This window comes from Pseudomonas sp. EggHat1, from assembly GCF_014892995.1.
Classification (GTDB): Bacteria; Pseudomonadota; Gammaproteobacteria; order Pseudomonadales; family Pseudomonadaceae; genus Aquipseudomonas; species Aquipseudomonas chaetocerotis.
Genome location: NZ_JACKQK010000015.1, coordinates 57672 through 112780, shown reverse-complemented (window position 1 = coordinate 112780; position 55109 = coordinate 57672). Strand labels below are relative to the sequence as shown.

The window sequence follows — 55109 nt, the reverse complement described above, 5'->3', positions numbered from 1 at the left end:
CCGCAGGTGCCATTCGGGCGAGCCGTTGGCTGCCAGGAAGGACTCGCGGTCGTAGGTTTTGCTGCTGAACAGGCAGATACGCATGGCGGCTCCTCAGGCGCTTTGTGCCGCCGCTTCGGTCAAGCGCGCGATTGCTGCGTCCAGTTCGTCCAGAGCGCGCTGGGCCTCGGGATCATCCTGTTTGAGCAACGTCTCGCTGCGTTGGCAGGCCATGCGCAGTTGCGGCACGCCGCAGTAGCGCGTGGCACCATGCAGGCGATGCACCCGCTCGATCAGTGTGGTGCGTTCGCCGGCATCGCGTGCCTGGCGGATGGCCTGGCGGTCACCGGGTAGGCCGGCAAGCAGCATAGTCAGCATGTCCGCCGCCAGATCGGCTTTGCCTGCTGCCAGGCGCAGGCCTTCTTCCGCGTCGAGCACCTTGGGCTGCGGTTGCGGCGCAGCAACCGGTGCGACACTGAGATTGGGCTGGTTGCGCAGATTCAGCCCCGTCCACTTGAGCACCACCTGGGCCAGTTGGCGTTCGTTGATCGGCTTGGTCAGGTAGTCGTCCATGCCGCTCTGCAGCAGGGCGCGTTTCTCGTTGGCGAGGGCGTGAGCGGTGAGGGCGATGATCGGTGTGGCACTGCGGCCCTGTTCGCTTTCCCACTGACGAATCGCTTCGGTGGCTTCGCGGCCATCCATGCCGGGCATCTGCACGTCCATGAACACCAGGTCGAAGCTGTCGCGCTGTATCGCTTCTATCGCCGCGTAGCCGCTGTCCACGGCGGTAACCTGAGCACCGAGGTCATCGAGCAGGGTTTGTACCAGCAGCAGGTTGGCCGGGTTGTCGTCAGCGCAGAGGATTTGCGGGCGACGCGTGTTGCTGATAGTGACCGACTCGCTGGCCGGGCGTTGCGGGCTGACCAGCTCCACCAGCGCCTTGTACAGTTTGCGTGTGCAGGGTGGCTTGGCCTGCAGCTGGGCATAGGCATCGGGCAGCGAGTCGTGAAACAGCCCCAGTTCGGTGGTCGGGCACAGCACCAGGGCCTTGCAGCCGAGCCGCTCGAGCTCCTGGATGCGCTGGCCGAGGGTGTCGGGCGGTAGCTGGCTGGCGGTGATGCCAAGAACAGCCAGGCTCAGCGCTTGTTCGTGGTTCTGCCGCTGCTTCACTGCATCGAAGAGTTGGTCGGGGTCGGCGAAGCTTTCCACCTCCAGGCCGCAGTCTTCGAGTTGATGGGTCAGCGCCTGGCGCGCCAGCTCGTGGCTTTCCAGCACGGCCACGCGGCGGCCCTGGAAGACGGCACGTGGCAGGTCTTCGGCGTCGTCGCGGGCCTTGGGCAGGGTCAGGGTGACCCAGAATTCGGAGCCTTCGCCCGGCGTGCTGTCGACGCCGATCTCGCCGCCCATCTGCTCTATCAGGCGCTTGGAGATAACCAGGCCGAGGCCGGTGCCGCCGGCTTGGCGGCTGAGTGAGTTATCGGCCTGGCTGAAGGCCTGGAACAGCGCGCGCAGGTCCTCATCCGACAGGCCGATGCCGGTATCCATTACGCTGATGCGCAACTGCGCGCTATCGGGACTTTCGTCCTCGACCATGGCGCGCATGACGATGGTGCCTTCGCGGGTGAACTTGATCGCATTGCTGACCAGGTTGGTCAGGACCTGCTTCAGGCGCAACGGATCACCGCGCAGGGCCAGCGGGGTGTCGCGGTAGATCAGGCTGACCAGTTCCAGCTCTTTCTCGTGGGCAGCCGGTGCGAGGATGGTCAGGGTGTCCTGCAGCAGATCGCGCAGGTTGAAGGGAATGGATTCGAGCATCAGCTTGCCGGCTTCGATCTTGGAGAAGTCGAGCACCTCGTTGATGATGCCAAGCAGGCTGTCGGCGGACTTTTCGATGGTCGACAGGTAATCCTGCTGGCGCGGGCTCAGCTCGCTCTTCTGCAGCAGGTTGGTGAAGCCCAGGATGCCGTTGAGCGGCGTGCGGATCTCGTGGCTCATGTTGGCCAGGAACTCGGACTTGATGCGGCTGGCTTCCAGAGCCTCCTTGCGCGCGAAGTCCAGCTCGATGTTCTGGATCTCGATGGTCTCGAGGTTCTGCCGTACGTCCTCGGTGGCCTGCTCGATGCTGTGCTGGAGTTCTTCCTGTGCGTTCTGCAGGGCTTCGGCCATGCGGTTGATACCGGCGGCCAGCTCGTCCATCTCATGACTGCCCAGCGGTGGTAGACGGGTTTCCAGGTGGCCGTCCTTGAGCTGGGCGACACCGGCCTTGATCTGGCGCAGTGGCTCGTTGATGCTGCGGCCCATGCGCAGGGCGAGCAGGGCGGTGACGGCAAGGCCGCCGGCGATCAGCAGCAGGCTGGCGAACAGGCTGCGGTAGCCGCTGAGCAAGGTGCCCTGATGCGAAAGCTCCAGTTCGACCCAGCCGAGCAGTTCCAGCTGGCGGTCCTCGGCGAAGTCGTCGTTGAGCACCAGGTGCTGGTCGTAAACCGGTAGCAGAAAACGCGTGGCGTCTTGACCGCTGAGCAGGCTGACGCCCGCCTGGCCGCTGGGTGATGGGTTGAGCATGCTGGGCCCGGCGTGTGCCAATGACGTGCGCTCGGGGCTGAGAAAACCCACCGCGCGCACATCAGGGTGCTCCAGTGCCTGCTGAGCGATGCGCTCGAGTTTTTTCAGGGCGTTCTGTTCCAGCGCGGGGGCCGCCAGGGGCGCCAGGTGTTCGATCAGCATCTCACCGCGCTGCAGCAACTGCGTCTGCAAACCGGACAGCTGCACCCAGGTGAAATAGCCACCCAGCACCAGAGCCAGCAGGCTGGTGGGGAACAGGGTGAGCAGCAGCACACGGCCTTTGATGCCTAGATCCTTGAACACGACGTTCCTCCTGAGTGACGTTCCGGCAGTGTAGCGATTCAGCGCTCCGGAATCTGTAGGTGAGCGATTGTCGTTTAGTAGGTAGAATTGTTCTCATTCTGCCTCGTCGGTTCTCTCCATGAATGCCAGCTCCGCTTCTCCAACCCGAATTCTCGCTGTCGAGGACGACCCGCTGCTTGCCAGTCATCTGCAATCTCACCTGATGGCCCGTGGTTTCGACGTGACCCTCAGCCATGACGGCAGCGATGGGTTGCGCTTGGCTGAGAGCGAGGATTTCGATCTGATCCTGATGGATATCCTGCTGCCCGGCACCAATGGCCTGGTGGCGCTGCAGCAATTGCGTCAGCGCCGCAGTGTGCCGGTTCTGCTGATGTCTGCGTTGGGCGATGAACAGAACCGCATCGCCGGTTTCAGTCAGGGCGCCGACGACTATCTGCCCAAGCCCTTCAGCCTGGGCGAGCTGAGCGTTCGCGTGGATGCGATCCTGCGGCGTGTCGCCTATGAGCGCCGCGAGCCGCAGTCGAGTGCAGAAGGCAACGGTTTGCAGTTCGACGAGGGACGCAGCGATGTGGCGTTCCGTGGTGACTGGGTCGGCCTGACGCCCAGCGAATACCGGGTGCTGGAGCTGCTCTGGCGACACAAGGACGAGGCCTTGAGCAAGCCCTTCCTTTATCAGCAGGCGCTGCGCCGTGCCTACGCCCAGCACGACCGTAGCCTGGACATGCACGTCAGCCATATCCGTCGTAAATTGCAGGCCGTCGGCTACGAGGCGACGCGTGTCGATACCGTCTGGGGCAAGGGCTACATCCTGACGCAGGCCGGGGTATGAACCTGCCGGGGCGACATTCGCTGCTCTGGCGGCTGGCCGGAGCGCTTGCACTGTTYTGCCTGTTGCTGGTCAGTCTGCATGTGGATGTCGGCCGCGTGCTGATCGATGCCACGTCCTACTTGCCCGAGTCCACCCGGCAGACGCTCAAAGGCTATGCCCGGGAGGCGGAAACAGCGTGGCGCGAGGAGGGCGCAGCAGGCGTCGATGCCTTTGTGCAGCGGCTGCAGGAGCGTGAGCAGGTCTGGGCCGTGGTGGTCGACCAGCACAAGGACTCGCTGTCCTCGCAAGCCTTGACGGCCGAACAGGCGCAACGCCTCGATTTCGTGCGCAGGCTGGAGTTCCCGGTAGGGCGGCCAGGCGGCACACCGACTTTTTACATTCCTTTCAGCGACGGCAATGCCCGGCTGGTCATGGAGTTGCCGCAGCGGTTGAACCCGCGCAAGTACAACGAGCTATGGGAGTTGCTGCTGCAGCGCGTGCTGCCGGCCGTGCTGGCTGTGGTCGTGGCCGTTCTGCTGTATCGCCTGCTGATCGCTCCGCTGGCGATCCTCAGGCGTCAGGCCGCGGCACTCAGTGCAGGCGACCTGTCTGCTCGGCTCGGGCCGCAGGTGACGCAGCGCAAGGATGAGCTGGGAGAGCTGGCACGAACCTTCGACCATATGGCCGAGCGCCTGCAGGGCACCGTGGCGTTCCAGCGCCAGCTGCTGCGCGACCTGTCCCATGAACTGCGCACGCCGCTGGCCCGCTTGCGTGTGGCGGGGGAGAGCGAGCAGGACGTCGAGGCCCTGCGTCAACGCCTAGCGCGTGAAGTCGAGGAAATGGAAAAACTGGTCGGCGATGCCTTGGAGCTGGTCTGGCTGGACACCGAACGGCCCAGCTTGCCGCTGGAAGAGGTGGACATCGTCAGGCTCTGGGATGTGCTGCGCGAGAACGCCGGCTTCGAGACCGGCTGGCCCATCGAGCGCATGCCCTGCGAGCTGCCGGCCGATTGCCGGGTGCTGGGCAACCTCAACGGCCTGGCGCAGGCGCTGGAGAACATCCTGCGCAATGCCATTCGCCACTCGCCTGAGGGCGCAGTGGTGCGCCTGGCCGGACAGCGCGATGGTGGGCAATGGCTGTTGTGGATCGAGGATCAGGGGGCCGGTGTCGCCGAGAGCGAGCTTGAGACCATCTTCCGTCCTTTCACCCGCCTTAGCGCGGCCCGTCCGGGGGGGGACGGCTTCGGCCTGGGGCTGGCCATTGCGCGCAGCATGATCGCGACTCAGGGCGGGCATCTGTGGGCGGAGAATGCCAGGCCCGGTCTGAGGCTGAAGCTGCGGCTGCAAAGTGTATAGTTCGTAAATTAGATTTACTCTCAAATGTAAATTCTTACTATTTGCGTCTGATCCGACAGGGCCGGCAAGTAGTAGCGCTTCTTTTTCTTCCTAGTGCTCGCTCTCGATGGCGTGTTGTCCATCCGAGGCTTTGCCACGGCCCTTTCTAGTTGTCTCGGCCATCACATGCCGGCTGCTCGCGCTGATCACGGCGGAGCCTGCCGCCGATGTTCCGAGATGGGTCAGCCAGCGAAGCCTAAGTCCGGGGGAGTGCAGGGTTCGAGTGCCTGTGCAGGACGGCCGCTGGAAACAAGCCGACAACTCGATTTACCTTGATCACTGGGAGCAATCCACATGTCACTCAACCAGCGACGTCTCGCTGCATCGTCTCGGCCTCTATTCAACAAAACCCTGCTGGCTGTCACGCTGGCCTCGCTGGCCTGTTCGGCGGGTGCCGACGAGAAGGCCGAGCAACTGGAGCTTGGGGCGGTAGTGGTCACCGCCACAGGGTTCGAGCAAAGCGTCAAGGATGCTCCCGCCGCCATCACGGTCATCTCCGCAGAAGAACTGAAGAAACGCTCCTATACCGATATCACCGACGCGCTGAAGAACGTGGCCGGGGTGCAGATTGCCGGTGGCGGTGTGGAGCGCTCGATCCAGATCCGTGGCATGACCTCGGGCTATACGCTGTTTCTGATCGATGGGCGGCCGATGCAGGGCAACGATTCCTTCGGCCTCAACGGTACGCAGAACGGTACGCCGATCAATTTCCTGCCACCCATCGAGGCGATCGAGCGCATCGAAGTCATTCGTGGCCCAGCTTCGTCCTTGTATGGCTCCGATGCCATGGGCGGGGTGATCAACATCATCACCAAGAAAATCCGCAACGAGTTCGCCGGTAGCATCACCACCGAGTACAGCCTGGCCGATAGTGCCAACAAGGTGAACGAGGACGGTTATCAGACCAGTGCCTATCTGAATGCGCCGCTGATCGAGGATGTGCTGGCCCTGCAGGTCAATGGTTCATTCCTGCACCAGGACGAAAGCCATTTCCTCGGCAGTGACGACAGCGCTGCCTCCGATCCCAGGTATAGAAGAAGCAACCTGGGCGGCAAGCTGGGCTGGAACATCGACGAGCAGAACCTGGTCACCTTCAACTACAACGAGGCGCTGCAACGCCGTTGGGCCAATCCGGGCAAGAGCATCGACGTGGCCGACGAGCCGAGCTACAACGAGTCGATCCTCAAGACCTACGCCATTACCCATGAAGGGCGTTACGACAACCTGCTGCTGGACACCTACGTCAACTACGACACCTCGGAGAACCCGACCCGTGTCAACGCCAATACCGGCAATGGCATCGAGTACAACGTGCTGACGGCCAACACCCAGGCGACCTATTTCCTCGGCTCCCATGCACTGACAGGTGGCCTGACCCACAAGTACGAAGAGCTCAAGGACGGTGCCAGCAGCGGCCTGCGTCCGCCGGTCGTGCCGGTTGCCGATGCCGTAGTGGAGATGGAGCGCTACCAGAACTCGATCTTCCTGGAAGACAACTGGAGCCTGACCGACGACCTGTCGCTGACCTTGAGTGCCCGCTATGACGACAACGAGGCGTTCGGCAGCGAAGTCAGTCCCAAGGTCTATGCCGTCTATCACCTGACCGAGAACTTCACCCTCAAGGGCGGCGTGACCTCCGGTTACAAGGCGCCCAGCCTGCGCCAGGCCGCAACCGATTTTGGCTCCAGCTCAAGAGGCGGCGTAATCATCGGTAACCCCGAACTGACGCCGGAGACCAGCCTCAACCGCGAGATCGGCATCGGCTACGAAAACTTCGATCTGGGCCTCAACACGACCCTGACGGTCTATCAGACCGACTACAAGGACAAGATCAACCGCACTGGCCGCGTCTGCCAGCCGAACGCGCCCTGCGTATACAACGGCACCACCTATCCGGCGCACCAGTATGGCTACACCGCCTACGAGAACGTGGACGAGGCAGAGTTGAAGGGCGTGGAGTTCACCCTCGATTACCAGCTGCTCGATAACCTGATGTACCGCCACAGCTACACCTACACCAGCACGGAGCAGAAGACCGGCCAGTACAAGGGCGAGCCACTCAACGACATGGCCAAGCACATGCTCAACGTGTCATTGGACTGGCAGGCCACGGACAAATTGAACCTCTGGACCCAGCTCAACTACCGGGGCGAGACATCCGGTCGTTGGCAGACCGGTACCAGCGGCGCGTCCAGCAACGGCGTGACCTACCCGTCCTATACCTTCGCCGACGTCGGTCTGGTGTACAGGCCGACCAGGGATCTCAGTCTGAAGTTCGGCGTGTACAACGTCACCAACAAGGAAGTCACCACCGAAGATGACTATGCCTACAACCTCGATGGCAGGCGGTACGTGTTCGGCCTGACGCAGAACTTCTGATCCGCAGCGCCTTAACCAGGCCGCCCAGGAGCCTCTCCGGGTGGCCTTTGCCGCCAGCTCCTGGCGCGTTGCCACGGCATTGCACCGAACATGACGGACACTCAAAAAGCGAGGAAAGCGATATGACGCTGTTCAAGCGTACCCTGACGAACTTGCTGTACCTTGGCGCGCTGATGTGCGCCGTGTCGGCCGCCCAGGCCGCCTACCCGCTGGCCATCGAACATGGCCAGGGCAAGCTGACACTGAACGAGACGCCCAAGCGCGTCGCCGTTTTCGATCTGGGCGTGCTCGACACGCTCGACGCCCTTGGCATCGCCGCTGCTGGCGTGCCGCAGATGGCCGGGCCGGCTTACCTGAAAGCCCAATACGCAGGGCGCGAGAGCGTCAACATCGGTACCCTGTTCGAGCCGGATCAGGCGGCATTGGAACGCCTCAAGCCTGACCTGATCATCATTGGCGGTCGTTCCAGTAATCAGTTCGAGACGCTTTCGGCACTGGCGCCGACCATCGATCTGAGCATCGCTCCCGACCAGTTCCTGGCGGGCGTTCAGCGCAATCTGCGGGTGTTGGGCGAAATCTTCGACAAGCAGGAGCAGGCTGCGCAACTGCAAGCGCAACTGAACAAGGAGCTGGCTGCGGTTCATGCCAAGTCGGCCGGCCTGAGTTCGCTGACGCTGTTCACCGTCAACGATGCGCTGATGCTGCACGCGCCGGGCGAGCGTTTCGGCATGCTCAACGAGGTGCTGGGTACTCGCTCGGTGGTCGAATCGGTGGATCCGGCGAGCGTGGCGCAGGGGCGCCCAGCGCCGGATTCGCCCGAGGCCAGGCAACTGCGCGAGCGGCAGAAGGTGCGCCTGGAGGCAGCGTTGCAAGAACAGCCGCAGTGGCTGGTGGTCCTCGATCGTGGTGCGGCGACCGGTGGCGAGGGCAAGGCCGACGAAACCCTGGGCAAGCATGCCGGTATAGCAGCCAGCAAGGCCTGGATCGATGGCAAGGTGTTCTATCTCGAGCCGGCGACCTGGTACATCGCCACCGGTGGCTACCAGGGGCTGATGAGCACCCTGAAGGCTTTCGCTGCCGCGCAATAACAGAAGTGGCATAAGGCCCGGATGCAGTCCGGGTCACTGCCAGACAATCCCGGATTGCATCCGGGGCAAGGCTCGATCACGCCCTGCAACCGATCATGGCGTGATGAAGCGACGGGTTCGGCGTATCATGATGCCCCTTCGCGTCAGTCTGGATTCGAGCGACCCATGACCCTGCAATTCCCCACCATTGCCGACTGCATCGGCAATACCCCCCTGGTACGCCTGCAACGCCTGGGCGGTGAAACCAGCAACACTCTGCTGGTCAAGCTGGAAGGCAACAACCCGGCCGGTTCGGTCAAGGATCGTCCGGCACTGTCGATGATCAACCGCGCCGAGCTGCGTGGCGATATCCAGCCTGGCGATACCCTGATCGAAGCCACCAGCGGCAATACCGGCATTGCCCTGGCCATGGCGGCGGCGATCAAGGGCTACAAGATGATCCTGATCATGCCGGACAACTCCACAGCCGAGCGCAAGTGGGCGATGACCGCCTATGGTGCCGAGCTGATCCTGGTCAGCAAGGAGGAGGGCATGGAGGGCGCTCGTGATCTGGCCGAGCGCCTGCAGGCCGAAGGGCGTGGCAAGGTGCTCGACCAATTCGCCAATGGCGATAACCCCGAGGCGCACTACAGCGGTACCGGCCCGGAAATCTGGCGCCAGACCGGCGGCACCATCACCCACTTCATCAGCTCCATGGGTACCACCGGCACCATCATGGGCACCTCGCGCTACCTCAAGGAGCAGAACCCGGCGATCCAGATCGTTGGTCTGCAGCCGCAGGAAGGCTCGGCCATTCCCGGCATCCGTCGCTGGCCGCAGGAGTACCTGCCGAAGATCTATCAGGCCGAACGTGTCGATCAGGTGATGGACATGGGCCAGGCCGAGGCCGAGCACGTCATGCGGCGCCTGGCGCGGGAAGAGGGCATCTTCTGCGGCGTTTCGTCCGGCGGTTCGGTGGCCGGCATGCTGCGCCTGTCGCAGCAGGTGGAAAACGCGGTACTGGTGGCGATCATCTGCGACCGCGGCGACCGTTACCTGTCCACCGGCGTTTACGAAGAACCGGCGCACTGATGGCCAGACGCAGCTCCAACCTGCGCTTTCAGCCCAGCGGCGGCAGCCGTGCGGCGCAGGTCCCGGTCGGCAAGAAGCAGAAGCTCGCCATCGAGCGTCTGGCGGGTGACGGTCGCGGCATCGCCTTCGAAGGCGGGCGCACCTGGTTCGTCAGTGGCGCTCTGGCCGGCGAGCAGGTCGAGGCGCGAGTACTCAGTGCCCGCAGTCAGACCGTAGAGGCGCGAGCCGAACGCATCATCACCGCCAGCAGCGAGCGCCGTGCGGCGCCCTGCATTCACGCTGACCGCTGCGGCGGTTGCAACCTGCAGCACATGCCCCATGCCGATCAGTTGGCCCTGAAACAGCGCACGCTGGCCGAGCAGCTGTCACGCCTGGGCAGTGTGCAGCCGGATGAGTGGGCGGCGCCGCTGGCCGGTCCTGAATTCGGCTATCGCCGCCGCGCGCGTATCGCTGTGCGCTGGGACGCCAAGGCGCGTGAACTGCAGGTCGGCTTCCGCGCAGAGGCCAGCCAGGACATCGTCGCCATCGATGAGTGTGCGGTGCTGGTACAGCCTTTGCAGCCTGTTTTCCGCGCGTTACCTGCGTTGCTGCGCAGCCTGGAAAAACCGCAGGCAGTCGGGCACGTGGAACTGTTCAGTGGTACTGCCGAAGCGTTGCTGTTGCGTCACACGGCAGTGCTGGCGGCGGCTGATCTGAGTCGCCTGCGCGCATTCTGCAGCGAGCATCGTGCGCAGCTGTGGTTGCAGGGTGAAGGGCAGCCGCAGCCTGACGATCCGTCTGCCGAGCTGGGTTTTGAGTTGCAGCGCTGGCAACTGCAACTGGCCTATCGGCCGGGTGATTTCGTGCAGGTCAATGGTCTGGTCAACGAGGCGATGGTCGCCCAGGCGCTAGACTGGTTGGCAGTACAGCCTGGCGAGCGAGTGCTGGATCTGTTCTGCGGCCTGGGCAATTTCGCCCTGCCGCTGGCGCGTCAGGCCGCTGAAGTGGTGGCGGTGGAGGGCGTCGAGGCGATGGTGCAGCGGGCCGCTGGCAACGCGCACGACAATGGCTTGGACAATGCGCACTTTTTCCGTGCCGATCTGTCCAAGCCGCTGGCCTCAGAGGCCTGGGCGCGTGGCGGTTTTACCGCGGTGCTGCTCGACCCGCCACGCGATGGCGCGTTGCAGGCGGTGCGTGGGATGAGTGAGTTGGGCGCGCGGCGCCTGGTCTACGTCTCCTGCAACCCGACCACCCTGGCGCGCGATGCGGCCGAGCTGGTGCAGCAGGGCTATCGCCTGCGCCGTGCCGGGATTCTCGACATGTTTGCGCAGACGGCGCATGTCGAAGCCATGGCGTTGTTCGAAAAGATTTAGCGGTAAGTGGCACGTTCGGTGTCACAGGGACGTACAGGAGGTACGTTCTTTCAGTTAATCCGACCGGCTCATAGAAGGCCGGCGACTGCTCGGTGCGACTTATGCGCGCCGTAGGGAAGGTAAGACGATGGTTCAGGTGAGAGCGCATCAGCCAGTCAACGATGACGGCAGCATCAATCTCGAGGCCTGGTTGGAGCATGTCACGCGCGTCGATCCGGCGCTGGATCGTCAGGCGCTGCAAGAGGCCTGCGAGTTCGCCCGTGATCTGGAGCAGCAGGCCAACACCACACCGCATCACTGGAGTGAGGACGCATCGACATTCCGCGCCGGTCTCGACATCGCGGAAATCCTCGCCGATCTCAAGCTCGATCAGGATTCGCTGGTCGCGGCGATCATTTATCGCGGCGTGCGTGAAGGCAAGATCACCCTGGCTGCAGTGCACCAGCGCTTCGGTCCGGTGGTGGCCAAGCTGATCGAAGGCGTGCTGCGCATGGCGGCGATCAGCGCGAGTATCAATCCGCGTGAATCGGTGGTGGTCGGCTCGCAGACGCAGGTCGAGAACCTGCGCAAGATGCTGGTGGCCATGGTCGATGACGTGCGCGTGGCGCTGATCAAACTGGCCGAGCGCACCTGCGCCATTCGCGCGGTCAAGGAAGCCGACGAAGAGAAGCGTCAGCGCGTGGCGCGCGAGGTGTTCGACATCTACGCGCCGCTGGCCCATCGCCTCGGTATCGGCCACATCAAGTGGGAGCTGGAGGATCTGTCCTTCCGCTACCTGGAGCCGGAGCAGTACAAGCAGATCGCCAAGCTGCTGCACGAGCGGCGTCTGGACCGCGAGCAGTACATCAACGACGCCATGGCCCATCTGCGCCAGGAGCTGGAAGCCACCGGCATCAAGGCCGACATCAGCGGCCGGGCGAAACATATCTATTCGATCTGGCGCAAGATGCAGCGCAAGGGCCTGCAGTTCAGTCAGATTTACGACGTGCGCGCAGTGCGCGTGCTGGTGCCGGAGGTGCGCGACTGCTACACCACCCTGGGTATCGTGCACACCCTGTGGCGGCACATTCCCAAGGAATTCGACGACTACATCGCCAACCCCAAGGAAAACGGCTACCGCTCCCTGCACACCGCCGTACTCGGCCCGGAGGGCAAGGTGCTGGAGGTGCAGATTCGCACCCACGCCATGCACGAAGAGGCCGAGCTGGGCGTGTGCGCGCACTGGCGCTACAAGGGCACCGACGTCAAATCCGGCTCCAACCACTACGAAGAGAAGATCTCCTGGCTGCGTCAGGTCATCGAGTGGCACGAGGAACTGGGCGATATCGGCGGCCTGGCCGAACAGCTGCGCGTCGATATCGAGCCGGATCGGGTTTACGTGTTCACCCCCGACGGTCACGCCATCGACCTACCCAAGGGCGCCACGCCGCTGGACTTCGCCTACCGCGTGCACACCGAGATTGGCCACAACTGCCGGGGCGCCAAGATCAACGGCCGCATCGTGCCGCTGACCTACAGTCTGCAGACCGGTGAGCAGGTGGAAATCATCACCAGCAAGCAGGGCACGCCCAGTCGCGACTGGCTCAACTCCAACCTGGGTTATGTCACCACCAGCCGCGCACGGGCGAAGATCGTCCACTGGTTCAAGCTGCAGGATCGCGACCAGAACGTCGCCGCCGGCAAGCAGTTGCTCGAACGCGAGCTGGCGCGCCTGGCCCTGGTCGGTGCGGACTTCGACAAGCTGGCCGAGAAGGCCAACCTGAAAACCGCCGAGGATCTGTTCGCTGCCTTGGGCGCCGGCGACGTGCGCCTGGCCCATGCGGCCAACCTGGCTCAGCAACTACTCGAGCCGGAACGCAGCAACGAGCAACTGGAGCTGATCCCGCGCAAGGCGCAGGGCTTCAAACCGGGCAAGCGTGGCGATATCCAGATCCAGGGGGTCGGCAACCTGCTGACGCAGATGGCCGGCTGTTGCCAGCCGCTACCGGGCGACCCGATCGTCGGTTACATCACCCTCGGCCGTGGCGTCACCATTCACCGTCAGGATTGCCCGACGGCGTTGCAGCAGACTGCGCGCGAGCCGGAGCGGATGATCCAGGTGAGCTGGGGTCCGGTGCCGGTACAGACCTACCCGGTGGAAATCGTCATCAAGGCCTACGACCGTTCCGGTCTGCTGCGTGACGTGACCCAGGTGCTGCTCAACGAGAAGCTCAACGTGCTGGCGGTCAACACCCGTTCGAACAAGGAGGACAACACCGCCTCCATGTCGATCACCGTGGAGATTCCAGGGCTCGATGCCCTTGGCCGCCTGCTGGCGCGTATCGGTCAGTTACCCAATATCATCGAGGCGCGTCGCCACCGCGTATCCTAGGCTTCGTACGGAAAGTGCCTACGCTCGGTGATGCTGCGTTGAAATCGCTCTCAGAATGCTCATTTACAACACGTAAACTCGAATGCGAGCCCAGTCCGTTCTTCGAGCGATTTCGCGGGGCCGCCATCGGTATTGCCTGACCTTCGCTCGACGACTTTTCGTACAAACCCTAGCGAGAGCTTTCATGTATCGACTCGACGACCTGCTGCACCTGATGGCGCGTCTGCGCGATCCGCAACACGGCTGCCCGTGGGATCTCAAGCAAAGCTACGCGACCATCGTGCCCTACACCCTGGAGGAGGCCTACGAGGTCGCCGACGCCATCGAGCGTGGCGACTTCGAGCATCTGCCGGGTGAGCTCGGCGACCTGCTGTTCCAGGTGGTCTATTACAGCCAGCTGGCGCAGGAAGAGGGGCGCTTCGACTTCGCCCGGGTGGTCGATGGCATCACCCGCAAGCTGATTCGTCGCCATCCGCATGTGTTTCCCGATGGTGATCTGTATGGCGCGCCGGATGCGGCGAAGCTGGAGGAGGCGGCGGTCAAGCAACGCTGGGAAGAACTCAAGGCACAGGAGCGCGCCGAGAAGGCCGCTGCGCCCGAGCAGCTGTCCTTGCTCGATGACGTACCGAGCGCGCTGCCGGCGCTTTCGCGTGCGGCCAAGCTGCAGAAGCGTGCAGCCCAGGTCGGTTTCGACTGGCCCGAGGCACTGCCTGTGGTGGACAAGGTGCGCGAAGAACTGGACGAAGTGCTCGAAGCCATGAGCGAGAACGACGCCGATGCGGTGGCCGAGGAGATCGGTGACCTGCTGTTCGTCGTCACCAACCTGGCGCGCCACTTGAAGGTCGATCCGGAAGCGGCATTGCGCGCGGCCAACGGCAAGTTCGAGCAGCGCTTTCGCTTTATCGAACACAGTGTGCGTGAGGCCGGGCGCAGCATGGACGGTTGCTCGCTGGAGGAACTGGATGCGCTGTGGGGCGAGGCCAAGAAGCTGGAGAAGCAGGCGCCTGGCTGTTGATGGATGCCGCCCGGATTGTATTCGGGTTGCGGCTTGGCTTTCGGGCTGGAGCCGCCGCTGCTTAGCCCTTATGCTGGGCGCCTTGGATTGGCAGCGCGAATCTGCGTCGCTGCCGCAACTGAATCATGTTCGGGATCTTTAGTCATGGGTCTTTCCCTGCGCGACCAGCTGCTCAAAGCCGGCCTGGTCAATGAAAAACAGGCCAAGCAGGCTGGCAAGCAACAGCAAAAGCAGAAGCGTCTGGTGCAAAAAGGCCAGGCCGAACTGGATGACAGCACACGCCAGGCCGCACTGCAGGCGCAAGCCGAAAAGGCCGCACGTGATCAGGAGCTGAATCGTCAGCAGCAGGAAAAAGCCGAGCAGAAAGCCCGCGCGGCGCAGGTCAAGCAACTGATCGAGCGTTCACGCCTGCCCAAGCTCGCCGGCGAGGACTACTACAACTTCGTCGACGACAAGAAGGTCAAGCGCCTGCCGGTCAACACCATGGTGCGCAACAAGCTGTCCAACGGCTGGCTGGCCATTGTCCGTCATGGTGGTGGTTACGAAATCATCCCGCGCGAGGCGGCGTTGAAGATTCAGGAGCGCGATGCCTCGCGCATCGTCCTGCTCAACACCCATGTCGAAGAGCCGGATGCCGACGATCCTTACGCGGCCTATCAGATTCCCGATGATCTGATGTGGTAACGCAGCGGCGCTGCACGCTCGCGTAGGGTGCGCCGTGCGCACCGTGGCTTAGTGCGATTGCTGCTGGTGCGCATGGCGCGCACCCTACCTGTAGACGCGTTGCGTTCAGCAGCGATTGCCGCTCAATAGCACCCGACCAAAGCTGGCGCCTGCATTCTGTGGGGTGATCGCCAGCAGGCTATCCATGCGCAGGCGCTGTTCGCCGTCGGCGGTACGCACCAGCAGAAATTCTTCCTTGCTCGCTGTCGTCTCGGTGGTCAGCGCCTCGCCTTGCAGGTGGGTGCCATCGACCAGTTCGATGTCCAGCTGATAGTGATGCATGCAGGCGATCTCCAGGTAGTCGTAGAGATCGCAGGCCAGGGGTTGGTAGTCGTCCATCGAGTTTTCCTCCGCGCTCGCCAGAGCCTAGTCGAGAAATGACTCCGACTGTTTTTCAGGCAGACAAAAAACGCCGCAACCCGGTACAGGCGTTGCGGCGTTCTCGTGTTGGCGAAGTATTTACATCAGGGGGATGGTGTAGCTGACGATCAGGCGGTTTTCGTCCAGATCGCCGATGCTCGCATTGGAGCGCACCATCGCGTTACGCCAGCGCACGCCGAGGTTCTTCAACGGGCCTTCCTGAATGATGTAGCTGATATCCACGTCGCGTTCCCATTCCTTGCCGCTTGCGCCACCCACGCCGTCGAAGCCGTCGCCGGTCACGTAGCGGACGAACGCCGTCAGGCCTGGAATACCGTAGCTGGCGAAGTTGACGTCATAACGTGCCTGCCAGGATTTCTCATCCTTGCGGGTGAAGTCGAGAATCTGGATGTAGTTGACGATGTAGGGATCGGTCTCGGTCAGGAAGGGGAAGGCGTTGTCACCGCCGACCTTCTGGTAACCCACGCGGAAGGTGTGCGCCCCGATACCCGCCCAGAGGTTGACCGAGGTCAGGTCGTTATCCAGCTTGCCGCCGAGTTTGCGGCCGTTGTCCTGGGTGTCGAAGTAGGCCAGGTTGGCGCCCAGCTTCCAGTCGCCGATCGGCTGCACGTGGATCAGGTTGTACAGCTTCTGGTCGTAGATATCTTCCAGTTCGCCGTACCACGCGCCAACGGTGGTGTTGCCGCCATTGAACTTGTAGTCGCCACCGGCGAAGTTGTAGCGGTCGCTTTCGCCGCCGACGTTGGTGGCGGTGATATCGACCCTGTCGGTGGACGCGCGTTGGTTGACTTCACGCAGCTGACCGCCATTGAGGGTCAGGCCGTCGATTTCCTGCGAGGTGATCATGCCCCCGGTGAACACCTGAGGCAGCAGGCGCGAGTCGCCGGAAGAAACGATAGGCAGCTTGGGCATCAGTCCGCCGACCTTGCCGACGGTTTTGGAGAAGCGTGCCTTGACTGCACCGCTAAGTTCGGAATACTCGTCCGGCCCCTCGTTGCCGAAACCGTTGGGCAGCAAGCCGGTGCCGGCGCGTTCGTCAGACGAGTCGAGTTTCAGGCCCAGGCCCGCATAAGCGTCCAGGCCAAAACCAACGGTACCCTCGGTAAAGCCGGACTCGGCCTTGAGGATGAAGCCCTGCGCCCATTCTTCGCGTTTGGACTGGGCGACGCCGGGGTCGCGCAGGTCGCGATTCATATAGAAGTTACGGAGTTCCAGCGTCGCTTTGCTGTCGCCGATGAAGTCAGCCTGTGCCAGGCTCGGCAGGGTCAGGCTGGCGCCCAGCGTGGCGAGGGCCACGGCGCGGGCGAGGGGAGTCTTACTCATTATTGTTGTCTCCTCGTTGTTATAAGCAGGTCGGCCACGATGTGACCGGCCAGTTACGGCGCGATGAAATAAAGCATTTCACCTGCGAGTCGACTGTAAGACTTTAGTCTGGCGGGGCTTTGAGCGAAGCGGCGGCATCGCTGGGGCTTGGCTCTATCTCGGGGCTGACAGGTTTTTGCTCGGCTTTGCCAGCCATCGGATAAATCCCGATCGGGTGCACGGCAACTGAGAAAAGTTGGCAACCGTTGGTCGCCAAGGGTTAAAGCTTGGCTTCTGACGGCCGTTAAGTTCGGCAGATAACCTGTTCAGGTACCCGGTCATGAATCCTCTGAGCTCACTCAACTCCGCTGCGTCCCGTGCTGCGCAAGCCAGCCAGTCCATGGCCGCACGCAACAGTGCCGCCGATGCGCAGGCTACCCTGGCCAACCGCCTCGCCGAGAAACTCGGCGTGCCGCCGGGCTCGCTGTCAGGGGCGCGTGATGATTACACCCCGGAGAAAGTGGCGGGGCGGATTCTGGGGTTCATCGAGCAGCGCCTGCAGAGCGAGGCGGCGGCTGGCGCTGATCCGACCAAATTGGACAAGCTGCTGTCCCAGGCGCGTGATGGCGTGGAGAAAGGCTTCGCCGAGGCGCGCAAGATTCTCGATGGCATGGGTGTGCTCAAGGGCCAGGTGGCTGGCGATATCGATGACACCTACAAGCGCATTCAGGATGGTTTCACCGATCTCGACAAGCGCTTCGGCAGCGCTGTCCCGAGCGCGGGGGACACGGTTGCTGTGGCGGGCTACAGCGAGCGCTTCAGTGCGTTGGCGGAGACCTTCGACCTCTCCGTCACCACCCGCGATGGTGACCGCCTGCGCATTTCCGTGGCGCAGGCTTCAGCCAACTGGTCGCAGAGCAGTTTCGCCGCTTCCGGCGACGGTAAGTCCACCACTGTGGCAGGCAGTAGCCAGTCTGGCAGCCTGCGCATCGGTGGCTGGCAAGTGGACGTCGAAGGCGAGCTGGATGATGACGAGATCAAGGCGCTGGAGAAGCTTTTCGGTCAGGTTCAGGATCTTTCCGACACCTTCTACGCTGGTGATCTGGCAGGTGCCTTCGACCGTGCCATGGCGTTGGATATGGACGGCGAGCAACTGGCTTCGATGTCGCTGCGCCTGACGCAGACCACTGTACGTCAGGCTACCGATGCCTATGGCGCCGTGGCCGGGCAGGGCGCCAGTGCAGTCAATGCCGGGCTGCAGGACTATGCCCAGGGCCTGCTCGATGCGCTGCGCAGTGCCGAGGACCTGGCGCAGGATGCTGGTGGCATGCTCAAAGAGTTGCTCAAGGGCGGTTTCTCGCTCGACGAGCGCTTCGACCTGCCGCGTCTGGAAAAGGCCGAAAGCCTCAACCGCAGCCTGCTCGACGGCTTGCAGTCGCTGCTCGCCGGTCAGGTGGGCGACACGGGAGCTGACGCGGGCTGATCCCGGCCGGTGTTAAACTGCGCACCTTGCTGACAGAGAGGTGCGCTCATGACGCCTGAATGCCAACTTTTCGGAACCCTGGGTTGCCATCTTTGCGAGGTGGCCGAGGCGCTGCTCATGCCATTCGTGGAGAATGGTCTGCTGGTCGAATTGATCGACATTGCCGAGCATGAGGGGATGGTCGAGCAGTACGGCTTGCGCATTCCGGTGCTGCGCCGCTGCGACAGTGCAAGCGAACTGAACTGGCCATTCGATGCTGAGCAGGTGGTGGCTTTTCTGAGCTGAGAGGCGGTACCGACAAATCGAAGGCAATAAAAAACCCGCCTATCAAGGCGGGTTTTTTGATTGGTCGGAGAGACAGGATTCGAACCTGCGACCTTCTCGTCCCGAACGAGACGCGCTACCAAGCTGCGCTACACTCCGAATGAGCCGTATTCTACCGAAAAACTTTTACCGCACAAGGGGTTAGCCTGAAAAATATGCAGGCTGATCATCTCCCTCGGCGGCCGGTCCGGGCTCGGGTGTTCTTCAGCGGTGCCTCAGAGTTCCTTGACGGTCTGCACCTGGTCCTTGTTGATCGTGGCGCGCTTGCCGTCGAGTTGCTCGAATTCGTAGAAGCCAGAATCTTCATCGAACTGGGGTTTGTCCACCGTCTGTATTTCACGCCCATCGTTCAGGGTGATCACCGACGGCGTGGAGCAGCCGGCCAGTACAGTGAAGCCGATTGCCATCAGCAGGGCGGGGATGATCCGTTTGGTCATGGTCTGTCTCCTTGGGTGCTAAAGAGGTGCTATACCCTCGCTCAGACGTGAAACTGCCGTATGAGTTCCGCGCAGGGCTTCCCGTTTCAGCAAGGAGGGATGCTGTGCGCGAGCGTTTCCGGTGTGTTCAGGTTGGCCAGTCGGGCATCTTCCAGAGCGCAGTCGACGGCGATGGGGGCCAGTTCGCCGAACCAGCGTTGCGGGCTGCGTTCACCGGATTGCCAGGCGTGTTCCAGATCGTCCTTGAGCCCGGTGGGCAACAGGCAGAACAGTGGCTGCCAGTAGTTGCCCTGGCGGATCACCACCGGCCGGTTCCCCGCGTGGGCGAGCAGTGACTCGATCAGTGCACGGTCGACCAGTGGGGCATCGCAGGGCAGCACCAGCATCTGCTCGTGGCGTGCCGCGGCCATGCCGGCGCGGATACCCGCCAGCGGCCCCTGAAAGTCCTGATCCTGATCTGCGACCAGTTGGTCGGCATAGGGCGCATAGCGCTCAGTATTGCGGTTGCAGGAGATGATCAGGTCGTCGCTCAACGGCCGGGTCAGGTCATGCAGCCACGCGATCAGCGGCCGACCGCGCCACTCCAACAGGCCCTTGTCGCGGCCGCCCATGCGCAAACCTCTGCCACCGGAAAGCAGCAGCACGGAGCAGGTGGGGCGGGCGTTGGATGCGGGCATGTGTGCAGTCTCCGAAGGCAGGCTGTGTGATATAACAGCGCCCATTCTCTCCCAATTGGATGCCTGCCATGAACCACAAGGCCGACGCGGTTTTCGTGCCGCTGAACATTGCCGTGCTGACCGTCAGCGACACGCGCACGCTGGAGACCGACACTTCGGGTCAATTGCTGGTCGACCGTCTGACCGTCGCCGGGCACCAACTGGCCGCTCGCGTTCTGCTCAAGGATGACCTTTACAAGATCCGCGCCCAGGTGGCGACCTGGATTGCCGAGGATCAGGTGCAGGTAGTGGTAATCACTGGCGGTACCGGTTTCACTGGGCGTGATAGCACGCCGGAAGCGGTCACCTGCCTGCTGGACAAGCAGGTCGATGGGTTTGGCGAGCTGTTTCGCCAGATCTCCGTGGCCGACATCGGCACTTCCACCATTCAGTCGCGCGCGCTGGCCGGTCTGGCCAACGGCACCCTGGTGTGCTGCCTGCCGGGTTCGACCAACGCCTGCCGCACCGCCTGGGACGGCATCCTCGGCGAGCAACTGGATGCACGGCATCGTCCCTGCAACTTCGTGCCGCATCTGAAACAGGTGGGCGCCTGCGAGACGCGCGGATGAGTGGTTGCGATCATCCCGGTCTGCTGCCCATGGAGGCGGCGCTGGAGCGCTTGTTGGCTCTGGCGGAGGCGACACCAGTCGAGCAGGTCGAGCAGGTTGCGCTGGCCGAGGCGGATGGTCGAGTGCTGGCCGAGCCGCTGATCGCGGCGCTGGATCTGCCGCCCTGGGCCAACAGTGCCATGGACGGCTACGCCCTGCGCCTGGCCGATTGGAGTGGCCAGGCGTTGCCGGTCAGCCAGCGCATTCAGGCGGGCACCGCGCCCACATCGCTGGAGCCCGGAACCTGTGCGCGCATTTTCACTGGTGCGCCGCTACCGGAAGGTGCCGACACCGTCGAGATGCAGGAAAACGTTGAGCTGGATGAGGCAGGGCGCGTGCATTTTTGCGAGCCGCTGAAAGTCGGGCAGAACGTACGGGCTCAAGGTCAGGAAACCCGCATCGGCGAATGTGTGCTGCCGGCCGGTACCCGTCTGGGGCCGATCGAGCTGGGACTGGCAGCCTCGCTTGGTGCTGCACGGCTGGCGGTGCGGCGGCGCCTGTGCGTTGCCGTGCTATCCACCGGCGACGAGCTGGTAGAGCCGGGGCAGGCGCTTGGCCCGGGGCAGATATACAACAGCAATCGGCGTCTGCTGATTGCCTGGTTGCAGCGACTGGGCTGCAGCGTGGTCGATGCGGGCATATTGCCTGATGATCTGCAGCGTACCCGCGAAGCGCTGGGAGCGCTGGGCGAGGTCGATCTGATCCTCTCCACTGGGGGCGTTTCGGTTGGGGAGGCGGATTTTCTCGGCATGGCCCTGCGCGAGGCGGGCGAGCTGGCGCTGTGGAAATTGGCGATCAAGCCGGGTAAACCGCTGACCTTTGGTCACTACCAGGGTGTTCCGGTGATAGGTTTGCCGGGCAACCCGGCTTCGACACTGGTTACCTTCGGGCTGCTGGCGCGCCCGTACATGTTGCGTCGTCTGGGTGTGCAGCGGGTCGAGCCATTGGGCTTCGCGGTGCCGGCAGGTTTTGCCTGGGCTAAGCCAGGCATGCGCCGTGAGTACCTGCGCGCGCGCCTGGAGAATGGCCGTGCGGTGCCCTATGCCAACCAGAGTTCAGGTGTGCTGCGCAGCGCCGCCTGGGCCGAAGGGTTGGCTGAGGTGATGGAGGGCAGCACGCTGGCTGAAGGGGATATGCTGCGTTTCATTCCCTTGAGCGAGATTCTCGGCTAGCCCTGAATCGCCCGGCTGTGCGAACGGTCGGGCGCTTTAGATGGCGCGACGAAACTACTGGGTCACATTTCCAGCGATAGAATTTGCAAATGAGCGTTATAGAAGGCATAGTCGCGAGCTTGTAAATTCAACCGCCACGGTCGTGCCCATGCTAAAACGCTTCGCACCCCTCGTGCCTCTTGCACTCACAGTCTTGCTCGCTGCCTGCGCCGGCCACTCGCCGCAACCGCAGATAGACGACGCTGCGGCCCAGCCAGTTGCTCGTCCGCTCTCTCAGCAGGTTGAACCTGCCGACGATGAAATCACCGCGCTGATCGACGACAAACCCTATGAAATGCCGCAATTGGCAGACAGCCTGCTGGATCTTGGGCGTTCGCTGATCGGCACGCGCTATCGCTACGGCGGCACCTCGGTGCAGTCCGGTTTCGATTGCAGCGGTTTCGTCGGCTACCTGTTCCGCGAGGAAGTCGGCCTGGAGCTGCCTCGCTCCACGCGTGAGCTGATCAACCTCGATGCGCCGAAGGTGGCGCGTGCCGATCTGGAACCGGGCGATCTGATCCTGTTCAACGATCGTGGTCGTGGTCGCGTCAGCCACGCCGGCATCTATCTGGGGGATGATCAGTTCATCCACTCCAGCAGCAGCCGCAGCGGTGGTGTGCGCATCGACAGTCTCGATGACAGCTACTGGAACCGCAGTTATCTGCAGGCCAAGCGCGTACTCGCGCTGGCTCCGGTGGACGAGCAGCTCGCAGCCAAGCGTCAAAACTGATGTATCACGGCGTACCCTCAGGGTTGCGCCGTTCGTCGTGAATCGGCAGAGTAGAGCGCATTCAGGCTCAGGATCGCCTCGCTTATGCCCGCCACGACCCGTGTTGCCCTCATCGCTCTCGCTCTGCTGCTGAGTGCTTGCAGCAGTCGCGCTCCTTCTCCCCAGCCTGGTTACACCCCTCCAGTCTCTTCGTCCTCTTATCAGGGCGGCGCTGAGGACGTGTTATTCCGCGCCCTTGGCCTGGTCGGTACGCCTTATCGCTACGGTGGCAACACCCCGGAAGGCGGTTTCGACTGCAGCGGCCTGATCGGCTACGTTTATCGCGATGCCGCTGGTATCAGTTTGCCGCGCTCGACGCGTGAGCTGAGTGCAATGCGCACACCTGATGTCCGCCGCGACGCCCTGCGAAGTGGCGATCTGGTGTTCTTTGCCACCAATGGCGGGCGCGCCGTCAGTCATGCCGGGATCTATGTGGGCGAAGGGCGTTTCGTGCATGCGCCTTCCAGTGGTGGCACGGTGCGTCTGGATAGCCTCGACAACGTCTACTGGCAGCGTGTCTACCTCGATGCCAAGCGGGTCATCACGCCAGAGCTCGCGCGTAATCCCTGAGCATCCATGGTCGATCCCATTCGCCTGCCGCCTCAGCCCGAGTTCTGCGAGCTGTGCGCACGCCCAGTCGCGTTGACCCGTCATCACCTGATTCCCAAGGCGCTGCACGACAAGGTGTATGTGCAGAAGCGCTATCCCCGTCATGAACGAATTACCGCCACGCTGTGGGTTTGCCGCGCCTGCCATAACCAGATTCATCGGCTTTTCAGCGAAAAGGAGCTGGCGCTGACCTACAACAGCCGCGAGGCGTTACTGAGCGACGAGCGTTTACGAACGTTCGTCGACTGGTTGGCAAGCAAGCCGCCCGGGTTCATGCCCAGGCACTGAGTGGCGTTGACGAGCAGGGCTGCCAGCCTCTACCCTGCGCGCCTTGCTTCAGGTGCCCCGAGTTGCCGTGAATGGCGGCCAAGGGGTGAAACAGGGAAGCCGGTTCCAATGCCGGCGCTGCCCCCGCAACGGTAGGTGAGTCAAACGTCGCTCAAGCAGACCGTGTGAAAACGTAGCGAGCGAAGGTCAGGCAAGGCCGATGGCGGCCTCGCAAAAACAGGCGAAGAACGGACTGGGCTCGCATTCGAGCTCACGAGCTGTAACTGAGCACTTTGAGCCTGTTTTTAACGCCGCATGACCTGGCGCAGTAGTTTTCACGCAGTCTGCAAGGCCACTGTGCATTGCACGGGAAGGCGCGGCGCAGAACCCATGGTTCACTCACAAGCCCGGAGACCGGCCTGTCGCAGTTTCACGGCATCGCGGAGGGCGTTGTCCGGCCAACGCTTCGGTTCTCCGGGGCGTTCGTGTTTTCTGTCTTCCGCTCGCCTGACCAGCCATTAGCGCCTGAACGAGGATGTGCGGATCATTGCCGCGTCGTTTTCCTCGTTGCCGTTCCACTGCCTATCAAGCCGGTGGGACGGGCGCCTGACAGGATCACCGCATGAGCGAATCGACCGACCGCGATGCCCGCCACAAGGCGCGCATGCAACGCAAGAAAGCCCTGATCGACGAAAAGATCGCCCAGGCCCAGGATGAATACGGCCTGCTGCTGGTACATAGCGGCAATGGCAAGGGCAAGAGCAGCAGCGCCTTCGGCATGGTCGCGCGTGCCCTGGGTCATGGCATCAAGGTCGGCGTGGTGCAGTTCATCAAGGGTGCGGCCAGCACCGGTGAAGAAACCTTCTTCCGCCGTTTTCCCGAGGAAGTCAGCTATCACGTGATGGGCGAAGGCTTCACCTGGGAAACCCAGGATCGCCAGCGTGATATCGCCAAGGCGCAGGAAGCCTGGGCGGTGGCCCGGCATCTGCTCAGCGATGAGTCGGTCGGCCTGGTGGTGCTGGACGAGCTGAACATAGCCCTCAAGCATGGCTACCTCGAACTGGACGCGGTGCTGGCCGATATCGAAGCCCGGCCGCTGTTGCAGCATGTGGTGGTGACCGGGCGCGGCGCCTTGCCTGGGATGATCGAGGCGGCTGACACCGTCACCGACATGAGCATGGTCAAGCACGCATTCAAGTCCGGGGTAAAAGCACAGAAGGGCATCGAATTCTGATGACCACACGTCACTGTCCGGCACTATTGATCGCCGCACCAGCTTCCGGTCAGGGCAAGACCACCGTCACCGCCGCGCTGGCGCGCCTGCATACGCGTCAGGGGTGGCGGGTTCGGGTGTTCAAATGCGGCCCGGACTTTCTCGATCCGATGATCCACGCCCGCGCCAGTGGCGCGCCGGTGTATCAGCTCGATCTGGCCATGGTCGGTGAGGCGGAAAGTCGCCGACTGCTTTGGCAGGCCGCCGGTGAGGCCGATCTGATCCTGATCGAAGGGGTGATGGGCCTGTTCGACGGCAAACCGTCGGCGGCCGACCTGGCGCGCCACTTCGGCGTGCCGGTGTTGGGCGTGATCGACGGTGCGGCCATGGCGCAGACCTTCGGCGCCCTGGCCCACGGGCTTGCCACCTTCCAGCCAGACTTGCCCTTTGCTGGCGTGCTCGGTAATCGCGTTGCCAGCGGCCGTCATGGTGAGATTCTGCGTGATGCGCTGCCAGCGAGTATTCGCTGGTTCGGTGCGTTGCCGCGCAGCGCCGCAGTGGAGCTACCCAGTCGCCACCTGGGGCTGGTGCAGGCGGCCGAGCTGGCCGATCTGGACGCGCGTCTGGACGCCGCGGCCGATGCGCTGGCAGCCAGTGCCAACGTCGACCTGCCGCCAGCGGTGAGCTTCGCCGCGCCGCAGGTCGATGAACTGGCGCCGCTGTTGGCTGGCGTACGCATCGGCATTGCGCGCGATGCGGCGTTCGCCTTCCTTTATCAGGCCAATCTCGATTTGTTGCAGGCGCTCGGCGCTGAGCTGCATTACTTCTCACCGCTCGCTGATCGTGAGCTGCCGGAGGTGGACAGCCTTTATCTGCCGGGCGGATATCCGGAGTTATACCTGGCCGAGCTGGAAGGCAACCAGGCCATGGCTGCGTCGATCCGTGCCCATCATCAGGCCGGCAAACCCTTGCTCGCCGAATGTGGCGGCATGCTCTATCTGCTCGATGAACTGCGCGACAAGCAGGGCGCCAGTGGGCGCATGCTCGGCCTGCTCAGCGGCAGCGCGGCCTTGCAACCGCGACTGACCGCCCTGGCCTTGCAGCAGGTGACGCTGCCTGAAGGCGAGCTGCGTGGCCACAGCTACCATCACTCGCGGCTGGAAAGCCCATTGCCGCCCCTGGCGCTCGGCCGCTGCCCGAACGGCAAGCCGGTGGCAGAGGCGGTGTATCGCCTGGGACGGCTCACGGCCAGCTATATCCACTTCTACCTGCCGTCCAACCCGGAGGCGGCCGCCGCGCTGCTACGTCCATGAGCGAGCATGCGTTCAGCCCCGAAGAGCGCGCGGCGGTGTATCGCGCCATTGCCGAGCGCCGTGATATGCGCCACTTCAGCGGCGGCGAGGTGCCGGCCGAGGTGTTGGCGCGGTTGCTCGAAGCGGCGCACCACGCGCCCAGCGTCGGCCTGATGCAGCCTTGGCGCTTTGTGCGCGTCAGTGACCCGCAACTTCGTGAGTCCATTCATGCGCTGGTGGAGGCCGAGCGGGTGCGCACTGCCGAGGCCCTCGGCGAGCGCAGTGACGAGTTCATGCGGCTGAAGGTCGAGGGTATTCGCGACTGCGCCGAGCTACTGGCGGTGGCGCTGATGGAGGGACGCGACGCACATGTCTTTGGACGACGCACCCTGCCGGAAATGGATATGGCCTCGGTGGCCTGCGCCATTCAGAATCTGTGGCTGGCTGCGCGTGCCGAAGGGCTCGGACTCGGTTGGGTGTCGCTGTTCGACCCCGAGGCGCTGGCCGCGTTGTTGGACATGCCGGTGGGCAGCAAGCCGGTGGCGCTGCTGTGCCTGGGGCCGGTAGAGGCCTTCTACGAAAAACCGATGCTGGTGCAAGAGGGCTGGGCCAAACCACGCCCGCTGAGCGAGTTGCTGTTCGAGAATCGATGGGGAATGCAGGGTGACTGAACGATGAGCCTGGCACTGATCACCTGCGCCGGCGTGGCGCTGGATGCCGTGCTGGGCGAGCCTCGGCGCGCGCATCCGCTGGTGGCTTTCGGTCGCCTGGCGGGGCGCCTGGAGCAGCGCTTCAACCCGGCCGGCGGCGGCTGGCGCAGCCATGGCGTAACGGCCTGGTGCCTGGCGGTGCTGCCGCTGACCCTGCTCACCTGGCTATTGCTGCACGTGACCCCGTTTGGCTGGGCGGTGGAGATTGTCGCCCTGTACTTCGCCCTTGGCCTGCGCAGCCTGTACGAGCACGCGCAACCGGTGGCCCGCGCGCTGCGTCTGGGTGACCTGGCCCTGGCGCGTGAGCGCGTCGGCTGGATGGTCAGCCGCAATACCGCCGAGCTGGACGCAACCGGGGTGGCCCGCGCCGGCACCGAGTCGGTGCTGGAGAACGGCTCCGACGCGGTGTTCGCCGCCTTGTTCTGGTTCATCGTCGCTGGCGCGCCGGGCGTCGTCCTGTACCGCCTGAGCAACACGCTCGATGCCATGTGGGGCTATCGCAACGAACGCTTCGAGCGTTTTGGTTGGGCCGCGGCAAAGATCGATGACGTGCTCAATTACATCCCGGCGCGCCTGGTGGCGCTGACCTATGCGCTGCTTGGGCGTACTGTCCTGGCCCTGCGCTGCTGGCGCCGGCAGGCGCCCTTGTGGGACAGTCCCAATGCTGGCCCAGTGATGGCCGCTGGTGCCGGAAGCCTGGGCGTGAGTCTGGGCGGTGCGGCGGAGTATCACGGCGAGGTGCATGAACGCCCACAATTGGGCGAAGGCCCACCGCCGCGGGCGCGGGATATCGAACGGGCGATGAACAGAGTCATCGCCGGCGTTGGTTTGTGGCTGTTATGCCTGATCGTTTGGGAGGTTTGGGTTGCTTGAGCATGGAGGTCGTCTGCGCGCAGCGGCGCAGCGCTATGGCATCCCGCTGGAGGACTGGCTGGATCTGTCCACCGGGGTTGCACCCTACGGTTGGGATCTGCCGGCGGTACCGGGCTCGGCCTGGGCGCGCCTGCCTGAAGCGGATGACGGCCTGGAGCAGGCGGCGCGCGATTTTTACGGTGCCGTCAGCCTGCTGCCGGTGGCCGGTTCGCAGGCGGCGATACAGGCCTTGCCGCGTCTTCGCGGGCACAGCAGCGYGGGTATCCTCGCGCCGACCTATGCCGAGCACGCTGCCGCCTGGCGACGCGAGGGGCATCGGGTGATCAAGCTGAGCGAGGGCTCGGTGCCTCGCGCGCTGCCGCAACTGGATGTATTGCTGGTGGTCAACCCCAATAATCCGACCGGCCGCCTTATCGAGCCGGCGCGCCTGCTTGACTGGCACGACGAACTGGCCGAGCGCGGCGGCTGGCTGGTGGTCGACGAAGCCTTCATCGATTGCACGCCAGAGCACAGTCTGGCTGCCTACAGCGACATGCCGGGGCTGATCGTGCTGCGCTCGTTCGGCAAGTTCTTCGGTCTGGCGGGCTTACGGCTGGGCTTCGTCCTGGCCGCGCAGGCCTTGCTGGATGAGCTGGAGGCGCTGCTCGGGCCCTGGGCGGTCAGCGGTCCGGCACGTAGCGTGGCGCGCAGCCTGCTGGTCGATGGCGAGGGGCAGCGCCGCCAACGCGAGCGCCTGTTGGCCGATGGCGAGCGTCTGGCCGCCTTGCTGCGTGAATGCGGCTTGCCATCGACCGGTGGCTCGTCGCTGTTCCAGTTCTGCTGCACCCGCCGCGCGGTGCCTTGCGCCGAGCTGCTGGCGCGGCGCGGTATTCTGGTCCGGCTATTTACCGAGCTGGACAGCCTGCGCTTTGGCCTGCCGGCCGACGAGGCTGGCTGGCAGCGTCTGCAGCAGGGGCTGCTGGAGTGCGCGCCGATACTGGCGAGTCTCGAGGAAACGCCCTGATGGCCACCCTGATGGTGCAGGGCACCACGTCCGATGCCGGCAAAAGCACACTGGTGACGGCGCTGTGTCGTTGGGCGCGGCGCCAGGGCGTGTCCGTGGCGCCGTTCAAACCGCAGAACATGGCGCTCAATTCCGCCGTGACCGCTGATGGCGGCGAGATTGGCCGGGCACAGGCGGTGCAGGCGCAAGCGGCCGGCCTGGCGCCGCATACCGACATGAATCCGGTGCTGCTCAAGCCCAACAGCGACATGGGCGCCCAGGTGATCATTCACGGCCGCGCCATCGGCAACATGCAGGCATTGACCTATCACGGCTACAAGCCGGTGGCCATGGCGGCGGTGCTGGAGTCCCACGCCCGTTTGCAAGAGCGTCATGAGCTGGTGCTGGTCGAGGGGGCGGGCTCGCCGGCCGAGATCAACCTGCGTGCCGGTGACATCGCCAACATGGGTTTTGCCGAAGCGGTGGATTGCCCGGTGATCCTGATCGCGGACATCGACAAGGGTGGCGTGTTTGCCCATCTGGTCGGCACCCTGGAACTGCTCAGCCCGAGCGAGCAGGCGCGTATCCAAGGGTTCGTGATCAATCGTTTTCGCGGTGACATCGCGTTGCTCAAGCCGGGGCTGGACTGGCTGGAGCAGCGCACCGGCAAGCCGGTGCTCGGCGTGCTGCCATACCTGATGGATTTCCACCTGGAAGCCGAGGACGCCGTCGATACCCGGCAGCAGGCCAAGGATGCGCAGGCGTTGCGCGTAGTGGTACCGGTGCTGCCGCGTATCAGCAACCACACCGATTTCGACCCGTTGCGCCTGCATCCGCAGGTGCAATTGACCTTCGTCGGTCCGGGCCAGGCCATCCCGCCGGCCGACCTGATCATCCTGCCGGGCTCCAAGAGTGTGCGTGCCGATCTCGCGCGCCTGCGCGAGCAGCGCTGGGACACGGCCATCGCCCGCCACCTGCGCTATGGCGGCAAGCTGCTGGGCATCTGTGGTGGCCTGCAGATGCTCGGCCGGCAGATTCACGACCCGCATGCTCTGGAAGGCGCGGCCGGCAGCAGCGAGGGCCTCGGCCTGCTGGATTTCGAGACGCTACTGGAGCCGCAGAAACAGCTGCGTAACGTGCGCGGTCGGCTGTGCCTGCAGCAGGCTGATGTCAGCGGCTACGAGATTCATGCCGGCGTCAGTCGCGGTCCGGGCCTCAACGGCGCCGTGCAGCTCGATGACGGCCGCAGCGACGGCGGCCTCAGTGCCGATGGCCAGGTGATCGGCACCTATCTGCACGGTCTGTTCGAGCAACCCTCGGCGCTCGCCGCACTGTTGCGCTGGGCCGGGCTAAATGAGGTGCAGACGGTGGACTATCAGGCGTTGCGCGAGCGCGATATCGAACGCCTGGCGGACCAGGTGGAACTGCATCTGGATACCGAAAAACTCAGGGCACTTTGCGGCCTGTAGGAGCGAGCTCTGCTCGCGACGCTTTTATGTCCCGTACACGAGCAGAGCTCGTTCCTACGGGGAGAAATGAATGTGGATGGAAGCATGCTTGAATTGATCCTCGGCGGTGCCCGTTCCGGCAAGAGCCGGCTGGCGGAGAAGCTGGCCGACGAGTCCGGGTTGGACGTCGTTTACATCGCCACCAGCCAGCCGCTCGATGGCGAGATGAATGCGCGCGTCGCTCAGCATCGCGCGCGTCGCCCGGCGCACTGGGCGCTGGTCGAGGAACCGCTGGCGCTGGCCCATGTGCTGCGCGAACAGGCCGCGCCCGGGCGTTGCCTGCTGGTGGACTGCCTGACCCTGTGGCTGACCAACCTGCTGATGCAGGACGATCCGGCTCGGCTGGCAGTCGAACGCGATGCACTGCTCGCCTGTGTGGCTGAGCTGCCAGGGCGCATCCTGCTGGTCAGCAACGAAACCGGGCTGGGGGTGGTGCCGCTGGGCGAGCTTACCCGCCGTTATGTCGATGAGGCCGGCTGGCTGCACCAGGCGCTGGCCGAGCGCAGCCAGCGCGTGCTGTTCACCGTCGCCGGTTTGCCCATGGTGTTGAAGGGGAATGCGCTATGAGCCTGCAATGGTGGCAAGGGCCTTGTCAGCCGCTCGATCATGTTGCGCGGGGCAAGGCCGAGACGCGTCAGCAGCAATTGACCAAACCGGCGGGTTCGCTGGGGCGGCTGGAGAGTCTCGCGATCCATCTGGCCGCATTGCAAGGGCGCGAGCGGCCTAGCCTGGACAAGCTGTCGATCGCCATCTTTGCCGGTGACCATGGCGTGGTGGCCGAAGGGATTTCCGCCTACCCGCAGGCGGTGACGGGGCAGATGCTGGCCAACTTCGTCACGGGCGGTGCGGCGATCAGTGTGCTCGCGCGTCAGCTGGACGCAGAATTGGAGGTCATCGATCTGGGTACAGCCGAGCCGCTGCCGCCGCTGCCAGGCGTGCGTCATCTGCAGGTCGGTGCCGGTACGCAGAACTTCGCCCGTGATCCGGCGATGACCTTGGCCCAGGCGATGATTTGCCTGGAAGCTGGCCGCGACAGCATCCAACGCGCGCGTGCCAGCGGTTGCGACCTGTTCGTCGGTGGCGAGATGGGTATTGGCAATACCACGGCGGCTGCTGCGCTGGCCTGCTGGCTGCTGAGTTGCCCGGCGAGCGAACTGGCAGGCCCTGGCACCGGGCTGGATGGCGCGGGTGTGGCGCACAAGGCGCGGGTGATCGATGCCGCGTTGGCCCTGCACCGGGCGCAGATCGACGGGCCATTGCAGGCGCTGATCCACCTGGGTGGCTTCGAGATCGCCGCGCTCACCGGCGCCTATCTGGCCGCCGCGCAGCAAGGCGTCGCGGTATTGGTCGATGGCTTTATCTGCAGCGTTGCGGCCTTGCTCGCCGTGCGCCTGAACCCTGGCTGCCGCGACTGGCTGCTGTTCGCCCACCATGGCGCCGAGCCGGGCCATGTTCGCGTGTTGCAGGCGCTGGAGGCCGAGCCGCTGCTGGCGCTGGGCCTGCGCCTGGGTGAGGGCAGCGGCGCCGCGCTGGCGGTACCGCTGCTGCGTCTGGCCTGTGCCCTGCACGGGCAGATGGCGACCTTCGCCGAAGCTGCCGTCGCCGAGAGACCGAGCTGATGCTGCATCTGGAATTGCTGCGTCACGGTGAGACCGAGCTGGGTGGTGGGCTGCGTGGCAGCCTGGATGATGCGCTGACCGAGCAGGGTTGGGCGCAGCTGCGCGACGCGGTGCAGGGCGCCGGCCCCTGGGATCGCCTGGTCAGCTCGCCACTGCAGCGCTGCGCGCGTTTCGCCGAGGAAGTTGCGCTGGCCAATGCCTTGCCGCTGCACTACGAGGCAGATCTGCAAGAGCTGCATTTCGGTGATTGGGAAGGGCGCACTGCTGCACAGCTGATGGACAGCGATGCTGAGGCGCTGGGCCGCTTCTGGGCCGATCCCTATGCGTTCACACCGCTGAATGGCGAGCCGTTGCTGCAGTTCGAGGCGCGTGTGCTGGCTGCCTTGCGGCGCTTGCAGCAGCGCCACGCAGGTGAGCGGCTGCTGCTGGTCACTCACGGCGGCGTGATGCGCCTGTTGCTGGCGCGCGCGCGCGGCCTGCCACGCCAGGATCTGCTGCAGGTCAACGTCGGCTACGCCCAGCGTTTTCGCCTGAGCCTGGATGCCGAGGGGCAACTGGCGGAGTTGCCATGATCGCGTTGCTGATCGCCCTGCAGTTCCTCACGCGCCTGCCGGTCAGCCTGCCGGGCATGCCGACGCCTGAGCAGGTGGGGCGCTCGCTGCTCTGGTATCCGGCTGTTGGAGTGCTGCTCGGCCTGCTGTTGTGGGGCGCTCATCTGCTGTTGGGGCAGACATCGGCGTTATTGCAGGCGGCGATCATTCTGGCGCTATGGGTGGGGCTGAGCGGCGGCCTGCACCTGGATGGCCTGGCCGACACGGCTGATGCCTGGGTCGGTGGTTTCGGTGATCGCGAACGTACCCTGGCAATCATGAAGGACCCGCGCAGCGGTCCCATTGCGGTCGTGGTACTGATGCTGTTGCTGCTTCTCAAGTTCGCTGCGCTGTTCACGCTCTTGCAAGCCGGGCAGGGCATCTACCTGTTGCTACTGCCCTGGCTGGGGCGCAGCCTGTTGCCGCTGCTGCTGGCAACCACGCCCTACGTGCGGGCCGGTGGGCTGGGCCAGGCCCTGGTCGATCATCTGCCGCGCGAACAACTGCCCTGGGTGTTGGGCGCGCATCTACTGGGCATGCTGCTGTTCGGCTGGCCGGGGCTGCTGGCGTTGGCGACTGGCTTGCTGCTGTTCATCTGGCTGCGCCGCGCGTTGCTGTCGCGCCTCGGTGGTACCACGGGCGATACGGCCGGTGCGCTGGTCGAACTGGCCGAGTGCACGGTGCTTCTGGCGCTGGCCCTGAGTCTCTGATCTCAACTGTTATGGCGAGGCGGCCGGCAACTGTATGAGTGCCAATCGCTGATGCGGGTATATACCTGTATCCATGTTGCCGACCTCCTGTCTCTGTACCCAATTGCGCCGCGCCAGCCGCGGTGTCACGCGCCGTTACGACGATGCTCTCGCGGCCGTCGGGCTCGGTGCCGCGCAGTTTTCCCTGTTGCGTCATGTGCAGCGGCTCGGTCAACCGAGCATTTCCCTGCTGGCCGACGCCATGGGGCTCGATCGCAGCACGCTCGGGCGCAACCTGCGGGTGCTGGAGGAGCAGGGGCTTGTGCAACTGGGAGAAGGGCGCGATTTGCGCGCTCGCGAGGTACGGCTCACAGAAGCCGGCCTGCAACGCATCGAACAGGCGCTGCCGCTGTGGGAACAGGTGCAGCGTGAGCTCAATGCCCGGTTGGGCGCAGATCGCCGCGCCGAGCTGATGAGCCTGCTCGAAGAACTGGCCTGATGGCCGCATCACTGCCTACACGGTCGCTGGCGACCGTCCGCTGGAGATACCGATGACAACTGTATGGCGTTCAACCACCTGGCTGCTGCTCGGCGCATCGCTGATCCTGGCGTTGTCGCTCGGCACTCGCCATGGCTTCGGCCTGTTCCTGCCGCCGATGAGTGCCGAGTTCGGCTGGGGCCGTGAAGTGTTCGCCTTCGCCATCGCCCTGCAGAACCTGATCTGGGGCCTGGCCCAGCCGATCACCGGCGCGCTGGCGGACCGTTTCGGTGCGCGCAAAGCTATCGTCATCGGCGGCGTGCTCTACGTGCTGGGGCTGGTTTGCATGGGCATGGCCGACTCGCCGCTGTCGTTATCGCTGAGCGCAGGTCTGCTGATCGGAATCGGTCTGTCCGGTACGTCGTTCTCGGTGATTCTCGGCGTGGTCGGTCGCGCCGTGCCGCCGGAGAAACGCAGCATGGCCATGGGTATTGCTGCGGCAGCCGGCTCCTTCGGTCAATTCGCCATGCTGCCGGGCACGCTCGGTCTGATCAGCTGGCTCGGCTGGTCGGCGGCACTGCTGGCCCTGGGGCTGCTGGTGGCGTTGATGATCCCGCTGGCAGTGATGATCAAGGAAGCACCGCCACCCGTGACCAATGGTCCGCAGCAGACGCTGGTCGAAGCGCTGCGTGAGGCGACCAGTCACTCCGGTTTCTGGCTGCTGGCGCTGGGCTTCTTCGTCTGTGGCTTTCAGGTGGTGTTCGTCGCCGTGCACCTGCCGGCCTATCTGGTCGATCACCACCTGCCAGCGCTGACCGGCACCACGGTGCTGGCGCTGGTCGGCCTGTTCAATATCTTCGGGACCTACATCGCTGGCTGGCTCGGTGGGCGCATGTCCAAGCCGCGCCTGCTCAGTATCCTGTATCTGCTGCGTGGGGTAGTGATCACGCTGTTTCTGCTGGCGCCGCTGACGCARTGGAGCGCCTACCTGTTCGGCATCGCCATGGGCCTCTTGTGGCTGTCCACGGTACCGCTGACCAACGGCACCGTGGCGACCCTGTTCGGCGTGCGCAATTTGTCGATGCTCGGCGGTATCGTCTTCCTGTTCCACCAGCTCGGCTCCTTCCTGGGTGGCTGGCTGGGTGGCTACCTCTACGACACCACCGGCAGCTACGACCTGGTTTGGCAGATCTCCATCGGTCTGAGTGTGATGGCTGCAGCGCTGAACTGGCCGGTGCGTGAGGTGCCGGTGGCGCGTCTGCAAGGTGCGCCGGCGTGAGCCACAAGGTATTGCTCTTCGCCGGTCTGACGCTGGGCCTTGGCCTGTTGTTGGCGTTGGCCTGGTGGGGCTGGCGTCAGGGTGGGTTGGCTCTGCTGCAGTTGGGCGTCGGTATCTGCTAGTTGCTTGCGGTTGGGCCTGCGAGTAGCGTGGTGAGATCGCGTCATCGCCTGAGGTCACTGCCATGTCTCTTCGTCGTCTTGCCTGTTCCCTGTTGCTGTCCAGCCTGGCGTTGCCAGCGCTGGCCGCAGAGTGCCCGGCCATGCTCCAGGGGGAGCTGCCCAAACTGCGCAGCAAGGACGCCAGCATCGATCTCTGCCAGTACGCGGGCAAGCCGCTGGTGGTGGTCAATACCGCCAGCTTCTGCGGCTTCACCCCGCAGTTCAAAGGGCTCGAAGCGCTTTACCAGCGCTACAAGGATCAGGGCCTGGAAGTGCTCGGCGTGCCGTCCGACGACTTCCGTCAGGAATCGGCCGACAGCAAGGAGACGGCCACCGTCTGCTACGTCAACTATGGCGTGACCTTCGCCATGACCGAACCGCAGCCGGTTTCCGGTGCCAATGCCATCCCGTTGTTCAAGGGCCTGGCCGAGCAGAGCCGGCAGCCGCGCTGGAACTTCTTCAAGTACGTGGTCGACCGTCAGGGCAAGGTGGTTGCGAGTTTCTCCAGCCTGACCAAACCTGACGATCCCGAGCTGGTTGCCGCTGTAGAAAAGGCCATCGCCTCGCAACCCTGAGATTCTCTGAACAGGCTCTGAGCCTTTTCGCTTCAGGGCCCTTCACCCATCTGGGCGATGGGCCGTGTCCGTCTGCCTGCCTAGACTGGCCAGGCGCCGGACGCAGTTCAACCGGCGTGCCCACAAGAACAATAAGGAGGCACCCATGCGTCGCGTCTATACAACTGCCCTTGCAACACTCGCTCTGCTTGGCGCCGTCGATGCCCAGGCCAACTACACCAAGACCCGATATCCGATCGTGCTGGTACACGGCGTGACCGGATTCAATACCATCGGCGGGCTGGTCAATTACTTCCATACCATTCCCTGGAACCTCGAGCGCGATGGCGCCCGGGTGCATGTCGCCAGTGTCGCTGCCTTCAATGACAGCGAGCAGCGCGGCGCCGAGCTGGCCCGGCAGATCGTGCCCTGGGCTACAGCCGGTGGTGGCAAGGTCAACCTGATCGGCCACAGTCAGGGCTCGCCGACATCACGCGTGGCGGCTTCGCTGCGACCGGATCTGGTGGCCTCGGTGACCTCGATCAATGGTGTCAACAAGGGCTCCAAGGTCGCTGACGTGGTACGCGGCGTGCTACCGCCAGGCAGTGGTATCGAAGGCGGCGCCAATGCCATCGCCAACGCCCTTGGTGCGGTGATCAATCTGTTGTCCGGGTCGAGCAACCCGCAAAACGGCATCAACGCGCTGGGCACCCTGACCACCGCAGGCACCAATGCGCTGAACAGTCGCCACCCGTGGGGCGTCAACACCAGCAGCTACTGCGCCAAGTCCAGCGAGGTGCACAGCGTGCGCGGGCACAGCATCCGCTATTACTCCTGGACCGGTAATGCCGCCTATACCAACGTGCTCGACGCGGCCGACCCCTTCCTGGCCTTCACTGGCCTGGTGTTCGGCAGCGAGAAGAACGACGGTCTGGTAGGCGTCTGCTCCACCTACCTGGGTCAGGTGATCGGCGACAGCTACAACATGAATCACGTCGATGCGATCAACCACCTGTTCGGCATTCGTGGCTGGACTGAGCCGGTATCGCTGTATCGCCAGCATGCCAATCGCCTGAAGAACAAGGGCGTCTGATCCTGATGAGCGCGGCGGGGCAACTCGCCGCAGTGAGGTCGCATGTCCAGATTCTTCGGTCTTTCCCTGGTTGCCGTGGTGCTGATTGGTGGCTTTACCCTGTACTGGCGTTGGCCGGCAGCAGTGCCTGAAGTACAGCCTGCTGCCACTGTCGCCGTGCCGTCGCGGCAGTCGTCGATCGAGCAGGCTTCGACTTCCCCCGCCAAGGCGCCCGCCGAGGCGCAGCCGCCAATAGTCGCGAATTTGCCCAGCCTGGCCGGTACCGAGGTCGATGGCCAGCTGCGTACCGACGCGGCCGGCAATCTGCTGCTGGATCTGGTGGTTCGCGATTACTTCGATTACTTCCTCAGCGCGGTCGATCATTCCGGGCTCGATGCGGTGATCGAGGCGCTGCTGGCCGATGCCGGCCGGCGTCTGCCGGAACCGGCGCTTGGGCAGATGATCAGCCTGCTGGGTGATTACCTGGACTACAAGCGCGCCAGCATGGCGCTGATGCAGCAGCCGCTGGATGCTCGGCAGCAGGTCGAACCGCAGGCTCAGCTGCAGGCCCTGCAGTCGGCTTTCGCGCGTTTGGAGGAGCTGCGCCGCGCACATTTTTCTGCCACTGCGCAGGAAGCGCTGTTCGGCGCCGAACAGGCCTATGCCCGTTACACCCTCGATAGCTTGGCAGTGCAGCAGCGTGATGACCTCGGCGAGGCGCAGCGCACGCAGATGCTCGAACAGTTGCGTGAGCGTCTGCCCGATGCACTGCGAGCAAGCGAGCAACGCCAGCAGCTGGCCCTGGAGCAACTGCAGCGCAGCGAGCAACTCTGGCGTGATGGTGCGGACGAGCAACAGATGCGCGAGTTCCTGGCGATGACCTATGATCCGGACACCGTGCAGCGCCTGCTCGATGAGCAGCGTCGCGAGCGCGACTGGCAGCAGCATTACCAGGCCTATCGCAATGAGTTGGCCAGCCTGCAAGGTCGGGGGCTGAGCGAGGCAGATGGCGAGCAAATGCAGCGGCAGCTGCGCGAGCGGCTGTTCAGCAGTGAAGACCGACACCGTGTGGAAACCTATGACGCCATTGCCGCGAAGCAGCCGGAGCCGCTCGACCCCTGACGGATGCCCCCCATGAGCGAGCGCCTGCTGTTGGCCCAGCAGCGCCGAGGCTATCGCTCGCTGCGTTTCGTCGCCGAGCTGGAGGCGGGGTTTGCCGAGCATCGGGTGCAGCGCATTCGTCGACGTCTGCCCCTGATCGCGCCTACCGCCGCCTTGTTTCAGCTCATCTATGCGCTGCTGGATTTTCTGCTGATGCCGCTGACGGTCAGTCTTTCGGTGTTACCGTTGCGCCTGCTGGCGCTGGCCGCGGTGGTGCTGTCCTTTTTCTACTGTCGACGCCGCGATGTGCCGCCTGCCAGGGTGCCGTTGGCCTACGCCGCAGCCTACTGGGTCAACGGTTTCAGCGTCGCGCTGATCGTGCACCTGTGCTGGCAGCAGGGCGTGGCGATGCCCTACGACGGCCTGTTCCTCATCCTGCTGTTCGGTTACGCCCTGCTGGGGCTGTCGTTTCGGGCTATCAGCCTGTGCAGCTGGAGCTTCTGCCTGCTCTTCATCGGTATGGGCGTGCTGTTCGGTGAAACCGGCGGCGAGCTGGCCTACCAGGGCCTGTTTCTGTTCTGCGCCAACCTGATCGGCAGCGTGGGTGCCTACATGCAGGAGCACGGGCAGCGCGGTGCCTGGCTGAACCTGCGCCTGCTCGACCTGGCGCGCCAGCGCGCCGAAGCCGATGACGCACGCAAGCTGCGCCTGCTGGCGGCTGCCAGTCACGACCTGCGTCAGCCGCTCAACGCCATGGGGTTGTACGCTGAACACCTGGTGGAGCAGGGCGGTGACCAGCAGACTCGGCGCATCAGCGCGCGCCTGGCCGCTTCGGTAGAGCAGCTGGGGCGTCTGTTGCAATCGTTGCTCGACTACACCCGCCTGACCTTGCCCGGTGGCGTGCAGGCCAGGCCACATGCGTTCGCCCTGCGCCCATTGCTCGAGCGGTTGATTGCCGAAGTGGCCCCGGAGGCGCAGCAACAGGGGCTGCAACTTGAGCTGCACTGTGACGAGTGCGGGGTGTCCAGCGATCCACTGCTGCTGGAGCGACTGCTGCGAAATCTGCTGAACAATGCGCTGCTACACGCACAGGCGCGGCACCTGAAGCTGAGTGCGCGGCGTGATGGCGACGAGATCGTGCTGGAGGTGGCGGACGATGGCTGCGGTCTCAGCGAGGCGGAGCAGGCGCTGGTGTTCGAGGAGTTTCGTCAGTTGGACAATCCCGGACGCAATGCCGAACGCGGCCTGGGGCTCGGTCTGGCCATCGTGCGGCAGCTGGCTGAGGTGCTGGAGCATCCCCTGCGGCTGCATTCCCGACCTGACGCCGGTGCGCGTTTCGTCCTGCGCCTGCCATTGGCCGAGGTACCGGCGCCGGCGCCACGTGTCGATGCTGCGCTGGCATTGCGTGGGCGCGTGCTGTTGCTCGAAGACGACGCCACCGGGCGCGAAGCAATGGCCGGCTTGCTGCGTCGCTGGGGTTGCCAGGTGCAGGCCTGCGCCGATCTGGCCGCTGCGCTGCAGGCGCTGCGTCAGGAGGTGCCGCAGTTGCTGATCAGCGACTATCGATTGGCCGAGCAGGGCGACGGGCTGCAGGCCATCGAGCGACTGCGCGAGGCGGCAGGGCAGATGTTGCCGGCGTTGTTGATCACGGCTGATCTGAGCCCGGAACTGCATGAACGCTGTCTGCCGGCGCACGTCATTCCCCTGGGCAAGCCCTTGTTGCCGGCGCGTTTGCGTCAGGTGCTGGCCACTCAGTTGCAAGTACGCCAGGCACTCAACTGATCACAGCCAGCCGCGCTGACGGGCGGCGCTGACGCAGGCGGTGCGGGTATGCACGGCGAAGGTTTCGAACAGTGCCTTGAGGTGAGTTTTCACCGTGTCTTCGGCCAGGCCCAGCTCGCGGCTGATGGCCTTGTTCGGCAAGCCTTCTGCCAATAACTGGAGAATCTCCAGCTGCCTCGGTGTCAGCGGTGAGGCGCTGCTTGGCGCCGGCAGGGTTTCACCCAGCAAGACGCGGGTCACCGCCTGGCGCAGGGCGTTGCCATCGGAGCTCTTGGGGATGAAGCCGAGTGCGCCAGCGGCCAGCGCCGCTTGTGCCTCCAGCGCGGAATCACTGGCGCTGAGAATCGCCACCGGCGTGCTCTCACCGCGCGCCAGCCAGCGCTGCAGCAGCTCGATGCCAGGTTCGTCAGGCAGGCGCAGGTCGAGCAGGATAAGGTCGTAGCCATGCTGGCGTAGACACTGTTCTGCTTCTGCAGCGCTGTGCGCGGTGTGGATCTGCAGGTTCTGGCTCAGTGGCGACAAGGCCAGGGAAAGGCCGTCGAGGAAGATGCGGTGGTCGTCGACCAGCAGCAGGCGAAGATTGTCGGGCAGGGTAGTGCAGAGGGCAGTCATGACGTTCTCACGCGGCTTTTATTGTTGTTCTGCCGCGTGAGTTTAGCCAATGCCGCTTCTCGATTAGAAGCGGTAGCTGAGTGAAGCCCCCAGGCCGTGAGCGCTGTTCTTGTAGCGCGCACGGTAGGTGCCACGGGTAGCGCTGACGTGGTTCACGTCCACCGACTCTTCCTGCAGGTAGGAGTAGGCCACGTCGATGGTCATGTCCTGGTTGGGGCTCCAGCCAGCGCCGACGCTGAAGATGGTGCGGTCACCGGAGGGCACGCGCGGCGAGCGATCGACGTTGTTGGTCGGCGATTGGTCGATGGCGATACCGGTGCGCAGCGTCCACTGCGGGCTGACCTTGTACGACAGGCCGACCGCATGGGCCCAGGTGTCGTGCCAGTTCTGCTCTTCGACGATGGTGGAGAGGTTGGCCGGCAGCGTCGCGGAGTCGTTCTCCACGCGGATTTCCTTGAAGCGGCTCCAGCGCGTCCAGGTGCTGCCGACATACAGCGTCAGCGCATCGCTCAGATCGTGAGTGATGGACATGTCCACCGACTCGGGCGTGGTCAGGTCCAGATTGGCGTCGTACTTGCCTGCGATGCCGGCCAGCGGCGACGCTTCGACACGGGTGTCGCCCTCCAGCTCGTACTTGACGCGCGAGTGGTAGGTCAGGCCGGCGCGGGTCTGTGGGGTGAACTCGTAGAGCACGCCGGCGTTGAAGCCGACCGCCACGTCATCACCCTTGACCTTCACCTTGCCATCGCCGAGCGGCGTGAACAGCGAGGAGGTCAGTTCCCCTTCGATGTGATTGAAGGTCGGGCCGAAACCCACCGACAGCTTGTCGTTGAAGCGATAGCTCAGGGTCGGCTGCACGGTGATCACCCGCACATAGCTCTTGTCGGCGTAGTAGCGGCCCTGAAAGCTGCTCTCGTAGTCGGTCATCAGGCCAAAGGGCACGTAGACACCGATACCGAAGGCGACCTTCTCGTCCAGTGGTTTGACGTAGTAGCCCATGGGTACGCCAGTGGTCGGCACCATATCGCCGTCGTTGCCGCCGCTGATCGAGCCGGCCGGAGAGCGGGCACTGACTCGGTCGATATCGCTCTTGGCATGAATCGCCGCTGCCCCTGCATACACTTCTTCGCGCTTGAGGCGCGCCATGCCGGCGGGGTTGCCGAACACGGTGCTGGCGTCGTCGGCGGATGATGAGCGCCCGGCGAAGGAGGTGCCCATGCCGGAAATGCTCTGTTCGTTGAGGGCGAAGCCGCTGGCGAAGCCATGGCTCGAGGTGGCGGTGATGGCGATGGCAAGACCGGTCTTGAGAAGACGTTTGCTCACGGGGAAGCTCCTGTGGTGAGGCGAGGGGGCGCACGCTACAGTTTTTCCTGACCCCTGCCAAGACGCTGAAGTTCCCGAAATAGAGCGGATTGTCGGACAATTGTTTTGATAATGCGTGGATTTTCCACGCTGATTTTTCTGACGATTCGGTCAGGCTACCTGGCTGACGGGCTCGACGCAGCGTTGCCAGGCATCGAGAAAGTCATCCTGACGAGCCTGTGGCTGAAAAACCTTGCACCAGATTCGGCCCAGGGCCAGCAGGTCGTCGGCGGCTGGCAACTCGAGTTTCTCGCTTTCGACCAGTAGCCAGGCAATGGCCGTGGCATAGCGCAGGTTGACCGTCAGTTCCACGTGTGGCGCTTCAAGAAAGGCGTGCTGGCTGGCGAGACCGCGCACACGGCTGGCAAGCTGCGGATCGAATGCCAGATGCTGGTCCCAGAGTATCTGGTGGCGCTGTTCGCTGATGCGATACAGGCCGTGACCTTGCGGGGTATCCAGCGCGCTGCCCAGTGCCGACTGACAGGCCGCAGCCCCCAGCAGCAGTGCTTCGGCCGTGGCGCTATGGCGTTCGAGATAGAGCAGGGTAGGGCGGATTACATGTTGGCTGAGATCGCAGGCGGCAATTCCCATGGCATCCTCGCAGAGGGTACCGGTGGGGCCGGGCGCATGGCAGCTTTTCTAGTGGTTTTTCGATAAAGGCCCCACCGGGAGCAGGGTTAGCCGCTCATTTTCAAGTCTAGTGCGATATTTCAGCCGTAAAGGACTGTTTTTAAATTGATTCCAGATCTGAGTTATTGGGCATATTTCGATTAGTGCTTAGAAACCACCGGTCAGTCGCCAGTGGCAATCGGCCGTGCCGGATCGGTGATCCACTCGCTCCAGGAACCGGCGTAGAGCGGTGCCAGCGGGTAACCAGCGAGGCTCATGGCGAACAGGTTGTGGCAGGCCGTGACACCGGAGCCGCAGTAAGCCACCAGATTTTCCACTGGGCGCCCGCCGCGCAGATCGTCGAAGCGCTCGCGCAGTGCCTCTGCCGGAAGGAAGCGGCCATCGGAACCCAGGTTGTCGGTGAATGCCGCGCACTGTGCGCCGGGAATGTGTCCGGCGATCGGGTCGAGCGGCTCGACCTCGCCACGAAAGCGCGGCAGTGCCCGCGCGTCGATCAGTGTCAGGTCCGGGTTGCCCAAACGCTGGGCCAGTTGATCGGCAGTCAGCAGCAGGCTGTTGTCGGGGTGCGCGGAGAAGTCGCCGGTAGCGTTGTTCGGTGGCGCCATGGTCAGTTCCTGGTCGGCTTCACGCCAGGCTTTCAGGCCGCCATCGAGCAGGTACAGGCCGTCGCGTTTGCCCAGCCACAGCAGCAACCACCAGGCGCGTGCGGCGAAGGCGCCAGGACCATCGTCGTACAGCACCACCTGGCTGTCCGCCCGCAGGCCGCAGCTGCGCAGGCGCTCGACCAGGGCGCTCGGGTCGGGCAGCGGATGACGACCGGTGACGCCCTTGACCACAGGCGCGGACAAGTCCTGTTCGAGATCGAGGAAATGCGCACCGGGGATATGTCCATCCAGGTAGCTGCGACGGCCATATGTCGGGTCTTCGAGGGCGAAGCGGCAGTCCAGGATCAGCAGGTTTTCCTGTCCCAGGCGTTGTTGAAGGTGTTCCGTGCTGATCAGTTGCGCGAGTGGCATAGTGCCTCCTGTTTCGTAGCCGGGTTTGCCGCATCATACCGCCTGGCCTGCTATTCGATACTCCACCACCAAAGCGCCTTTTCAGCTCATTCGGCAGGGCTGTGGCGTCAGCGGTGCAAAGGCAATGGTCGATATTCGTGCGTTTGTGGCCATTATTTGGTGCGCCATGTAAATCGGGTGAATTCCGCCATAGAGGTCTTTCCAATCTTGGCATGTGGGCTGATGCACTAAAAAGTTTCATCAAGGCGACATTTTGATCTGTTTTGGTGCCTTGCTGCCTGCTAGAGTGCCGGCCACTTTATTTGCGTGGTGTCGAGGTGCCGCATGTCGTTGTCCGTCGATTCTTTCCTGGCGCGCCTGAAACAGCGCGACCCCGATCAGCCGGAGTTCCACCAGGCGGTGGAGGAGGTGGTGCGCAGCTTGTGGCCCTTCCTCGAAGCCAATGCGCGTTATCGCGAGGCTGGCATTCTCGAGCGGATGGTCGAGCCGGAGCGCGCCATCCTGTTTCGCGTGCCATGGGTCGATGACCGTGGCCAGGTGCAGGTCAACCGCGGCTACCGCATCCAGATGAGCAGCGCCATCGGCCCATACAAGGGCGGTCTGCGCTTCCACCCCTCGGTGAACCTGGGCGTGCTCAAGTTTCTCGCCTTCGAGCAGGTATTCAAGAATTCGCTGACCTCGCTGCCTATGGGCGGTGGCAAGGGCGGTGCGGACTTCGACCCCAAGGGCAAGAGCGAAGGCGAGGTGATGCGCTTCTGCCAGTCTTTCATGACCGAACTGTATCGCCATATCGGCGCCGATCTGGACGTGCCGGCCGGTGATATCGGCGTTGGCGGTCGCGAGATCGGTTACCTGTTCGGCCAGTACAAGCGGCTGTCCAACCAGTTCACTTCGGTGCTGACCGGTAAGGGCCTGAGCTACGGCGGCAGCCTGATTCGCCCGGAAGCCACTGGCTATGGCTGCGTGTACTTCGCACAGGAGATGCTCAAGCGTATCGACCAGGGCTTCGAGGACAAGCGCGTGGCCATTTCCGGCTCCGGCAACGTCGCCCAATACGCCGCGCAGAAGGTTATTGAGCTGGGCGGTCGGGTGATCTCGATGTCCGACTCCGAAGGCACGCTGTATGCCGAGGGTGGTCTCAGCGACGAGCAATGGCAGTACCTGATGGAGCTGAAGAACGTGCGTCGCGGTCGTTTGCGCGAGATGGCCGAGCATTATGGCCTGCAGTTTCTCGCTGGGCAGCGCCCCTGGGGGCTGGCGTGCGATATCGCGTTGCCCTGCGCGACGCAGAACGAGCTGGACGGTCAGGACGCTCGCACACTGCTGAAAAATGGCTGCATCTGCGTGGCCGAAGGTGCCAACATGCCGTCGACTCTGGAGGCGGTGGACCTGTTTGTCGAGGCCGGCATCTGCTACGCACCAGGCAAGGCCTCCAACGCCGGTGGCGTCGCCACCAGCGGCCTGGAAATGAGCCAGAACGCCATGCGCCTGCACTGGAGCGCCGGCGAGGTGGACGAGCGTCTGCACGGCATCATGCAGAACATCCACCATGCCTGCGTGCACCACGGTGAAGAGAACGGCCGCATCAATTACGTCAAAGGCGCCAACATCGCCGGCTTCGTCAAGGTTGCCGATGCCATGCTGGCGCAAGGCGTGGTCTGATACGAGGCTCAAACTCTGACCTTGTAACGAGTTTGAAAAAGCATCGCTGTGGCCACGAAGCCCCGTGTGAGAACACGGGGCTTCGTCGTTTCTGGCGGGGCTGTGTTGCTCGAGCGATTCAGGCTCAGGCATGCTGCGTGCCCTCACGCTCGCTACACAGGCCTTCGCCCTGCATGAAACGTTTTGTCTTGCTCGACACCGCTCCGATCCCGGGTACGAATGGTGCGTTGAACCTCTTCGAATACGGCGAAGATTTCGTCATCAAGATCGCTGGCGGCGATGGCGGGCAACTGATGAATACTCGTATGCACGGCTCGGAAGATGCCCTGGCTGCGATTCCCTGCAAGCAGATTGCCGGCCGTCCGCAGGTGCGGGTCTTGATCGGTGGTCTGGGTATGGGCTTCACCTTGGCCTCGGCGCTGCAGCATCTGGGTGCGGATGCCGAGGTGGCGGTGGCCGAGCTGGTGCCCGGGGTGGTCGAGTGGAACCGTGGCCCGCTGGGGGCGAAGTCCGGGTATCCGTTGAATGACCCGCGTGCGTTGATCATCCAGGAGGACGTCGCCAAGGTATTGCAGGCCGCCGAGCAGTGCTACGACGCGATCATGCTGGACGTCGACAACGGTCCCGAAGGGCTGACCCAGAAGGGTAATGACTGGCTGTACAGCATGGACGGCCTGCGTCAGTGCGCCAAGGCGCTAAGGCCCAAGGGCATGCTGGCAGTGTGGTCGTCCAGCGCCGACCGGGCATTCTCGGAGAAGGTGCGCAAGGCCGGTTTCAAGGGCGAGGCGGTGCAGGTGTATGCCCATGGCAATCGGGGCACGCGGCACACCATCTGGATTGCCCAGAAGGTCTGAGCCCGCAGCCTTTCGATTTGGCGCACCACCGCGAATGACCGCTTCGCCTTTTTACTGTTATTCGCAGGTGGAATCTCGTCGAAAGATCGTGGGCAGACTCTCAGTGAATCTGCAGTTTGCCGATACGGTCGTTGTCCAGGCTGCCGAAGTACAGGTAGTCGCCTACCGGTTTCACCGAGGTCACCATGCGCAGGTGAGTTCCGCTGGTGTCATGCAGGCTGCGGATGATCTCGCCATTTTCGTTGAGGGCGATGGCAAAGCCGTAAGGGATTGCCTTAGGCCACAACGCGCGCGGCAGCTTGGCCAGTTGCGCCTTGAGCCAGGGGTGACGATGGAGGAAGTCGGCGTCGGCCTTGCGAGGTGTTGGCAGCGCGACCCAGAAGGTGCCGTTGCGGTCGCCCTGCAGGTTGTCCGGCAGGCCGGGCAGGTTGTCGATGAAGATGTCGTGCTGGCCGGCCTTGTCGCCCTTGAGCCAGTAGCGGGTGATGCGGTAGCGATAGGTCTCGTTGACCAGCACGAAGTCCTCGTTCGCTGACAGCGCTACGCCGTTGGCGAAATACAGGTCTTTGAGCAACACACGGGTCTCGCCGCTGGCTGGGTTGTAGCTGAGCAGGCGCCCATGAGGGCGGGCCTCGAGCAGGTCGAGCAGGTAGTCTGGTTGTTCGAAGCGTGACGAGGCGTCGCTGAAGTAGATGGTGCCGTCGCTGGCGATGTCCAGGTCGTCGGTGAAGGCGAAGCGCAAGCCCTCTGCCTCGGTGCTCAGTACCTTGATCGCGCCTTGCGGGTCGATGCTCAGCAGGCCCTTGTAGGCGTCGGCGACGATCAGGTTGCCACTGGCGTCGAAGTTCATGCCCAGCGGGCGGCCGCCGGTGTCGGCGAAGGTTTCCAGGCTGTCATCTTGCAGCACACGAACGATGCGGCCGTCATGCAGGCCGGCGTATACCCGGCCCTGGCCATCGACGGCGGTGTCTTCCGGGCCATGCACCTGGCCACGCGCCAACAGTTCGGCCTTCATCAGGGTGTCGTTGGGCTCCAGTGCGCCCGTCATCGCCGGGGCGGGAGCGGCATCCCAGGGCAGCGGATCGATCGGGCTGGGGGTGAGGGCCAGGTAGCTGGCCGCTGCGGCCAGCAGCATGACGATCAGGGCAAGCAGTTTCTTCAGCAYTATTGTTCTTCCGGGTCGGAGGTGGTGCGCGGCACAGATTACACAGTTCCCGTGATCGGTGGCAGGTCGCTGCCCCGTGCCATGGCGTGGGCATATATACTGCGCGGCATTCTAGACGGGAGAGCCGCGTGGCTAACGACATTCACTGGATTCTCGACGACGCCAGCCTGGCCGAGCATTGCGCTGCCTGGCAGGCGCTGCCCTTCGTCGCGCTGGACACCGAGTTCATGCGCGTCGACACCTTCTATCCCATCGCCGGGTTGCTGCAGGTCAGCAGTGGCGATGGCGCCTATCTGATCGACCCCTTGCGCATCGGCGACTGGCGGCCATTCGCTGCGCTGCTCGAAGCGCCGAGCGTGGTCAAGGTGCTGCACTCGTGCAGTGAGGACCTGGAGGTCTTTCTCCGCCTGACCGGCAGCCTGCCGGCACCGCTGTTCGATACGCAACTGGCGGCTGGTTACCTCAATCTCGGCTTCTCCATGGGCTACTCGCGTCTCGTGCAGGCCTTGCTCGATATCGAATTGCCCAAGGGCGAAACCCGCTCCGACTGGTTGCAGCGGCCGCTGTCTGAACTGCAGGTGCGCTACGCCGCCGAGGACGTGCTGCATCTCGTCGAGGTATACCACGCCCTGATGACTCGCCTGGCGCCGCAGAAGGTCGAGTGGATTCTGGCGGACGGTGCCGAGTTGGTCGCCAATCTCGGGCGTGAAGTCGCGCCGGAAGACGCCTGGCGCGATGCCAAGCTGGCCTGGAAACTCTCGCGTCAGCAGCAGGCTGTGCTGCGCGCGCTGTGCGCCTGGCGTGAGCGCGAGGCGCGCGCGCGCAACCAGCCACGCAATCGCGTTTTGCGTGAGCATTCGTTGTGGCCGCTGGCACGTACCCAGCCAGATAACCTGGTTGCGCTGGCGCGTATCGAGGATATGCACCCGAAAACCGTGCGTCAGGATGGAGAGACGCTGCTGCAGCTGATTCGTGAGGCGGCCGCATTGCCGCCCGAGCAATGGCCCGAAGCCTTGCCCGAGCCGCTGCCAATCGAAGCCTCGGCCTTGCTGAAGAAGCTGCGTGCCGTTGGCCAGCGCGAGGGCGAGCGCCTGGATATCGTGCCCGAGCTGATGTTGCGCAAGAAGACCCTGGAAGCCCTGCTGAAAAGCGGTTATCCCAATGGTCCTTATCAATTGCCCGACTCCCTGCGTGGCTGGCGCCGGGAGTTGATGGGGCAGGCGCTGCTTGACTGCCTGGCCGCTGAAGGAGAATCCGCGTGAAACGCATCTGCTCCATCTATAAAAGCCCGCGCAAGAACGAGATGTATCTCTACGTGCTCAAGGCCGATGCCCTGAAGCGTGTGCCCGAGGGGCTGCTCGCCGTTTTCGGACCGCCTGCGCACGCCTTCGATCTGGTGCTCAGCCCGGAGCGGAAGTTGTCTCGGGAAGACATCGCCACCGTGCTGGAAAATCTCGACAAGCAGGGCTATCACCTGCAGATGCCGCCTCCCGAGGAGGAATACATTCAGCACCTGCCCGATGAACTGCTGCGCCGTAACGATCCGGTGTAACAGGCCCTTGAAAAACGTAGGCGAGGCAGGCAAGACACGGCAAAAAAAGCCGAAAAAGCGCAGTTTACATGCTGTAAATGAGCATTTTGAGGCTTTTTTTAACGCAGTATTGCCAACGCAGGTAGTTTTTCAACGGCCTGGTAAGTCATGCGCCTGCTGATCGCTGAGGAGGATCATGCGTTCTACGCCGAGCGCATTCGCAGCGCCTGCCCTGAACTGCAACTGGTCGCCGGCGCACAGCTGGAACAACTGCGTGCGCTAGCCGGCGACTGCGACCTGTGGCTGGGGCAGCCCGACCTGCTCGCGCCCTTGTTGCGCGACGGAGCGCGCCCGCAGTGGCTGCAGTCGACCTGGGCCGGTATCACGCCGCTGCTGGCGGAAGGACTGCCGCGTGATTACCGTCTGACCCGCGCCGTCGGCATCTTCGGTCAGGTGATGGCCGAATACGTGCTGGGGCATATGCTTGCGCATGAGCGGCGCCTGTTGGCCCGGCTGGCGGCGCAGGTCGAGCAGCGTTGGGATCACAGCTTGCCGCGCAGCCTGCGTGGGCGCCGGGTGCTGGTGGTAGGTTGCGGCGATATCGGTCAGGCCGTCGCCGATTTCCTCCAGCCCTTCGGCGTGGCGCTGCGTGGTGTCGCCAGCCAGGCGCGTGAGCAGGCGCCTTTTCTCGAAGTGGCGGCCATGGATCGACTGCCGCACCTGGTCGCCTGGGCCGATTACGTGGTCAACCTGCTGCCGGACACGCCGGCAACGCGCGATCTGTACGATGCCCGGCTGCTTGCCCATTTCCGCCCAGAAGCGGTGCTGATCAATGCCGGGCGCGGTGTCGCCGTGGTCGATGCCGATCTGGTGGCCGCGCTCGAGCGCAACCAGTTGGCCGGCGCGGTGATCGACGTCTGTCGCGAAGAGCCGCTGCCGCCCGGTCATGCATTCTGGACAGCGCCGCGTCTGCTGCTCACCGGCCACAGCTCGGCGCCCACCGATCCGGCGCTTATGAGTGAGCTTTTCATCGACAACCTGGTGCGCTGGCAAACGGGAGAGCCGTTACGGGGTGAAGTGGATTTCGCCCGCGGTTATTGAGGCACTTGGCGGGTTGCACCCGCCCTACGGGTGCAGATCTGCAGGGCGGGTGCAACCCGCCAGCGGCGATGACCGGCTCGTATGATCAATCCCTGATGGCGCCGTTCGGCATGCGCCGCTTGGCCGGGGCTGGGCCTCAAGCTAGACTGCCGCGCTTTTTTCGCCTGAGTACATACTGCTGCCATGGCTGCTGACCTCGAACCCTTCTGGAAACGCAAGACCCTCGCCCAACTCGATCAGGGCGAGTGGGAATCGCTGTGCGACGGTTGTGGCCTGTGCTGCTTGCAGAAGCTCGAGGACGAAGACGACGGCGCCGTCTACTACACGCGTATCGCCTGCAAATTGCTGGACCTACAGACCTGTCGCTGCAGCGATTACCCCAACCGGGTCAAACATGTGCCCGACTGCATTCAGCTTACCCCGGCGCAGGCCGATCAGTTCCAGTGGCTGCCGCCGACCTGTGCTTATCGCCTGGTCAGCGAAGGCAAGGACCTGCCGCATTGGCACCACCTGGTCAGCGGCGACCCTGACGCTGTGCACGCCGAACGCATCTCCCAGTCCGGACGCATGCTCAGTGAGAACAGCGTGGCCGAAGACGACTGGGAAGATCATCTGATTTTTCGCGCGGGTTGATTGCCGCGCTGCTTCGTGGCAAATCTGTCCCCCGTCCATGGAATTTGCCCTGTGGCGCAGCTGTCATAAGGTGCCACATCCCGCATCAGGAGTTTTGCTCGATGTCCCTTCGCTTGCCGTTGTACGCGTCTCTGCTGCTTCTGAGTCTGCCGGCCTTCGCCGCCACGCAGAAGGTCGATCTGGATTACCGTGTGCGCTTTCTGCCTGAGAGCAATCAGGCGGAAGTCAGCATCACCCTGGAGAAAGGCGAGCGGGTGCGCAGCCTCGACTTCAATCTTGGCGAAGACGAACGTTTCAGCGATTTCAAGGCTGACGGCCAGTGGTCGCAGGAGGCTGCCGGGCGCGGCAAATGGCAGCCGGGCGAGGGCAAGAGCGTACTGAGCTACCGCGTGCTGATCGACAGCGAACGCAAGCCTGGGCGTTACGACGCCAGGATGACCGACGACTGGGCACTGTTCAGGGGCGACGACCTGATTCCGGCGGCCAAGCTCGATCAGCAGGACAAGACCGAGCTGGTGGCGCGCCTGCAGTTCGATCTGCCCAAGGGCTGGAAGAGCGTCGAGACCGGCTGGCCGCGCATCGGCAAGAACCGCTTTCGCATCGACAACCCGCAGCGCAGGTTCGACCGCCCGACCGGCTGGATGCTGGCTGGCAAGCTGGGTACCCGCCGCACTCGTCTGGGCGATACCGAAGTTGCCATCTCCGCGCCAATCGGCGAGGGCATGCGGCGCATGGATATCATGACGTTCCTGACCTTCGTCTGGCCGCAGATGCAGCAGGTGTTCCCGCGTGATCCGGACAAACTGCTGATCGTCGGCGCTGGTGATCCGATGTGGCGTGGCGGCCTGTCGGCGGCCAATTCCTACTACATGCACGCCGACCGTCCATTGGTCAGCGAGAACGGCACCAGCTCGCTGGTACACGAACTGGTGCACGTATTCGGCCGCATCTATGGTCGCGAGCGCAGTGACTGGATCGCCGAAGGCCTGGCCGAGTACTACGCCATTGAATTGATGCGCCGCGCGGGCGGTATCAGCGAAGACCGCTATCAGAAGATCCGCGAGCAGCTGATTCGCTGGAGCAAACCGGTCAACAGCCTGCGTACCGACAATGCCAGCGGCGCTGTCACTGCGCGTGCGGTGCTGCTGTTGCAGGAGCTGGACCGGGAAATCCGGCAGAAGACCAAGGACAAGGGCAACTTGTCGCTGGACGACGTCACCCGTGGGCTGATGCGTCTGGACAAGGTCAGCACCCAGGACTTCATCGATATCACCGAGAACGTCATCGGTGGTCCTTCGAATACGTTGGATACGCGGCTGCTGCGATGAGTGTTACCGCTTCGCTCCCTGTCTGCTGGTTCGAGTCAGAACAAGGGGCCGGAGCGAGTATTGTTACCTTTGGCCAGGCGGTCGTAGAGCACCACGTTGACCGTCGCGGCCAGGTTCATGCAGCCCTGAGTAGGGATGTACACGACTTCAGCGCCACACCAGTCGAGAATCTCCTGCTGCAGTGAGCCGTCCTCTGGGCCGAAGATGTACAGCGCCCGGTCGGGATGGGTATAGGCGGGCAGGGCGCGTGCATCATCGACCAGTTCCACCGCCACTGGGGTGCAACCCAGCGGCAGGATCTTGCGCAAATCGTCGATGTTGATCAGCGGGATATCCTGATGAACCTTCTTGGTGTCGGTGATGAAATCCTTGGCGCGGTCGTAGCGGGTGCCGGTGTAGAACACCGAGCTGACGTCATAGCAGCCCGCCGCACGCATGATGGAGCCGACGTTTTCCGGTGATTTCGGGTTGAACAGGCCGATGCAGGCGTATCGTTTGTTGGCCACGGTGGCACTCGCAAAAGCGCCGATTATACGGTGCTGACCAGCGCGCCCTAGTCCTTTTTCAACAGGCTGGCCAGATCGCCAAAGGCCTTGTAGGTCGATTTGGCAGCCTGAGGGCTGGCGGTGGAGCCTTCGGCGAAATACTGCTGGTCGGTGTAGCGCGAGTGTTCGTTGTCATGACAGAACAGGCACAGCAGCTCCCAGTTGGAACCATCGGCCGGGTTGTTGTGGTGGTTGTGATCGCGGTGATGCACGGTCAGTTCGCTCAGGCGCTTGCCAGAGAACTCGCGGGCGCAGCGGCCGCAGACATGGGGGTACATTTTCAGCGCTTTCTGCCGGTAGCCCTCTTCGGCCTGGGCGGACAGGTAGTAGCGGTTGTTATTGGTGCTCATGACAGAACCTGTTATCGGGAGGTGAACGCTTGACTGGATATGTTGCCAGAATAGAACGAAAGCCAGCTGCACAGGAGATATGTCATGCGCTTGCCTATGTTCGCCGTGATGATTCTGGCCTCCAGCCTTGGCGGCTTGGCCTGGGCTCAGGAACCGATGCGCATGCCGTCCGCGCCTGGGGCAGGTGCGCCGGGCACTGCGACGCCACAGCCTTACGGCCAGCCTTCCACGCCCACTACGATCAAGCGCCAGGGATCGGCGCCCCTCTTACCGCCGCCCCAGGGACAAACGCCCCCAGGGATTGCGCCGAAATCCACTGGCGATCAATCGATTCCGCAGCTCGATGAGCAACTGCGCCGCAATAGCCAGAGGCTGGACGGGCAGCGCAAGGCGGAGTGATCGGCGTAGGAGCGGCTTCAGTCACGATGCCCTGGGGAATCGCGGCTGAAGCGGAATGCCGCCCAACCGCTCCTACGGGTGTGCTATCCCGAGCACACGGAACAGGAAGGCGTACTCCAGTGCCACATCCTTGATGCCCTGATAACGCCCACTCATGCCGCCATGACCAGCGCCGAGATCGGTCTTGAGCAACAGCAGGTTGGCGTCGGTCTTGTCGCGGCGCAGTCTGGCCACCCATTTGGCCGCTTCCCAGTACTGCACGCGGCTGTCGTTGTAGCCTGCGACGGCGAGGATGGGTGGGTAGGCCTGGGCGCGCACGTTCTCGTAGGGCGCGTATGCCTTGATGCGCTCGAATACCTCGGGCTGGTTCGGGTCACCCCATTCGTCGTACTCGGTCACGGTCAGCGGCAGGTCCGGGTTGAGCATGGTGTTGAGCACATCGACGAAAGGCACTTCGGCAATGGCAGCAGCGAACAGCTCGGGGCGCTGGTTGAGCACGGCGCCGATCAGCAGGCCGCCGGCGCTGCCGCCGCTGATCGCCAGTTGCGCGGTGGTGGTCAGACCTTCGGCGATCAGGCGCTCGGCGCTGGCGATGAAGTCGTCGAAGCTGTTCTGTTTGTACTCGAGCTTGCCAGCGCGGTACCAGGCTTCACCCATCTCGCCGCCGCCGCGTATGTGCGCGATGGCGAAGACGAAGCCGCGATCCAGCAGGCTAAGGCGGGCGTGGGAGAACCAGGGGTCGAGGCTCGCACCGTAGGCGCCGTAACCATAGAGGTAGAGCGGCGCCGGTTTGCCTGCGGCGAATACCTCGCGGCGCGCCACCAGGCTGATCGGTATCTGCGTGCCGTCAGTCGCAGTGGCCCAGAGGCGGCGGCTTTCGTAGGCGTCGGCATCGAACGGGCCTTCCACCGGTGTCTGCTTGAGGACCTGCTGAGCGCCCGTGACCAGTTCCAGTTGGCGCACTTGCGCGGGGCGGTTCAGCGCTTCGTAGCGCAGGCGGATCACCGGGCTGTGAAACTCCAGGCTGTCCTGCACGTAGAGGCTGTAGGCCGCATCCGGCAGTTGCACGCGATAGGGCGCCTGACCCTGCGGCTGCACCTCCAGAATCGGCAGGCCGCCTTCGCGCAGGGCAAGGGTGAGCGCGCGCTGGTTCAGCGTGGCGCCCTCGAGCATCACCTGCGGGTCGTGGGCGCGAATCTGCTGCCAGTGCGGGCGTTGCGGTTGCGCCTCATTGGCGCGATAGAGCGCGAAGTTGATGCCGCTCTGGTTGCTGCGGATCAGCCAGCACCACTGCCCGTCCAGCATGCCGTGATCGACATCGTATTCGTGGTCTTCCTCACGCGGTGCCAGGCAGCTGAAGTCGCCCTGCGGCTGCTGCGCGTCGAGCACCCAGACCTCGCTGGTGGTCTTGCTGCCCAGTTGCAGGATCAACTGGCGCTCGGAGCTTGAACGGTAGCAATGCAGGAAGAAGCGGCCATCTGCTTCTTCGAATACGACTTGGGCTGCAGCGTCGCCAAGGCGGTGACGGTAGAGCCTGTAGGGGCGGTGGGTGTCGTCCAGTTCGGTGAAGAACAGCGTCTGGCTGTCGCCCGCCCAGGTCATGCTGCCGTCGCAGTCGTCGAAGGGCAGTTCGCTGATCTGGCCGCTGTCCAGTTCCTTGACGAACAGGCGGTATATTTCGTCGCCGCTGCTGTCGAGGCTGTAGGCCAGGCGCTGCTGGTCAGGGCTGATGCTGAACGCACCGACGGAAAGAAAGCCGTCGCCGGCCAACTCGTTGGGGTCGAGCAGCAACGTTTCGCTGGCCGCGTCGACGTCCAGCGAGCCATCGGCAGGGCGGCGGCAACGGTAGTGCCGCGGATATTCGTCCCCGGCGGTGGTGCGCTGGTAGTAGAGGTAGTCACCCCAGGGTGTCGGCAGTGACAGATCCGTCTCGCGAATGCGCCCCTTGATCTCCTCGAACAGCTGCTCGCGCAGGGCCTGTTGCGGCTCCAGCACGGTATCCAGGTAAGCGTTTTCTGCCTGCAGATGCGCCAGCACCTCGTCGCTGTCACGGTTTTCCAGCCAGTGATAGGGATCGTTGCCGGCTTCCTGGCGGGCGATGGGGGCAGAGGACATGGCGTAGCTCCAGAGAACGAGAGGGCGACGGCAGGGGCGCCGCGCTGGGCAAAAGCCGCTATCATAAGCGCCCCTTTGCCAGACCTGCCACGCCGGCGCCTGCTTATGATGACTGAAAACGACTACCTCCTGGCCTGGGCGGCCTACGGGATTGCCGCCCTGGGTTGCCTGTTGGTGTGGATGCGCCTGACCAGCTGGATGTGGCGCTACCTGCGCGAGCCGCTGGCCGTGCTGATTGCCGTGCTGCTGTTCAGCCCGACCATCGTCGACCCGGTACGCGAGCTGTTCGCGCCCGCTCTCGCGGTCACCGCCATGGATGTATTGCTCAAGGTAGGCAACAACGCCTGGCGCGCGGTCGCTGATCTGGCACTCTACAGCTTGATCGCGCTTGCCGTGTATCTGGTGTTCGTCGCTGTTCGCTGGCCCATCGAACGTTGGTGGAAAGGGCGCAAGAGCGAACAGGTATCCGAGCCTGACGAAGACCCGCGCACCCTGCGCGAACGCATGGAAGAGGACGACGACCTGCCTATTCGCGACTACGAGCGCGATCGCTCTGGCCGCATGGAACCGCGTATTTGATCTGACCCCTTGCGCCTGCCGGCCCAGGCGTTCAGCATGATGGCCTTGTGCAAGGGAGGCCCGATGGATTGCGTGTTCTGTGCCATTGCCGAGCGACGGCTACCCGCTCATCGTCTGTATGAAGACGAAGACTTCATTGTGCTGCTGGACATCTTCCCGATGCGTCCGGCCC

The 55109-nt window shown here is 63.8% G+C and carries 57 protein-coding genes, 1 tRNA gene and 1 riboswitch (2 of these 59 cut by a window edge); of the genes, 43 read left to right on the top strand and 15 right to left on the bottom strand.

Features of this window, described 5'->3' with window-relative positions:
* Together INS93_RS20655 and INS93_RS20650 are read right to left on the bottom strand one after the other, a co-directional pair.
* Nucleotides 1-84, bottom strand: partial view of a 2-hydroxyacid dehydrogenase gene (locus tag INS93_RS20655; protein WP_192985332.1) — the 5' portion only. Its footprint begins 912 nt before the window's first position; the window shows 84 of its 996 coding nt (coding positions 1-84); it begins with the start codon at nt 82-84; the stop codon falls past the left edge of the window.
* A 9-nt stretch (nt 85-93) separates the two neighbouring features.
* Complete coding sequence (locus tag INS93_RS20650) at nt 94-2844, bottom strand: response regulator (RefSeq protein WP_192985331.1); 2751 nt, start codon at nt 2842-2844, stop codon at nt 94-96.
* A gap of 118 nt (nt 2845-2962) precedes the next feature.
* Here INS93_RS20650 and INS93_RS20645 point away from each other — a divergent pair, with 118 nt between their 5' ends.
* The 9 genes from INS93_RS20645 (at nt 2963) to INS93_RS20605 (ending at nt 15006) form a co-directional block, all read left to right on the top strand.
* Nucleotides 2963-3673 (top strand): response regulator transcription factor, encoded by a 711-nt coding sequence (locus INS93_RS20645; RefSeq protein WP_192985330.1) that lies wholly within the window; start codon nt 2963-2965, stop codon nt 3671-3673.
* Nucleotides 3670-5007, top strand: a complete 1338-nt coding sequence (locus tag INS93_RS20640) for a sensor histidine kinase (protein WP_192985329.1) — start codon at nt 3670-3672, stop codon at nt 5005-5007. The genes INS93_RS20645 and INS93_RS20640 overlap by 4 nt, the downstream gene beginning before the upstream one ends.
* Before the next feature lie 333 nt (nt 5008-5340).
* Entirely contained in the window at nt 5341-7425 is a 2085-nt protein-coding gene (locus INS93_RS20635) for a TonB-dependent receptor domain-containing protein (RefSeq protein ID WP_192985328.1), read from the top strand.
* 122 nt (nt 7426-7547) lie between these two features.
* Nucleotides 7548-8513 (top strand): siderophore ABC transporter substrate-binding protein, encoded by a 966-nt coding sequence (locus INS93_RS20630; protein ID WP_192985327.1) that lies wholly within the window; start codon nt 7548-7550, stop codon nt 8511-8513.
* Nucleotides 8514-8678: 165 nt separating this feature from the next.
* On the top strand, nt 8679-9584 hold the full coding sequence (gene cysM / locus INS93_RS20625; RefSeq protein WP_017677484.1) for a cysteine synthase CysM: 906 nt from the start codon (nt 8679-8681) through the stop codon (nt 9582-9584).
* A complete protein-coding gene (rlmD, locus tag INS93_RS20620; protein WP_192985326.1) occupies nt 9584-10936 on the top strand; it encodes a 23S rRNA (uracil(1939)-C(5))-methyltransferase RlmD in 1353 nt (450 codons plus the stop codon). Before cysM ends, rlmD begins: the two co-directional genes overlap by 1 nt.
* 127 nt (nt 10937-11063) lie before the next feature.
* Nucleotides 11064-13307: a GTP diphosphokinase gene (gene relA / locus INS93_RS20615; RefSeq protein ID WP_160018389.1), complete on the top strand. Its 2244-nt coding sequence runs from the start codon at nt 11064-11066 to the stop codon at nt 13305-13307.
* A gap of 184 nt (nt 13308-13491) precedes the next feature.
* Nucleotides 13492-14322 (top strand): nucleoside triphosphate pyrophosphohydrolase, encoded by an 831-nt coding sequence (gene mazG, locus INS93_RS20610; RefSeq protein ID WP_192985324.1) that lies wholly within the window; start codon nt 13492-13494, stop codon nt 14320-14322.
* Nucleotides 14323-14466: 144 nt separating this feature from the next.
* Nucleotides 14467-15006 carry a DUF2058 domain-containing protein gene (locus INS93_RS20605; RefSeq protein ID WP_192985322.1) on the top strand — a complete coding sequence of 180 codons (540 nt, stop codon included), beginning with the start codon at nt 14467-14469 and terminating at the stop codon, nt 15004-15006.
* A 105-nt stretch (nt 15007-15111) separates the two neighbouring features.
* Here INS93_RS20605 and INS93_RS20600 read toward each other — a convergent pair whose 3' ends face one another.
* Nucleotides 15112-15384, bottom strand: coding sequence for a Rho-binding antiterminator (locus INS93_RS20600; protein ID WP_192985320.1), 273 nt, complete (start codon nt 15382-15384; stop codon nt 15112-15114).
* 120 nt (nt 15385-15504) lie between these two features.
* Nucleotides 15505-16749, bottom strand: a complete 1245-nt coding sequence (locus INS93_RS20595; RefSeq protein WP_192985318.1) for an OprD family porin — start codon at nt 16747-16749, stop codon at nt 15505-15507.
* A 319-nt stretch (nt 16750-17068) separates the two neighbouring features.
* Here INS93_RS20595 and INS93_RS20590 point away from each other — a divergent pair, with 319 nt between their 5' ends.
* Nucleotides 17069-18211: a DUF5610 domain-containing protein gene (locus tag INS93_RS20590; protein WP_192985316.1), complete on the top strand. Its 1143-nt coding sequence runs from the start codon at nt 17069-17071 to the stop codon at nt 18209-18211.
* Nucleotides 18212-18259: 48 nt separating this feature from the next.
* On the top strand, nt 18260-18496 hold the full coding sequence (locus INS93_RS20585) for a glutaredoxin family protein (RefSeq protein WP_160018377.1): 237 nt from the start codon (nt 18260-18262) through the stop codon (nt 18494-18496).
* 61 nt (nt 18497-18557) lie between these two features.
* Here the strand turns inward: INS93_RS20585 and INS93_RS20580 are convergent.
* The 3 genes from INS93_RS20580 to mobA form a co-directional block, all read right to left on the bottom strand.
* A tRNA-Pro gene (locus tag INS93_RS20580) sits at nt 18558-18634 on the bottom strand.
* A 116-nt stretch (nt 18635-18750) separates the two neighbouring features.
* A complete protein-coding gene (locus INS93_RS20575; protein WP_160018375.1) occupies nt 18751-18972 on the bottom strand; it encodes a YgdI/YgdR family lipoprotein in 222 nt (73 codons plus the stop codon).
* Nucleotides 18973-19058: 86 nt separating this feature from the next.
* Nucleotides 19059-19649, bottom strand: coding sequence for a molybdenum cofactor guanylyltransferase MobA (mobA, locus tag INS93_RS20570; protein WP_192985314.1), 591 nt, complete (start codon nt 19647-19649; stop codon nt 19059-19061).
* A 68-nt stretch (nt 19650-19717) separates the two neighbouring features.
* Between mobA and moaB the strand changes: the two genes are divergently transcribed.
* The 22 genes from moaB to INS93_RS20465 all read left to right on the top strand — a co-directional run bounded on the left by moaB (nt 19718) and on the right by INS93_RS20465 (nt 39055).
* Nucleotides 19718-20257: a molybdenum cofactor biosynthesis protein B gene (moaB, locus tag INS93_RS20565; RefSeq protein WP_192985312.1), complete on the top strand. Its 540-nt coding sequence runs from the start codon at nt 19718-19720 to the stop codon at nt 20255-20257.
* Nucleotides 20254-21468, top strand: a complete 1215-nt coding sequence (gene glp, locus INS93_RS20560) for a gephyrin-like molybdotransferase Glp (RefSeq protein WP_192985310.1) — start codon at nt 20254-20256, stop codon at nt 21466-21468. Before moaB ends, glp begins: the two co-directional genes overlap by 4 nt.
* A gap of 148 nt (nt 21469-21616) precedes the next feature.
* Entirely contained in the window at nt 21617-22237 is a 621-nt protein-coding gene (locus INS93_RS20555; protein ID WP_192985308.1) for a C40 family peptidase, read from the top strand.
* Nucleotides 22238-22321: 84 nt separating this feature from the next.
* Nucleotides 22322-22846: a C40 family peptidase gene (locus INS93_RS20550; RefSeq protein ID WP_192985306.1), complete on the top strand. Its 525-nt coding sequence runs from the start codon at nt 22322-22324 to the stop codon at nt 22844-22846.
* A 6-nt stretch (nt 22847-22852) separates the two neighbouring features.
* Nucleotides 22853-23173 carry a hypothetical protein gene (locus INS93_RS20545; protein ID WP_160018365.1) on the top strand — a complete coding sequence of 107 codons (321 nt, stop codon included), beginning with the start codon at nt 22853-22855 and terminating at the stop codon, nt 23171-23173.
* A 33-nt stretch (nt 23174-23206) separates the two neighbouring features.
* Nucleotides 23207-23590: riboswitch (cobalamin riboswitch) on the top strand.
* A 184-nt stretch (nt 23591-23774) separates the two neighbouring features.
* The gene (cobO, locus tag INS93_RS20540) at nt 23775-24386 is read left to right on the top strand and encodes a cob(I)yrinic acid a,c-diamide adenosyltransferase (protein WP_192985304.1); all 612 of its coding nucleotides are present in this window, start codon (nt 23775-23777) and stop codon (nt 24384-24386) included.
* Nucleotides 24386-25678, top strand: a complete 1293-nt coding sequence (locus INS93_RS20535; RefSeq protein WP_192985302.1) for a cobyrinate a,c-diamide synthase — start codon at nt 24386-24388, stop codon at nt 25676-25678. The genes cobO and INS93_RS20535 overlap by 1 nt, the downstream gene beginning before the upstream one ends.
* Nucleotides 25675-26328, top strand: coding sequence for a 5,6-dimethylbenzimidazole synthase (gene bluB / locus INS93_RS20530; RefSeq protein ID WP_192985300.1), 654 nt, complete (start codon nt 25675-25677; stop codon nt 26326-26328). The genes INS93_RS20535 and bluB overlap by 4 nt, the downstream gene beginning before the upstream one ends.
* Before the next feature lie 3 nt (nt 26329-26331).
* The gene (cbiB, locus tag INS93_RS20525; RefSeq protein ID WP_192985298.1) at nt 26332-27240 is read left to right on the top strand and encodes an adenosylcobinamide-phosphate synthase CbiB; all 909 of its coding nucleotides are present in this window, start codon (nt 26332-26334) and stop codon (nt 27238-27240) included.
* On the top strand, nt 27233-28243 hold the full coding sequence (gene cobD / locus INS93_RS20520; protein WP_192985296.1) for a threonine-phosphate decarboxylase CobD: 1011 nt from the start codon (nt 27233-27235) through the stop codon (nt 28241-28243). The genes cbiB and cobD overlap by 8 nt, the downstream gene beginning before the upstream one ends.
* Nucleotides 28243-29691 carry a cobyric acid synthase gene (locus INS93_RS20515; protein ID WP_192985294.1) on the top strand — a complete coding sequence of 483 codons (1449 nt, stop codon included), beginning with the start codon at nt 28243-28245 and terminating at the stop codon, nt 29689-29691. Before cobD ends, INS93_RS20515 begins: the two co-directional genes overlap by 1 nt.
* Nucleotides 29692-29775: 84 nt before the next feature.
* Entirely contained in the window at nt 29776-30297 is a 522-nt protein-coding gene (gene cobU, locus INS93_RS20510) for a bifunctional adenosylcobinamide kinase/adenosylcobinamide-phosphate guanylyltransferase (protein ID WP_192985292.1), read from the top strand.
* Nucleotides 30294-31349, top strand: a complete 1056-nt coding sequence (gene cobT / locus INS93_RS20505) for a nicotinate-nucleotide--dimethylbenzimidazole phosphoribosyltransferase (protein ID WP_192985290.1) — start codon at nt 30294-30296, stop codon at nt 31347-31349. The genes cobU and cobT overlap by 4 nt, the downstream gene beginning before the upstream one ends.
* A complete protein-coding gene (gene cobC / locus INS93_RS20500; RefSeq protein WP_192985288.1) occupies nt 31349-31921 on the top strand; it encodes an alpha-ribazole phosphatase family protein in 573 nt (190 codons plus the stop codon). The genes cobT and cobC overlap by 1 nt, the downstream gene beginning before the upstream one ends.
* A complete protein-coding gene (locus INS93_RS20495) occupies nt 31918-32649 on the top strand; it encodes an adenosylcobinamide-GDP ribazoletransferase (protein ID WP_046492815.1) in 732 nt (243 codons plus the stop codon). Before cobC ends, INS93_RS20495 begins: the two co-directional genes overlap by 4 nt.
* A gap of 73 nt (nt 32650-32722) precedes the next feature.
* Nucleotides 32723-33127, top strand: a complete 405-nt coding sequence (locus INS93_RS20490; protein WP_046492814.1) for a MarR family winged helix-turn-helix transcriptional regulator — start codon at nt 32723-32725, stop codon at nt 33125-33127.
* Nucleotides 33128-33179: 52 nt separating this feature from the next.
* Nucleotides 33180-34385, top strand: a complete 1206-nt coding sequence (locus INS93_RS20485) for an MFS transporter (protein ID WP_046492813.1) — start codon at nt 33180-33182, stop codon at nt 34383-34385.
* Complete coding sequence (locus INS93_RS24825) at nt 34382-34507, top strand: hypothetical protein (RefSeq protein ID WP_264294431.1); 126 nt, start codon at nt 34382-34384, stop codon at nt 34505-34507. Before INS93_RS20485 ends, INS93_RS24825 begins: the two co-directional genes overlap by 4 nt.
* Before the next feature lie 62 nt (nt 34508-34569).
* Entirely contained in the window at nt 34570-35121 is a 552-nt protein-coding gene (locus tag INS93_RS20480) for a glutathione peroxidase (RefSeq protein ID WP_192985286.1), read from the top strand.
* A gap of 145 nt (nt 35122-35266) precedes the next feature.
* Nucleotides 35267-36193 (top strand): esterase/lipase family protein, encoded by a 927-nt coding sequence (locus INS93_RS20475; RefSeq protein ID WP_046492811.1) that lies wholly within the window; start codon nt 35267-35269, stop codon nt 36191-36193.
* A 42-nt stretch (nt 36194-36235) separates the two neighbouring features.
* Nucleotides 36236-37294 (top strand): lipase secretion chaperone, encoded by a 1059-nt coding sequence (locus INS93_RS20470; protein ID WP_192985284.1) that lies wholly within the window; start codon nt 36236-36238, stop codon nt 37292-37294.
* A 12-nt stretch (nt 37295-37306) separates the two neighbouring features.
* Nucleotides 37307-39055 (top strand): hybrid sensor histidine kinase/response regulator, encoded by a 1749-nt coding sequence (locus tag INS93_RS20465; protein ID WP_192985282.1) that lies wholly within the window; start codon nt 37307-37309, stop codon nt 39053-39055.
* Here INS93_RS20465 and INS93_RS20460 read toward each other — a convergent pair whose 3' ends face one another.
* The 4 genes from INS93_RS20460 to INS93_RS20445 all read right to left on the bottom strand — a co-directional run bounded on the left by INS93_RS20460 (nt 39056) and on the right by INS93_RS20445 (nt 42675).
* The gene (locus INS93_RS20460) at nt 39056-39667 is read right to left on the bottom strand and encodes a response regulator transcription factor (RefSeq protein ID WP_160018335.1); all 612 of its coding nucleotides are present in this window, start codon (nt 39665-39667) and stop codon (nt 39056-39058) included.
* Between the two features lie 63 nt (nt 39668-39730).
* On the bottom strand, nt 39731-40990 hold the full coding sequence (locus INS93_RS20455) for an OmpP1/FadL family transporter (RefSeq protein ID WP_192985280.1): 1260 nt from the start codon (nt 40988-40990) through the stop codon (nt 39731-39733).
* 150 nt (nt 40991-41140) lie between these two features.
* Nucleotides 41141-41620, bottom strand: coding sequence for a hypothetical protein (locus INS93_RS20450; RefSeq protein WP_160018331.1), 480 nt, complete (start codon nt 41618-41620; stop codon nt 41141-41143).
* A gap of 200 nt (nt 41621-41820) precedes the next feature.
* Nucleotides 41821-42675 (bottom strand): sulfurtransferase, encoded by an 855-nt coding sequence (locus INS93_RS20445; RefSeq protein ID WP_192985278.1) that lies wholly within the window; start codon nt 42673-42675, stop codon nt 41821-41823.
* A 324-nt stretch (nt 42676-42999) separates the two neighbouring features.
* On the opposite strand from INS93_RS20445, the gene gdhA reads away from it, so the two are divergent.
* Nucleotides 43000-44337, top strand: a complete 1338-nt coding sequence (gene gdhA / locus INS93_RS20440; RefSeq protein ID WP_160018327.1) for an NADP-specific glutamate dehydrogenase — start codon at nt 43000-43002, stop codon at nt 44335-44337.
* 173 nt (nt 44338-44510) lie between these two features.
* Entirely contained in the window at nt 44511-45191 is a 681-nt protein-coding gene (locus INS93_RS20435; protein WP_192985276.1) for a spermidine synthase, read from the top strand.
* Between the two features lie 100 nt (nt 45192-45291).
* On the opposite strand, the gene INS93_RS20430 is transcribed toward INS93_RS20435, so the two are convergent.
* On the bottom strand, nt 45292-46353 hold the full coding sequence (locus INS93_RS20430) for an SMP-30/gluconolactonase/LRE family protein (protein WP_192985350.1): 1062 nt from the start codon (nt 46351-46353) through the stop codon (nt 45292-45294).
* A gap of 131 nt (nt 46354-46484) precedes the next feature.
* Between INS93_RS20430 and rnd the strand changes: the two genes are divergently transcribed.
* The 5 genes from rnd to INS93_RS20405 all read left to right on the top strand — a co-directional run bounded on the left by rnd (nt 46485) and on the right by INS93_RS20405 (nt 50949).
* Nucleotides 46485-47618, top strand: coding sequence for a ribonuclease D (gene rnd, locus INS93_RS20425; RefSeq protein ID WP_192985274.1), 1134 nt, complete (start codon nt 46485-46487; stop codon nt 47616-47618).
* The gene (locus tag INS93_RS20420) at nt 47615-47908 is read left to right on the top strand and encodes a YcgL domain-containing protein (protein WP_003461676.1); all 294 of its coding nucleotides are present in this window, start codon (nt 47615-47617) and stop codon (nt 47906-47908) included. Before rnd ends, INS93_RS20420 begins: the two co-directional genes overlap by 4 nt.
* Before the next feature lie 147 nt (nt 47909-48055).
* Nucleotides 48056-48988 (top strand): D-2-hydroxyacid dehydrogenase, encoded by a 933-nt coding sequence (locus tag INS93_RS20415; protein ID WP_192985272.1) that lies wholly within the window; start codon nt 48056-48058, stop codon nt 48986-48988.
* Nucleotides 48989-49171: 183 nt separating this feature from the next.
* Nucleotides 49172-49621, top strand: coding sequence for a YcgN family cysteine cluster protein (locus INS93_RS20410; RefSeq protein WP_017677444.1), 450 nt, complete (start codon nt 49172-49174; stop codon nt 49619-49621).
* A 101-nt stretch (nt 49622-49722) separates the two neighbouring features.
* Nucleotides 49723-50949, top strand: coding sequence for a hypothetical protein (locus INS93_RS20405; RefSeq protein ID WP_192985270.1), 1227 nt, complete (start codon nt 49723-49725; stop codon nt 50947-50949).
* 35 nt (nt 50950-50984) lie between these two features.
* Here INS93_RS20405 and INS93_RS20400 read toward each other — a convergent pair whose 3' ends face one another.
* On the bottom strand, nt 50985-51455 hold the full coding sequence (locus INS93_RS20400) for an RNA methyltransferase (protein WP_003461669.1): 471 nt from the start codon (nt 51453-51455) through the stop codon (nt 50985-50987).
* A gap of 47 nt (nt 51456-51502) precedes the next feature.
* Nucleotides 51503-51844 carry a YajD family HNH nuclease gene (locus INS93_RS20395; RefSeq protein WP_003461667.1) on the bottom strand — a complete coding sequence of 114 codons (342 nt, stop codon included), beginning with the start codon at nt 51842-51844 and terminating at the stop codon, nt 51503-51505.
* Between the two features lie 84 nt (nt 51845-51928).
* Between INS93_RS20395 and INS93_RS20390 the strand changes: the two genes are divergently transcribed.
* Nucleotides 51929-52243 (top strand): hypothetical protein, encoded by a 315-nt coding sequence (locus INS93_RS20390; RefSeq protein WP_192985268.1) that lies wholly within the window; start codon nt 51929-51931, stop codon nt 52241-52243.
* A gap of 72 nt (nt 52244-52315) precedes the next feature.
* Here INS93_RS20390 and INS93_RS20385 read toward each other — a convergent pair whose 3' ends face one another.
* Nucleotides 52316-54358, bottom strand: coding sequence for a S9 family peptidase (locus tag INS93_RS20385; RefSeq protein WP_192985266.1), 2043 nt, complete (start codon nt 54356-54358; stop codon nt 52316-52318).
* Between the two features lie 105 nt (nt 54359-54463).
* Between INS93_RS20385 and INS93_RS20380 the strand changes: the two genes are divergently transcribed.
* Both INS93_RS20380 and INS93_RS20375 read left to right on the top strand, forming a co-directional pair.
* On the top strand, nt 54464-54937 hold the full coding sequence (locus INS93_RS20380; RefSeq protein ID WP_192985264.1) for an MFS transporter: 474 nt from the start codon (nt 54464-54466) through the stop codon (nt 54935-54937).
* 63 nt (nt 54938-55000) lie between these two features.
* On the top strand, nt 55001-55109 hold the 5' end (the start) of the coding sequence (locus tag INS93_RS20375; protein ID WP_192985262.1) for an HIT family protein. Its footprint extends 338 nt past the window's final position; only the first 109 of its 447 coding nucleotides appear in the window; its start codon is at nt 55001-55003; the stop codon falls past the right edge of the window.

What these genes read in the sequence shown, in the direction of transcription:
- INS93_RS20635 (WP_192985328.1), top strand. Translation starts at nt 5,341, where the DNA reads ATGTCACTCAACCAGCGACGTCTCGCTGCATCGTCTCGGCCTCTATTC.
- INS93_RS20600 (WP_192985320.1), bottom strand. Translation starts at nt 15,384, where the DNA reads ATGGACGACTACCAACCCCTGGCCTGCGATCTCTACGACTACCTGGAG.
- mobA (WP_192985314.1), bottom strand. Translation starts at nt 19,649, where the DNA reads ATGCCCGCATCCAACGCCCGCCCCACCTGCTCCGTGCTGCTGCTTTCC.
- INS93_RS20450 (WP_160018331.1), bottom strand. Translation starts at nt 41,620, where the DNA reads ATGGGAATTGCCGCCTGCGATCTCAGCCAACATGTAATCCGCCCTACC.
- moaB (WP_192985312.1), top strand. Translation starts at nt 19,718, where the DNA reads ATGAACCACAAGGCCGACGCGGTTTTCGTGCCGCTGAACATTGCCGTG.
- gdhA (WP_160018327.1), top strand. Translation starts at nt 43,000, where the DNA reads ATGTCGTTGTCCGTCGATTCTTTCCTGGCGCGCCTGAAACAGCGCGAC.
- INS93_RS20410 (WP_017677444.1), top strand. Translation starts at nt 49,172, where the DNA reads ATGGCTGCTGACCTCGAACCCTTCTGGAAACGCAAGACCCTCGCCCAA.
- cbiB (WP_192985298.1), top strand. Translation starts at nt 26,332, where the DNA reads ATGAGCCTGGCACTGATCACCTGCGCCGGCGTGGCGCTGGATGCCGTG.
- INS93_RS20515 (WP_192985294.1), top strand. Translation starts at nt 28,243, where the DNA reads ATGGCCACCCTGATGGTGCAGGGCACCACGTCCGATGCCGGCAAAAGC.
- INS93_RS20585 (WP_160018377.1), top strand. Translation starts at nt 18,260, where the DNA reads ATGACGCCTGAATGCCAACTTTTCGGAACCCTGGGTTGCCATCTTTGC.
- INS93_RS20590 (WP_192985316.1), top strand. Translation starts at nt 17,069, where the DNA reads ATGAATCCTCTGAGCTCACTCAACTCCGCTGCGTCCCGTGCTGCGCAA.
- relA (WP_160018389.1), top strand. Translation starts at nt 11,064, where the DNA reads ATGGTTCAGGTGAGAGCGCATCAGCCAGTCAACGATGACGGCAGCATC.
- INS93_RS20395 (WP_003461667.1), bottom strand. Translation starts at nt 51,844, where the DNA reads ATGAGCACCAATAACAACCGCTACTACCTGTCCGCCCAGGCCGAAGAG.
- glp (WP_192985310.1), top strand. Translation starts at nt 20,254, where the DNA reads ATGAGTGGTTGCGATCATCCCGGTCTGCTGCCCATGGAGGCGGCGCTG.
- INS93_RS20490 (WP_046492814.1), top strand. Translation starts at nt 32,723, where the DNA reads ATGTTGCCGACCTCCTGTCTCTGTACCCAATTGCGCCGCGCCAGCCGC.
- bluB (WP_192985300.1), top strand. Translation starts at nt 25,675, where the DNA reads ATGAGCGAGCATGCGTTCAGCCCCGAAGAGCGCGCGGCGGTGTATCGC.
- INS93_RS20575 (WP_160018375.1), bottom strand. Translation starts at nt 18,972, where the DNA reads ATGACCAAACGGATCATCCCCGCCCTGCTGATGGCAATCGGCTTCACT.
- mazG (WP_192985324.1), top strand. Translation starts at nt 13,492, where the DNA reads ATGTATCGACTCGACGACCTGCTGCACCTGATGGCGCGTCTGCGCGAT.
- INS93_RS20535 (WP_192985302.1), top strand. Translation starts at nt 24,386, where the DNA reads ATGACCACACGTCACTGTCCGGCACTATTGATCGCCGCACCAGCTTCC.
- INS93_RS20480 (WP_192985286.1), top strand. Translation starts at nt 34,570, where the DNA reads ATGTCTCTTCGTCGTCTTGCCTGTTCCCTGTTGCTGTCCAGCCTGGCG.
- cobT (WP_192985290.1), top strand. Translation starts at nt 30,294, where the DNA reads ATGAGCCTGCAATGGTGGCAAGGGCCTTGTCAGCCGCTCGATCATGTT.
- rlmD (WP_192985326.1), top strand. Translation starts at nt 9,584, where the DNA reads ATGGCCAGACGCAGCTCCAACCTGCGCTTTCAGCCCAGCGGCGGCAGC.
- cobO (WP_192985304.1), top strand. Translation starts at nt 23,775, where the DNA reads ATGAGCGAATCGACCGACCGCGATGCCCGCCACAAGGCGCGCATGCAA.
- INS93_RS20445 (WP_192985278.1), bottom strand. Translation starts at nt 42,675, where the DNA reads ATGCCACTCGCGCAACTGATCAGCACGGAACACCTTCAACAACGCCTG.
- cysM (WP_017677484.1), top strand. Translation starts at nt 8,679, where the DNA reads ATGACCCTGCAATTCCCCACCATTGCCGACTGCATCGGCAATACCCCC.
- INS93_RS20435 (WP_192985276.1), top strand. Translation starts at nt 44,511, where the DNA reads ATGAAACGTTTTGTCTTGCTCGACACCGCTCCGATCCCGGGTACGAAT.
- INS93_RS20545 (WP_160018365.1), top strand. Translation starts at nt 22,853, where the DNA reads ATGGTCGATCCCATTCGCCTGCCGCCTCAGCCCGAGTTCTGCGAGCTG.
- INS93_RS20595 (WP_192985318.1), bottom strand. Translation starts at nt 16,749, where the DNA reads ATGAGTAAGACTCCCCTCGCCCGCGCCGTGGCCCTCGCCACGCTGGGC.
- INS93_RS20630 (WP_192985327.1), top strand. Translation starts at nt 7,548, where the DNA reads ATGACGCTGTTCAAGCGTACCCTGACGAACTTGCTGTACCTTGGCGCG.
- INS93_RS20475 (WP_046492811.1), top strand. Translation starts at nt 35,267, where the DNA reads ATGCGTCGCGTCTATACAACTGCCCTTGCAACACTCGCTCTGCTTGGC.
- INS93_RS20380 (WP_192985264.1), top strand. Translation starts at nt 54,464, where the DNA reads ATGATGACTGAAAACGACTACCTCCTGGCCTGGGCGGCCTACGGGATT.
- INS93_RS20555 (WP_192985308.1), top strand. Translation starts at nt 21,617, where the DNA reads ATGCTAAAACGCTTCGCACCCCTCGTGCCTCTTGCACTCACAGTCTTG.
- INS93_RS20385 (WP_192985266.1), bottom strand. Translation starts at nt 54,358, where the DNA reads ATGTCCTCTGCCCCCATCGCCCGCCAGGAAGCCGGCAACGATCCCTAT.
- INS93_RS20495 (WP_046492815.1), top strand. Translation starts at nt 31,918, where the DNA reads ATGATCGCGTTGCTGATCGCCCTGCAGTTCCTCACGCGCCTGCCGGTC.
- INS93_RS20460 (WP_160018335.1), bottom strand. Translation starts at nt 39,667, where the DNA reads ATGACTGCCCTCTGCACTACCCTGCCCGACAATCTTCGCCTGCTGCTG.
- cobC (WP_192985288.1), top strand. Translation starts at nt 31,349, where the DNA reads ATGCTGCATCTGGAATTGCTGCGTCACGGTGAGACCGAGCTGGGTGGT.
- INS93_RS20415 (WP_192985272.1), top strand. Translation starts at nt 48,056, where the DNA reads ATGCGCCTGCTGATCGCTGAGGAGGATCATGCGTTCTACGCCGAGCGC.
- INS93_RS20550 (WP_192985306.1), top strand. Translation starts at nt 22,322, where the DNA reads ATGCCCGCCACGACCCGTGTTGCCCTCATCGCTCTCGCTCTGCTGCTG.
- cobU (WP_192985292.1), top strand. Translation starts at nt 29,776, where the DNA reads ATGCTTGAATTGATCCTCGGCGGTGCCCGTTCCGGCAAGAGCCGGCTG.
- INS93_RS20390 (WP_192985268.1), top strand. Translation starts at nt 51,929, where the DNA reads ATGCGCTTGCCTATGTTCGCCGTGATGATTCTGGCCTCCAGCCTTGGC.
- INS93_RS20605 (WP_192985322.1), top strand. Translation starts at nt 14,467, where the DNA reads ATGGGTCTTTCCCTGCGCGACCAGCTGCTCAAAGCCGGCCTGGTCAAT.
- INS93_RS20470 (WP_192985284.1), top strand. Translation starts at nt 36,236, where the DNA reads ATGTCCAGATTCTTCGGTCTTTCCCTGGTTGCCGTGGTGCTGATTGGT.
- INS93_RS20645 (WP_192985330.1), top strand. Translation starts at nt 2,963, where the DNA reads ATGAATGCCAGCTCCGCTTCTCCAACCCGAATTCTCGCTGTCGAGGAC.
- INS93_RS20405 (WP_192985270.1), top strand. Translation starts at nt 49,723, where the DNA reads ATGTCCCTTCGCTTGCCGTTGTACGCGTCTCTGCTGCTTCTGAGTCTG.
- INS93_RS20465 (WP_192985282.1), top strand. Translation starts at nt 37,307, where the DNA reads ATGAGCGAGCGCCTGCTGTTGGCCCAGCAGCGCCGAGGCTATCGCTCG.